The sequence below is a fragment of the Pseudomonas sp. VMV1 genome, assembly GCF_056790235.1.
Genome location: NZ_JBXGSE010000005.1, coordinates 282,029 through 336,814, shown reverse-complemented (window position 1 = coordinate 336,814; position 54,786 = coordinate 282,029). Strand labels below are relative to the sequence as shown.

51 protein-coding genes, 1 tRNA gene, 1 pseudogene and 2 riboswitches (1 of these 55 running past the window's edge) are annotated in these 54,786 nt (G+C 65.8%); of the genes and pseudogenes, 23 read left to right on the top strand and 30 right to left on the bottom strand.

What is annotated here, in order from left to right:
* The 4 genes in view from ACUCV0_RS17770 to ACUCV0_RS17755 are tightly spaced (at most 21 nt apart) and all read right to left on the bottom strand, a layout consistent with a single transcriptional unit that may run on beyond the window.
* Positions 1–346, bottom strand: the 5' portion of a protein-coding gene (locus ACUCV0_RS17770; RefSeq protein WP_482213276.1) for an aldolase/citrate lyase family protein. 455 nt of this gene lie to the left of the window's left edge; the window shows 346 of its 801 coding nt (coding positions 1–346); it begins with the start codon at positions 344–346; the stop codon falls past the left edge of the window.
* Positions 347–364: 18 nt separating this feature from the next.
* A complete protein-coding gene (locus tag ACUCV0_RS17765; RefSeq protein WP_482213275.1) occupies positions 365–1,699 on the bottom strand; it encodes an MFS transporter in 1,335 nt (444 codons plus the stop codon).
* 21 nt (positions 1,700–1,720) lie between these two features.
* Positions 1,721–2,905 (bottom strand): L-rhamnonate dehydratase, encoded by a 1,185-nt coding sequence (gene rhmD / locus ACUCV0_RS17760; protein WP_313649699.1) that lies wholly within the window; start codon positions 2,903–2,905, stop codon positions 1,721–1,723.
* A 13-nt stretch (positions 2,906–2,918) separates the two neighbouring features.
* Positions 2,919–4,217 carry an MFS transporter gene (locus ACUCV0_RS17755; RefSeq protein WP_482213274.1) on the bottom strand — a complete coding sequence of 433 codons (1,299 nt, stop codon included), beginning with the start codon at positions 4,215–4,217 and terminating at the stop codon, positions 2,919–2,921.
* A 180-nt stretch (positions 4,218–4,397) separates the two neighbouring features.
* On the opposite strand from ACUCV0_RS17755, the gene ACUCV0_RS17750 reads away from it, so the two are divergent.
* The 4 genes from ACUCV0_RS17750 to ACUCV0_RS17735 all read left to right on the top strand — a co-directional run bounded on the left by ACUCV0_RS17750 (position 4,398) and on the right by ACUCV0_RS17735 (position 7,046).
* Positions 4,398–5,345 (top strand): LysR family transcriptional regulator, encoded by a 948-nt coding sequence (locus tag ACUCV0_RS17750; RefSeq protein WP_313649697.1) that lies wholly within the window; start codon positions 4,398–4,400, stop codon positions 5,343–5,345.
* A gap of 163 nt (positions 5,346–5,508) precedes the next feature.
* A tRNA-Asp gene (locus tag ACUCV0_RS17745) sits at positions 5,509–5,585 on the top strand.
* Positions 5,586–5,741: 156 nt separating this feature from the next.
* The gene (locus ACUCV0_RS17740) at positions 5,742–6,317 is read left to right on the top strand and encodes a hypothetical protein (RefSeq protein WP_482213273.1); all 576 of its coding nucleotides are present in this window, start codon (positions 5,742–5,744) and stop codon (positions 6,315–6,317) included.
* Positions 6,318–6,671: 354 nt separating this feature from the next.
* Positions 6,672–7,046 carry a histone-like nucleoid-structuring protein, MvaT/MvaU family gene (locus ACUCV0_RS17735; RefSeq protein ID WP_059315025.1) on the top strand — a complete coding sequence of 125 codons (375 nt, stop codon included), beginning with the start codon at positions 6,672–6,674 and terminating at the stop codon, positions 7,044–7,046.
* Between the two features lie 295 nt (positions 7,047–7,341).
* Here ACUCV0_RS17735 and ACUCV0_RS17730 read toward each other — a convergent pair whose 3' ends face one another.
* The 11 genes from ACUCV0_RS17730 to ACUCV0_RS17680 form a co-directional block, all read right to left on the bottom strand.
* Positions 7,342–8,034 (bottom strand): response regulator, encoded by a 693-nt coding sequence (locus ACUCV0_RS17730; RefSeq protein WP_482213272.1) that lies wholly within the window; start codon positions 8,032–8,034, stop codon positions 7,342–7,344.
* 61 nt (positions 8,035–8,095) lie between these two features.
* A complete protein-coding gene (locus ACUCV0_RS17725) occupies positions 8,096–10,723 on the bottom strand; it encodes an ATP-binding protein (protein ID WP_482213271.1) in 2,628 nt (875 codons plus the stop codon).
* A complete protein-coding gene (gene kdpC, locus ACUCV0_RS17720; RefSeq protein WP_482213270.1) occupies positions 10,720–11,271 on the bottom strand; it encodes a potassium-transporting ATPase subunit KdpC in 552 nt (183 codons plus the stop codon). The genes ACUCV0_RS17725 and kdpC overlap by 4 nt, the downstream gene beginning before the upstream one ends.
* Positions 11,272–11,281: 10 nt before the next feature.
* Positions 11,282–13,312 carry a potassium-transporting ATPase subunit KdpB gene (gene kdpB, locus ACUCV0_RS17715; RefSeq protein ID WP_482213269.1) on the bottom strand — a complete coding sequence of 677 codons (2,031 nt, stop codon included), beginning with the start codon at positions 13,310–13,312 and terminating at the stop codon, positions 11,282–11,284.
* A 1-nt stretch (position 13,313) separates the two neighbouring features.
* Positions 13,314–15,011 (bottom strand): potassium-transporting ATPase subunit KdpA, encoded by a 1,698-nt coding sequence (kdpA, locus tag ACUCV0_RS17710; protein WP_454253039.1) that lies wholly within the window; start codon positions 15,009–15,011, stop codon positions 13,314–13,316.
* 9 nt (positions 15,012–15,020) lie between these two features.
* Complete coding sequence (locus tag ACUCV0_RS17705) at positions 15,021–15,110, bottom strand: potassium-transporting ATPase subunit F (protein ID WP_017640468.1); 90 nt, start codon at positions 15,108–15,110, stop codon at positions 15,021–15,023.
* A gap of 142 nt (positions 15,111–15,252) precedes the next feature.
* Complete coding sequence (locus tag ACUCV0_RS17700; protein WP_308706618.1) at positions 15,253–15,471, bottom strand: hypothetical protein; 219 nt, start codon at positions 15,469–15,471, stop codon at positions 15,253–15,255.
* 339 nt (positions 15,472–15,810) lie between these two features.
* A complete protein-coding gene (locus ACUCV0_RS17695) occupies positions 15,811–16,023 on the bottom strand; it encodes a hypothetical protein (protein WP_082696338.1) in 213 nt (70 codons plus the stop codon).
* Between the two features lie 156 nt (positions 16,024–16,179).
* Entirely contained in the window at positions 16,180–18,780 is a 2,601-nt protein-coding gene (acnB, locus tag ACUCV0_RS17690; RefSeq protein WP_059315017.1) for a bifunctional aconitate hydratase 2/2-methylisocitrate dehydratase, read from the bottom strand.
* Between the two features lie 357 nt (positions 18,781–19,137).
* Positions 19,138–19,869, bottom strand: coding sequence for an aspartate/glutamate racemase family protein (locus ACUCV0_RS17685; protein ID WP_059315016.1), 732 nt, complete (start codon positions 19,867–19,869; stop codon positions 19,138–19,140).
* 8 nt (positions 19,870–19,877) lie between these two features.
* Positions 19,878–20,582 (bottom strand): GntR family transcriptional regulator, encoded by a 705-nt coding sequence (locus tag ACUCV0_RS17680; RefSeq protein ID WP_059315015.1) that lies wholly within the window; start codon positions 20,580–20,582, stop codon positions 19,878–19,880.
* 297 nt (positions 20,583–20,879) lie between these two features.
* Here ACUCV0_RS17680 and ACUCV0_RS17675 point away from each other — a divergent pair, with 297 nt between their 5' ends.
* The 3 genes from ACUCV0_RS17675 to ACUCV0_RS17665 all read left to right on the top strand — a co-directional run bounded on the left by ACUCV0_RS17675 (position 20,880) and on the right by ACUCV0_RS17665 (position 23,582).
* A complete protein-coding gene (locus ACUCV0_RS17675; RefSeq protein WP_482213268.1) occupies positions 20,880–22,325 on the top strand; it encodes an NCS1 family nucleobase:cation symporter-1 in 1,446 nt (481 codons plus the stop codon).
* Positions 22,326–22,420: 95 nt separating this feature from the next.
* Positions 22,421–22,897, top strand: coding sequence for a DUF1289 domain-containing protein (locus ACUCV0_RS17670; protein WP_059315013.1), 477 nt, complete (start codon positions 22,421–22,423; stop codon positions 22,895–22,897).
* A gap of 73 nt (positions 22,898–22,970) precedes the next feature.
* Positions 22,971–23,582, top strand: a complete 612-nt coding sequence (locus tag ACUCV0_RS17665) for a tRNA isopentenyl-2-thiomethyl-A-37 hydroxylase MiaE (RefSeq protein WP_313649154.1) — start codon at positions 22,971–22,973, stop codon at positions 23,580–23,582.
* A gap of 6 nt (positions 23,583–23,588) precedes the next feature.
* Here the strand turns inward: ACUCV0_RS17665 and ACUCV0_RS17660 are convergent, their stop codons facing one another.
* Entirely contained in the window at positions 23,589–24,281 is a 693-nt protein-coding gene (locus tag ACUCV0_RS17660) for an endonuclease (protein WP_482213267.1), read from the bottom strand.
* 138 nt (positions 24,282–24,419) lie between these two features.
* Between ACUCV0_RS17660 and earP the strand changes: the two are divergent.
* From earP to ACUCV0_RS17645, 3 genes and pseudogenes are all read left to right on the top strand, one after another.
* Positions 24,420–25,547, top strand: a pseudogene (gene earP, locus ACUCV0_RS17655) (elongation factor P maturation arginine rhamnosyltransferase EarP); the annotation flags it as partial.
* 48 nt (positions 25,548–25,595) lie between these two features.
* Positions 25,596–26,162 carry an elongation factor P gene (efp, locus tag ACUCV0_RS17650; RefSeq protein WP_167348583.1) on the top strand — a complete coding sequence of 189 codons (567 nt, stop codon included), beginning with the start codon at positions 25,596–25,598 and terminating at the stop codon, positions 26,160–26,162.
* Positions 26,163–26,284: 122 nt separating this feature from the next.
* Positions 26,285–27,025: a sulfite exporter TauE/SafE family protein gene (locus ACUCV0_RS17645; protein ID WP_482213283.1), complete on the top strand. Its 741-nt coding sequence runs from the start codon at positions 26,285–26,287 to the stop codon at positions 27,023–27,025.
* Here the strand turns inward: ACUCV0_RS17645 and ACUCV0_RS17640 are convergent, their stop codons facing one another.
* Positions 27,026–27,877 (bottom strand): LysR substrate-binding domain-containing protein, encoded by an 852-nt coding sequence (locus ACUCV0_RS17640; protein ID WP_313649153.1) that lies wholly within the window; start codon positions 27,875–27,877, stop codon positions 27,026–27,028.
* Between the two features lie 100 nt (positions 27,878–27,977).
* On the opposite strand from ACUCV0_RS17640, the gene ACUCV0_RS17635 reads away from it, so the two are divergent.
* Both ACUCV0_RS17635 and ACUCV0_RS17630 read left to right on the top strand, forming a co-directional pair.
* Positions 27,978–28,229 (top strand): DUF1127 domain-containing protein, encoded by a 252-nt coding sequence (locus ACUCV0_RS17635; protein WP_434774259.1) that lies wholly within the window; start codon positions 27,978–27,980, stop codon positions 28,227–28,229.
* Between the two features lie 33 nt (positions 28,230–28,262).
* Positions 28,263–29,462, top strand: a complete 1,200-nt coding sequence (locus ACUCV0_RS17630) for a winged helix-turn-helix domain-containing protein (protein ID WP_482213266.1) — start codon at positions 28,263–28,265, stop codon at positions 29,460–29,462.
* A 34-nt stretch (positions 29,463–29,496) separates the two neighbouring features.
* On the opposite strand, the gene ACUCV0_RS17625 is transcribed toward ACUCV0_RS17630, so the two are convergent.
* Positions 29,497–30,843, bottom strand: a complete 1,347-nt coding sequence (locus ACUCV0_RS17625; protein ID WP_271654966.1) for a class II 3-deoxy-7-phosphoheptulonate synthase — start codon at positions 30,841–30,843, stop codon at positions 29,497–29,499.
* Positions 30,844–30,956: 113 nt separating this feature from the next.
* Here ACUCV0_RS17625 and ACUCV0_RS17620 point away from each other — a divergent pair, with 113 nt between their 5' ends.
* Positions 30,957–31,706: a spermidine synthase gene (locus ACUCV0_RS17620; protein WP_313649146.1), complete on the top strand. Its 750-nt coding sequence runs from the start codon at positions 30,957–30,959 to the stop codon at positions 31,704–31,706.
* A gap of 281 nt (positions 31,707–31,987) precedes the next feature.
* The gene (locus ACUCV0_RS17615) at positions 31,988–33,685 is read left to right on the top strand and encodes a DEAD/DEAH box helicase (protein ID WP_313649145.1); all 1,698 of its coding nucleotides are present in this window, start codon (positions 31,988–31,990) and stop codon (positions 33,683–33,685) included.
* A 67-nt stretch (positions 33,686–33,752) separates the two neighbouring features.
* On the opposite strand, the gene ACUCV0_RS17610 is transcribed toward ACUCV0_RS17615, so the two are convergent.
* Entirely contained in the window at positions 33,753–35,135 is a 1,383-nt protein-coding gene (locus ACUCV0_RS17610) for an adenylate/guanylate cyclase domain-containing protein (protein ID WP_059315006.1), read from the bottom strand.
* Positions 35,136–35,335: 200 nt separating this feature from the next.
* Here ACUCV0_RS17610 and ACUCV0_RS17605 point away from each other — a divergent pair, with 200 nt between their 5' ends.
* Positions 35,336–35,902 carry a nitroreductase family protein gene (locus ACUCV0_RS17605; protein WP_482213265.1) on the top strand — a complete coding sequence of 189 codons (567 nt, stop codon included), beginning with the start codon at positions 35,336–35,338 and terminating at the stop codon, positions 35,900–35,902.
* Here the strand turns inward: ACUCV0_RS17605 and ACUCV0_RS17600 are convergent.
* The 4 genes from ACUCV0_RS17600 to ACUCV0_RS17585 all read right to left on the bottom strand — a co-directional run bounded on the left by ACUCV0_RS17600 (position 35,877) and on the right by ACUCV0_RS17585 (position 39,308).
* The gene (locus tag ACUCV0_RS17600) at positions 35,877–37,250 is read right to left on the bottom strand and encodes a sensor histidine kinase (RefSeq protein WP_323149689.1); all 1,374 of its coding nucleotides are present in this window, start codon (positions 37,248–37,250) and stop codon (positions 35,877–35,879) included. The genes ACUCV0_RS17605 and ACUCV0_RS17600 overlap by 26 nt on opposite strands.
* 242 nt (positions 37,251–37,492) lie before the next feature.
* Positions 37,493–37,927: a Spy/CpxP family protein refolding chaperone gene (locus ACUCV0_RS17595; protein WP_271654962.1), complete on the bottom strand. Its 435-nt coding sequence runs from the start codon at positions 37,925–37,927 to the stop codon at positions 37,493–37,495.
* Positions 37,928–38,041: 114 nt separating this feature from the next.
* Entirely contained in the window at positions 38,042–38,719 is a 678-nt protein-coding gene (locus tag ACUCV0_RS17590) for a response regulator transcription factor (protein WP_059315002.1), read from the bottom strand.
* A gap of 4 nt (positions 38,720–38,723) precedes the next feature.
* Positions 38,724–39,308, bottom strand: coding sequence for a septation protein A (locus ACUCV0_RS17585; protein WP_059315001.1), 585 nt, complete (start codon positions 39,306–39,308; stop codon positions 38,724–38,726).
* A gap of 61 nt (positions 39,309–39,369) precedes the next feature.
* On the opposite strand from ACUCV0_RS17585, the gene ACUCV0_RS17580 reads away from it, so the two are divergent.
* From ACUCV0_RS17580 to ACUCV0_RS17570, 3 genes are read left to right on the top strand one after another with little or no spacing between them, the layout of a single operon-like run.
* The gene (locus ACUCV0_RS17580) at positions 39,370–40,242 is read left to right on the top strand and encodes a PHP domain-containing protein (RefSeq protein ID WP_059315000.1); all 873 of its coding nucleotides are present in this window, start codon (positions 39,370–39,372) and stop codon (positions 40,240–40,242) included.
* Positions 40,239–40,868: an L-threonylcarbamoyladenylate synthase gene (locus tag ACUCV0_RS17575; protein ID WP_059314999.1), complete on the top strand. Its 630-nt coding sequence runs from the start codon at positions 40,239–40,241 to the stop codon at positions 40,866–40,868. The genes ACUCV0_RS17580 and ACUCV0_RS17575 overlap by 4 nt, the downstream gene beginning before the upstream one ends.
* A complete protein-coding gene (locus tag ACUCV0_RS17570) occupies positions 40,865–41,707 on the top strand; it encodes a segregation and condensation protein A (protein ID WP_488199723.1) in 843 nt (280 codons plus the stop codon). The genes ACUCV0_RS17575 and ACUCV0_RS17570 overlap by 4 nt, the downstream gene beginning before the upstream one ends.
* Here the strand turns inward: ACUCV0_RS17570 and ACUCV0_RS17565 are convergent.
* From ACUCV0_RS17565 to ACUCV0_RS17555, 3 genes are read right to left on the bottom strand one after another with little or no spacing between them, the layout of a single operon-like run.
* Entirely contained in the window at positions 41,698–42,072 is a 375-nt protein-coding gene (locus ACUCV0_RS17565; protein ID WP_482213264.1) for a cobalamin biosynthesis protein, read from the bottom strand. The genes ACUCV0_RS17570 and ACUCV0_RS17565 overlap by 10 nt on opposite strands.
* Entirely contained in the window at positions 42,069–42,746 is a 678-nt protein-coding gene (locus ACUCV0_RS17560; RefSeq protein ID WP_482213263.1) for a CbtA family protein, read from the bottom strand. The genes ACUCV0_RS17565 and ACUCV0_RS17560 overlap by 4 nt, the downstream gene beginning before the upstream one ends.
* A gap of 12 nt (positions 42,747–42,758) precedes the next feature.
* Complete coding sequence (locus ACUCV0_RS17555; RefSeq protein ID WP_059314995.1) at positions 42,759–42,944, bottom strand: CbtB domain-containing protein; 186 nt, start codon at positions 42,942–42,944, stop codon at positions 42,759–42,761.
* 87 nt (positions 42,945–43,031) lie between these two features.
* Positions 43,032–43,368, bottom strand: a riboswitch (cobalamin riboswitch).
* A 58-nt stretch (positions 43,369–43,426) separates the two neighbouring features.
* Positions 43,427–43,767, top strand: a riboswitch (cobalamin riboswitch).
* Positions 43,768–43,869: 102 nt separating this feature from the next.
* Here ACUCV0_RS17555 and cobW point away from each other — a divergent pair.
* The 4 genes from cobW (at position 43,870) to ACUCV0_RS17535 (ending at position 50,391) form a co-directional block, all read left to right on the top strand.
* Entirely contained in the window at positions 43,870–44,922 is a 1,053-nt protein-coding gene (cobW, locus tag ACUCV0_RS17550) for a cobalamin biosynthesis protein CobW (RefSeq protein ID WP_059314994.1), read from the top strand.
* Positions 44,923–44,928: 6 nt separating this feature from the next.
* A complete protein-coding gene (gene cobN, locus ACUCV0_RS17545) occupies positions 44,929–48,678 on the top strand; it encodes a cobaltochelatase subunit CobN (RefSeq protein ID WP_482213262.1) in 3,750 nt (1,249 codons plus the stop codon).
* 1 nt (position 48,679) lies between these two features.
* Positions 48,680–49,726 carry a magnesium chelatase ATPase subunit I gene (locus ACUCV0_RS17540; protein ID WP_482213261.1) on the top strand — a complete coding sequence of 349 codons (1,047 nt, stop codon included), beginning with the start codon at positions 48,680–48,682 and terminating at the stop codon, positions 49,724–49,726.
* Between the two features lie 110 nt (positions 49,727–49,836).
* Positions 49,837–50,391: a vWA domain-containing protein gene (locus ACUCV0_RS17535; protein WP_482213260.1), complete on the top strand. Its 555-nt coding sequence runs from the start codon at positions 49,837–49,839 to the stop codon at positions 50,389–50,391.
* Positions 50,392–50,520: 129 nt separating this feature from the next.
* Here the strand turns inward: ACUCV0_RS17535 and ACUCV0_RS17530 are convergent, their stop codons facing one another.
* The 4 genes from ACUCV0_RS17530 to ACUCV0_RS17515 all read right to left on the bottom strand — a co-directional run bounded on the left by ACUCV0_RS17530 (position 50,521) and on the right by ACUCV0_RS17515 (position 54,425).
* Entirely contained in the window at positions 50,521–51,441 is a 921-nt protein-coding gene (locus tag ACUCV0_RS17530; RefSeq protein WP_482213259.1) for a metal ABC transporter substrate-binding protein, read from the bottom strand.
* 11 nt (positions 51,442–51,452) lie between these two features.
* The gene (locus ACUCV0_RS17525; RefSeq protein WP_059314989.1) at positions 51,453–52,322 is read right to left on the bottom strand and encodes a metal ABC transporter permease; all 870 of its coding nucleotides are present in this window, start codon (positions 52,320–52,322) and stop codon (positions 51,453–51,455) included.
* Complete coding sequence (gene aztA, locus ACUCV0_RS17520; protein ID WP_059314988.1) at positions 52,319–53,053, bottom strand: zinc ABC transporter ATP-binding protein AztA; 735 nt, start codon at positions 53,051–53,053, stop codon at positions 52,319–52,321. The genes ACUCV0_RS17525 and aztA overlap by 4 nt, the downstream gene beginning before the upstream one ends.
* A 274-nt stretch (positions 53,054–53,327) precedes the next feature.
* The gene (locus ACUCV0_RS17515; RefSeq protein ID WP_482213258.1) at positions 53,328–54,425 is read right to left on the bottom strand and encodes a DNA topoisomerase IB; all 1,098 of its coding nucleotides are present in this window, start codon (positions 54,423–54,425) and stop codon (positions 53,328–53,330) included.
* An 81-nt stretch (positions 54,426–54,506) separates the two neighbouring features.
* On the opposite strand from ACUCV0_RS17515, the gene ACUCV0_RS17510 reads away from it, so the two are divergent.
* Positions 54,507–54,764, top strand: a complete 258-nt coding sequence (locus ACUCV0_RS17510; RefSeq protein ID WP_271654955.1) for a DUF3253 domain-containing protein — start codon at positions 54,507–54,509, stop codon at positions 54,762–54,764.
* Positions 54,765–54,786 lie beyond the last annotated feature (22 nt).

Genomic DNA, 54,786 nt, shown 5'->3' with positions numbered 1-54,786 from the left:
GGGGCGGATAGCGCATGGCTCGTACCAGGGCGCGGGCCTGCTCGGCGGTCTCCACCATGGGCACCATCAGCGTCTGCACGCCGATGTCCAGCAACTGCTTGATCAGCACCGCATCGCCGGTCATGCAGCGCACCACCGGTGCCGTGGAATAGGGCGCCACCGCCTGCAATTGCGCGAGGATGCTTGGCACCGTGTTGGGGGCGTGCTCGCCGTCGATCAGCAGCCAGTCGTAGCCGGTACTGGCGGCGATCTCGGCGGCGTAGCCGGTGGCGAAGCCGGCCCAAAGGCCGTAGAGGGTGTCGCTGCCCGCCAGGCGGGCCTTGAAGGGATTGCGGGGCAGATCCATGACGGTCTCCAGGAGGATTCAGGAAGGGGTATCGGGGAGGCGCACCAGCAGCCCATAGCTCAGGGCGCCGGCCACCGCGACGGCGGCGGCGATGCCCAGCGCGAGACCGAAGGAGCCGGTCTGCTGGACGATCATGCCGGTGATGACCGGGGCGAAGGCGCCGCCAAAGTAGCCGCCAAAATTCTGGATGCTGGCCAGGGACGCCACCTGATGCGAAGGCACCGCGACGCTGACCAGTGACCAGGTGCCGGCTACCGCTACGTTGAGGCTGAACAACGCCAGGCTGAAGCAGAGGATGACGCTGCCGATGCCGGTTACCCCGGCGCTGCACAGGGCGAACAGCCCGGCCGCGGCAAGACCGCCACAGATCGGCAACTTGCGGCTGAAGGCCAGGCTGCGACCGCTGCGGGTCAGGCGATCCACCAGCAGGCCGCCTCTGATGACGCCACAGGCCCCGGCCAGGAACGGCAGGCTGGCGACCCAGCCGGCCTGGGACAGGGACAGGTGATGGACCCGTTCCAGGTAGGCCGGCAGCCAGGTCAGGAACAGCGACAGCATGTAGATGATGCCCACATAGCCAATCACCACGCCCCAGGTCAGGCGGCGGCGGAATAGCCCCAGCCAGTCGGCGAAGGTCAGCCGCAGACCGGCATCCTGAGGCGGCAGGCCAGCGTCCAGATGCGCCCGCTCGGCGGCATCCAGCGCCACCTGGACCCGGTCGCGATAGCTCAGGTACCAGAGCGCCGCCACGGCGACGCCGAGCACGCCCATGGCGATGAACATCTGCCGCCAGCCGAGCCAGAGCAGCAGGGCGGTGAGGATCGGCTGGGAGATCGCCGGCCCCAGGGACGACGACAGGTTGAAGATGCCGGAGGGCAGGCCGCGCTCGCGGACGTTGAACCACTCGCTGACCACCTTGGCACCGGCCGGGAATTGCGGCGCCTCGCCGATACCCAGGCCGATGCGGGCGAGGATCATCAGGTGCAGGCTGCTGAGCAGCCCCAGCACGCCTTGGGCGATTGACCAGAGGCAGATGCCCAGGCCCAGGGTCAGGCGCGCGCCGAAGCGGTCCAGCAAGCCGCCGATGGGCAACTGGGCAAAGGCATAGGCCCAGGCGAAGGCCGACAGCAGTAGGCCCATCTCGGTCGGCGTGAAGCCCAGCTCGCCGCTGATGGTCTGGTTGGCGATGGCCAAGGTGCTACGGTCGAGGTAGTTGACGAAGCCGGCCAGCACCAGCAGCGCCAGGGCGACTACCTGCACCCGCTTGAGGCGGGCACTCTTGGGGGGTAGTGGCGTCGCGGCGGGGCGCGCATCCGGTACCGGTGTCACCAGGGTATCTTGGGTCGCTTTCATCCAGCCCTCCCGGGCAACGCCTCAGTGGCTATAGGGTCGTTCCAGGGCGCACTCCGGATTGAGGCGCACGCCGAAGCCAGGCCGATCCAGCGCCGAGGCGCGCATGCGGCCCCGCACCGGTACGGGTTCGTCGAGCAGTTGCGGATGGAACATGGGCACCACCTCGTCGGCCTTGGGCGCCATCATCAGGAATTCGGCGAAGGGGCTGTTGGTGCGGGTAATGACGAAGTGGTAGCTGTAGACCGAGGAGCCGTGGGGCACCACCAGGGCGTTGTGGGCATCGGCCAGTGCCGAGATGCGCACCAGCTCGGTGAGGCCACCGCACCAGCCGACGTCGGGCTGGAGGATGTCGCAGCAGCCCATCTCCAGCAGTAGCCGGAAGCCCCAGCGGGTGGCCTCGTGCTCCCCGGTGGTGACCAGCATCCCGCGCGGCACGTTGCGCCTGAGTTCGGCATAGCCCCAGTAGTCGTCCGGCGGCAATGCCTCCTCGATCCACTTGAGGCCGAATTCATGGGCGCCCTGGGCCAGGCGGGTGGCGTAGTTCAGGTCCAGGCTCATCCAGCAGTCGAGCATCAGCCAGAAGTCGTCGCCGACCCGTTCGCGCATGGTCGCCAGGGCCTCGAGATTCTTGCGCAGGCCCTCTTCACCCTCGGCCGGGCCGTGCTGCAGCGGCAGCTTGCCACCGATGAAACCCATCTCCTTGGCCAGGTCCGGCCGGGCGCCGGTGGCATAGAACTGCAATTCGTCACGGACGGCGCCGCCGAGCAACTGGTGTACCGGTTCCTGGCGCAGCTTGCCGAGCAGGTCCCAGAGCGCAAGATCCACTCCGGAGATGGTGTTGAGCACTATGCCCTTGCGGCCGTAGTAGAGGGTGGAGAGATACATCTGGTCCCAGATCTTCTCCACGTCGGTGACCTTGGCGCCCTCCAGGAAGCGTGCCAGATGCCGCTCGACGATGAAGGCGCCCAGCTCGCCGCCGGTGGTGACGGCGAAGCCCACGGTACCGTCACTGGCCTCGACTTCCACCACCAGGGTGCCCAGCACGTTGATGCCGAAGCTGCGGCGGCTCTTGCGGTATTCCGGGTACTTGGCCATGGGCGTGGCGATATGGTCGTCGATCCAGTGGCCGTCGCCCTGGTCGTGATAATCGGCGCCGCCACCACGAAGGGTGTAGGCACGAACCTGCTTGATGGTGGGTAGGGTCATGGAAAGGGCTCCCTTAGTGACTGGGCGTGAGCTGGGCTTGGGGATCGACCTGGCGACGCTGGCGCAAGCCGAGAATCAGGGCGGCCGCCACCAGGGTGGTCCCGGCGAGCAGGTAGAGGCCGGCGCCAGGGTGGGCGAAGGTCACCTCGGCCCAGCGCTTGGCCAGGGGCGCGATGAAGCCGCCGATGGCGCCGCAGGTGTTGATCAGGGCGATGCCGCCGGCCGCGGCGCTGCCGCGCAACTGGTCGGACGGAAAGGTCCAGAACAGCGGCTGCACGGCGATGAAGCCGGCGGCGGCGAAGCACAGGGCGATCAGCGCATAGAGCGGCGAGAAGGTCACCGAGGCGGCGATGCCCAGTCCGGAAATGGCCAGGGTGGCGGCCGCGGTGCGGCGGCGTTCGCCGGTACGATCCGACCAGCTGGGGATCAGCCAGGCGGCGAGCAGGGCGCAGACCCAGGGAATCGCCGAGACCAGGCCGACCAGCAAACCGACCTTCTGCCCCAGCAGGCCAGCCACCTGGGTCGGCAGGTAGAAGACCACGCCATAGACGCTGGCCTGGATCAGCAGGTAGATACTGCACAGCAGGAGGATGCGCGGCTGACCGAGCAGACGCAGCAGCCCGCCGTGATGGGGCTTGGCGGCGTCCTCGGCATCCAGCGCCTGTTGCAGCGCCTGCTTTTCCGCATCGCTCAGCCAACGCGCATCGCGCGGCTGGTTGTCCAGGTAGAACCAGGCCCAGACCCCCACCAGGCTGGCCAGCGCCCCTTCCACCAGGAACATCCATTGCCAGCCGTGCAGGCCGCCGAAGCCGTCGAATTCCAGCAGCAGCCCCGACAGCGGGCTGCCGAAGATGAAGGCCAGGGGCGCGCCGAAATAGAAGAAACCCAGCGCCCGGGCGCGGTAGCGCGAGGGAAACCAGTAAGTGAGGTAGAGGATGACCCCGGGAAAGAAGCCGGCTTCGGCTACCCCGAGCAGGAAGCGCAGCACATAGAAGGAGGTCGCCGTATGGGCGAACATCATGGCGGCGGAGATCAACCCCCAGGTCACCATGATGCGGCACATCCACAGGCGGGCGCCGACGCGGTGCATGATCAGGTTGCTGGGAATCTCGAGAAAGGCGTAGCCGACGAAGAAGATCCCGGCGCCAAGGGCGAAGGCCGCGTCGGAGATGCCGGTATCGGCCTGGAAGGCGACCTTGGCGAAACCTACGTTGGCCCGGTCGAGAAAGGCCATGACGTACATCAGCAGCAGGAAGGGCAGCAGGCGCCGGGTGACCTTGGCGACCAGCCCCGGTGACAGGGAGGTGTGCATGGCGATCTCTCTTGTTGTTGTGATTCGGCCACGGCCCAAGGTAGTCGCAGTTGCAATGCCTGGATAATCGCTTTTGGTTAAGTATCGATACCCTTAAGGTATCGGCAGGCGACGTGGCCTTGGCCAGACCCGCCGACTCGCTCAGGACGCATCACTGATCTCTCCACAAGGATGCTGCAGATGAACGCCTCCCCTCATGCCCGCGCGCTGTTCAATCGATTGCGCTACAAGCATCTGCTGATGCTGGCGACCCTGGCCGGGACCCTCAACCTGCACCGCGCCGCGGAAGCCCTGCACATGTCCCAGCCCGCCACCACCCGCATGTTGCAGGAGGTCGAGGAGGCCTTTGGCTGCGTGCTGTTCGAGCGCCAGGCGCGGGGCTTGAAGGTCACGGCCCTGGGAATGGAGATCGTGGAATTCGCGCGGCGCGCCTTGAATGGCCTGGATCGCTGCGCCGAGGATCTCGACGCCCGGCGCTCCGGCGGCTATGGGCATCTGGCGATCGGCGCCATCATGGGCGCCTTGCCCGATCTGGTGGTCAGGGCCATCGCCGCGAGCAAGGCGCGCCAACCCGGCCTGCAGTTGCGCATCCTTGGCGACACCAGCGACCAGCTCACCGAGCTGCTCGAACAGGAGCGGATCGACGTGGCCATCGCCCGCTTCACCCAGCAGGCGGACCTGGGACGCTTCGTCTTCGAGCCGCTGGGCAACGAGCACCTCGCGGTGGTGGTGCGCACCGGGCATCCGCTGACCGGTCGCGCCGCGCCCGATCTGGCGGAGCTGGTGGCGGAGTGGCCCTGGATCCTGCAGCCGGAAGCCAGCCCGGCACGGGTGGCCCTGGAGGCTGCCTTCGCCCGACGGCAGCTGCCGCCACCCGCGGACGTCATCGAATGCGGCTCGGTGTTCGCCATGTTGCAGCTGGTACAGATCACCGACGCCATCCTGGTACTGACCGAGGCGGTGGTACGGGATCATCTGCGCACCGGGCTGATGGTGTCCCTCGATCTGGAGATCACCGAACCCCTGACACCCTTCGGCATTCTGCTGCGCGCGGGACAGGTGCCCAGCGCGGCGCTGGAGGGGTTTCTCACCCTGCTCAGGCGGCAGGCGAGCGGTGGCGGAGCTTGAACAGAACGGGGCTTCTGGCTGGCTTCGCGGCGCGATCAGAAATATTTTCCTGTGCCTGTTGTTTCTTCCCTGATAAATCAGTATCTTAGCGGCCGCTGGTGCAGAGAACCCCGCTGAACAGGTTCTCGGCAAAGGCCAGCAGGATGCCGCAAGGCTTCCATGCGCAGCGGTAGTTCAGTCGGTTAGAATACCGGCCTGTCACGCCGGGGGTCGCGGGTTCGAGTCCCGTCCGCTGCGCCACATACCACCCACGAGCTCTGGCTCGCGGGTATCGAAAGAAGCGGCCCTCGTGGCCGCTTTTTTTCGTCCTGAATTTTTGTCGCCACGTCTTGCTGGTGCGAAACCCAAACGCTTCGGTGGCCTCCAATGCCCATCGTCGATACGCGGGGAGTGGCCATGAAGATCGCCTGTCTGGGCTGGGGGTCGTTGATCTGGAAGGCCGCGGAATTACCGGTGGCCTCGGATTGGTTCGTCGATGGACCCCGGTTACCCATCGAGTTCGCTCGGGAGGGCGACAGCGGAGAGCTGGCCACGGTGCTCTGTGAGGATGCCGCGGACGTTCAGGTGTTCTGGGCCTACCTGGCTGTCGATAGCCTGGAAGAAGCCCGCGACGCCCTGCGCGAGCGTGAGGGCGTGCCGCGAGAACAACCTGAGTGCATCGGCAGCTGGCCGAGCGGCCCGCAATCAGGGTTCCAGCAACGTATTGGCGAGTGGGCGCGTGCGAAGGAGCTGGAGGCGGTGGTCTGGACGGCCTTGCCACCCCGTAGCGCAGGGCTCAATCAGCGGATGCCCACGGTGGAAGAGGCGCTCGACTACCTGCGCAAACTCGATCCCGATCGTCAGACTCATGCGCGCGACTATATCCGTCGGACACCGGTGTCCATCGACACGGCGTACCGGCGGGTAATTGCGGAAACCTTCAATTGGTCACCATTGCCCGAAGCTCGTTCGGACGTAGAGGCATCGGCCTAACGCGCCTACCAGAGCCTTCTGGCCGAATTGCCTGGACATGCAAAAGTTGTGTCCAGGTGACTTTCACGGGATTGTTTTACTCTTTTTCCAGCATGAATCCTGCCGTGAACTACAGGGTACTGTTGGCGCCTACCAATGTTGGCGCGCGCTCCATTAGGCACAACTGGCGCCAAGGGATTGGCTTTAGTTAAGGATTGCTTAATTAAATCAACTTTTGTTTGCAAGACAGGGTCTTTGCCGCGTCCCTTTTTATTTGTCACTGGCAACTCTGGCATTAATCCTTTATCTTCGCCTTCAACTTTCGCCCGTCAGCGAAGTCTCACGTCTCGCCGTTACTTTTCATCAGGAGTGCCTATGTCCCGTCTCGCCGAATTCCGCGCCGCCGAAGAACAACTTCGCGCCCAACTGCAATTGCTCGAAGATCTGAAGCAGGACAGTTCCCTGCAGAAGGAAATCGAATTCGAAAGCAAGCTGCAGGAGTTGATGGACGAATACCAGATGAACCTGGGCGATATCATTGGCATTCTGGATCCCAACGCTGCCCCCAAGCACAAGGCGCAGACGCCGCATCCGGAAAAGCCGGCTGGCAAGCGTCGTCCGCGCAGCACCAAGCGTTATCAGCACCCCAAGACTGGCGAAGTCATCGAAACCAAGGGTGGCAACCACAAGGTGCTCAAGGCCTGGAAAGCCGAACACGGCGCCGATACCGTCGAAGGCTGGCTGCAGTAAGTTGCTGCCGGGACGTTGGTCGGTAACAGCGCAAGGCTCCGCTACCGACCGGCATCCTTTTTCTGCTGTCCCTGATAGTTCTTGGTTGAGACCGGCAGCTGAAGTTGCAGTCGCCAGACTAGCGCGCGGGTTTTCGGCTTTTATCCGCTGAAAAGAGGCGGATGTCTGCCACTGCCATATCAGCTTCCGATGCGTATCCGTAGCGGCCAGTGCCAACAAGAGGGTTCGTCTTAGTGGCAAACACTGGGCGGGCTGCCTTCGTCTATAGCGAAACCAATGGTGTCGTCCGATTCGCTCAGCCGTTATCAACGCGCAAGCGATAACCCACGCCAGGTTCGGTCACGATATAGCGTGGCGCCAGCGGATCGTCCGCCAACTTCTGCCGCAAATGACCGATCACGATGCGTAGGTAATGGCTGTCTTGGGCGTGGCTCGGCCCCCAGATATCGATCAGCAATTGCCGTTGAGTCACTACACGCCCGGGATGTTGGGCGAGGGCGGCCAGGACCGCGTATTCCTTGCGTGTCAGGGCGATCTCGATACCGGCAAGTGTTACCTGTCGATAGGCGAAATCCACCCGCAGCGCGCCTACTTCCAGCGCCGCGGCCTGGTGGGCGGCTGTGGCGGGGGTTTGGCGCAACAGCGCGCGGCTGCGGGCGAGAAACTCTTGGATGCCGAAGGGCTTGGTGACATAGTCGTTGGCGCCGGCGTCCAGGGCGCGGACCTTTTCGCGCTCGTCCGCCCGTACCGACAGCACCAGTACCGGTACCGTGGACCATTCGCGCAATTCGACCAGTACCTCCTGGCCATCGCGATCCGGCAGGCCCAGGTCGAGGATCACTAGATCCGGCTGGCTCAAGGCCGCCTGGGCGAGGCCATCCGTTCCGGTGGCCGCTTCACTGATCTGGTAGCCCTGGGCGGCGAGGCTGATGCGCAAGAACTTGCGGATCTGGGGTTCGTCGTCGATGACGAGGACGTGAGCAGGCATCTAGGGCTTTCCAGGCAGGAGGGCATCATCATAGCGTCTGGTGCTGCAGGGATACTTAGGCTTATTCCGCAGGTGGCGCCGCCGGCAGCGGCAGATGCATCCGCATCGTCGTGCCCCGGCCGCCCAGGCCCTCGTCCACGCTGACCCGCCCGCCGTGCGCGCCCACCATGCCCTGACAGATCGCCAGGCCCAGGCCGGTGCCCTGGCCGCCCCGATCACCGCGCGCGGCGGTATAGAACATGTCGAAGATCCGCGAGCGGTCTTCCGGCGGAATGCCCGGGCCTTCATCGGCCACGGCGATCTGCAACTCGCCGTCTTGGCGCTCCAGGCAGATCTCCAGGCGCCCACCGGGTGCGGAGAAGCGGATGGCGTTCTCCAGCACATTGACCAGGGCCTGTTCGATCAGCGCCGGATGCACCCAGAGGAGGGGCAGGCCCGGCTCGATCCGAGTGTCCACCTGCAGCCCGGTTAGCAGCGGCTGCAGACGCTGCAAGGCGCTGGCGAGAATGTCGCCGGGATCGACCCAGTCGCGGGCCAATTGCAGGCTGCCGTGGCCCAGGCGGGTCATGTCCAGCAGATTCTGGATATAGCGGTCGAGGCGCTCGGCCTCCTGGCGGGTAGCCTCCAGCAACTCCTGGCGATCGCTGGCGGGAATGGCCTCACCCAGGGTGGCGAGGGCATCGATGGAGCCACGCATCACCGTCAGCGGGGTGCGCAGGTCGTGGGATACCGAGGCCAGCAGGGCGCTGCGCAGCTGTTCGGTCTCGCCGTGCAGGCGGGCCGCCTCCAGGTCTTCGCTGAGACGAACCCGGGCCAGGGCCTGGGCCAGCGGCTGCGCCAGGCTGGCAAGTTGACGACGTTCATCGTGATCCAGCGGCTGGGCGTCGTCGCAGCGCACGCCCAGGACGGCGAGGCTGCCGCTCTCGGCCAGCAGCGGCCACCACCACCAGCGACCGGACGGCAGGGTGTCGGTACCGCAACCGGCTGGCTTTTCCTGCTTCCAGGCCCACTCGGCGGCAATGCGCTCGTTATCGGCCAGGGCCAGATCTGCGGGCTGGGTCGCCAGCCGTCCGCCGTCTTCGGGCAACAGCAGGCAGACGTGTCGAGTGGTGGTGCCCAGCTGCTTGAAGGTCACGCTGACCACCGCCTGGCGGTCGCTGGCGGCGCTCAGCTGGCGAGTGAAATCCAGCAGCGCCAGGGTCTCGCGCTGGGTCAGGCGCAGCGCCTGCAGCTGTCGCCGCTGGCGTGCGGCCAGGTTGCCGGTGAGCAGGGCCATCAGCAGGAAAAAGGCCAGGGTGAGTACATCCTGCTCTCGATTGATGGTCAGCGAGAAGGCAGGAGGTATGAACAGGACGTCATAGGCGACAAAGCCCAGCAGCGCGCAGAACAGTGCCGGACCGCGACTGCTGCGTACCGCCACCAGCAGGACGGCCGCCAGAAAGATCAGCGAGATGTTGGGTAGCTCCAGCAACCCGGAAAGGCCCTCGGCGATGGCCGCGGCCACGCCGGTCGCCAGGATGGCAACGCCATAGGGGCCAGGTTTCAGGGTTCGCCGGGGACGCGTGGTGAGTGGAGCGTCGCGGTCCAGGTCGAGAATGGCGATCTCCAGCCCCTGCGCCAGGCGCAACAGGCGGCTGGCCAGGCGACGCCTCAGGCTGAAGCCGCGCGGGCGGCCGCGGCCGATCAGCAGCACGCTGGCGCGCTGGTCGCGGGCATGACGGACCAGCGCCCGGGCGGGATCGCTGTCGCGCAGGGTCAGCACCTCGCCGCCGAGCCGTTCGGCCAGGCGCTGGCTAGCTTGCAGGTTGGCGCGGGCGACATCGTCCAGCGGCTGGCCGGTGTCGACGTGGACGAGGGTCCAGGGCAGGTGGCGCTGGTCGGCCAGGCGGCTGGCGTGGCGCACCAGGCGTTCCGCCGAAGGGGCGGTGCCAGCGCCGACGATCAGCCGGCCCAGCAGCGGCGGCGCGGCCTGGCCCTGCTGGCGGTATCTCAGGGCGAGCGCCGAATCCACCTGGGCCGCAGCCGTGCGCATGGCCAGTTCACGCAGGGCCGTGAGGTTGGTCTGGCTGAAGAAGGCGTCGATGGCGGCACGGGCCTGCTCGGGTACATAGACCTTGCCCTCGCGCAGGCGCTCCAGCAGTTCTCGCGGTGGCAGGTCGATGAGCACCAGATCATCGGCATCGAGCAGCACCTGGTCCGGTACCGTCTCGCGAACCTGCACGCCGGTGATGTCGCGCACCTCGTCGTTGAGACTTTCCAGGTGCTGGACGTTGACCGTGGTGTAGACGTGGATCCCGGCGGCCAGCAGATCCTCCACGTCCTGCCAACGCTTGGCATGGCGACTGCCGGAGGCGTTGCTGTGGGCCAGTTCGTCGACCAGCACCAGCTCCGGCGGATCGGCCAGCAGGCCTTCCAGATCCAGTTCGGTGAGCTTGAGGCCACGGTGCTCCACCCGTCGCAGAGGCTGCTGCGGCAGGCCGGCGAGGAGGGCGGCGGTCTCCCGGCGCCCATGGGTCTCGACGATGCCGGCCCGTACCCGGCGGCCCTGGCGCAGGGCGGTCTGGGCCGCCTGCAGCATGGCGTAGGTCTTGCCGACACCCGGCGCCGCCCCGAGGAAGACCTTGAGGCGACCACGCCCTTCGCGGTGTTCGGCGAGCAGCGCCTCGGCGCGCCCGGTGTTGTCGGTCATGGGGCCAGTTCCGCCAGGGCCAGATTGAGAAGCAGGACATTAACCGTTGCCGGTCCGATGCGCGAGGTGCGTGTCTGCTCGCGTACCAGGGCTTCCAGCCGCTCCGGTGGGAGGCCGCGCGCGGCGGCGATACGGGCGATCTGGTAGCGGGCGCCGGCCGGGCTGAGGTCAGGATCCAGGCCGCTGGCGGAGGTGGTCACCAGTTCCTGGGGCACCGGTCCCTGGCCGGCCGCCAGCACGTCCGGCAGGGCCTTTTTGATCCGCTCGCGCAACGCTGGCGCCGACTGCGCCAGGTTGCTGGCGCTGCTGAAGACGGTGGCGTAGTCGCCGGCCGAAGGACGCGGCTGGAACCACTCGGAACCGGTGAATTGCTGGGCGATCAGGCGGGAGCCGATGACGCTGCCGTCGTTGCGGCGGATTAGGCTGCCGCCGGCCTGGTCGGCGAACAGCGCCTGGCCGAGCACCGTCACCAACAAGGGATAGACGCCGCCGGTCAGGGCGCTGAGCAGCAGGAGCATCAACACGGCGGAACGCAATTGCATGAGCATGGCGGTCTCCTCAGACCAGACCAAGGGCGCCGAGCGCCAGGTCGATAGCTTTGATGCCGATGAAGGGCACGGCGATGCCGCCCAGCCCATAGATCAACAGGTTGCGGCGCAAGAGGGCGGCAGCGCTGGCGGCCTTGACCCGCACCCCGCGCAATGCCAGGGGAATCAGCGCGACGATGATCAGGGCGTTGAACACGATGGCCGAAAGGATGGCGCTCTGCGGACTGGCCAGGTGCATCACGTTGAGCGCGTTCAGCTGCGGATAGATGCCGGCGAACAGCGCCGGCAGGATGGCGAAGTACTTGGCTACGTCATTGGCCACCGAAAAGGTGGTCAGGGCGCCGCGGGTCACCAGCAGCTCCTTGCCCACCTGCACCACGTCGAGCAGCTTGGTAGGGTCCGAATCCAGGTCCACCAGGTTGGCGGCCTCGCGGGCGGCCTGGGTGCCGTCGTTCATCGCCATGCCGACATCGGCCTGGGCCAGAGCAGGGGCGTCATTGGCGCCGTCGCCGCACATGGCCACCAGCTTGCCTTCGGCCTGTTCGCTGCGGATGCGCTCCAGCTTCTTCTCCGGGGTGGCTTCGGCGATGACATCGTCCACGCCCGCCTCGGCGGCGATGGCGGTGGCGGTCAGGGGGTTGTCGCCGGTCACCATCACGGTGCGGATGCCGAGGGTCCGCAGCTCGGCGAAGCGCTCGCGAATCCCCGGCTTGACCACGTCCTTGAGGTGGATGGCGCCCAGCAGCCGGCCTTCGCCGCAGACCAGCAGCGGGGTACCGCCACTCTTGGCGATGGTCTCGATCTCCCGGGCCAGCACCTCCGGCAGGTCGGCGCGGGTCTGGCCGAGAAACATCAGCACGGCGTCCACTGCCCCCTTGCGGTACTCACGGCCCTGCCAGTCGATGCCCGACAGGCGCGTCTCGGCGCTGAAGGGGATGGGCGCGACCTGGGCGCGTGGCGGCTCTTCCAGCGGGTGCAGGTTGCGCAGGTACTCAACTACCGAGCGGCCTTCCGGGGTCTCGTCGGCCAGCGATGCATAGAGGGCACCCTCGGCCAGGGCCTTGGGGGTGATGCCCTGGGCGGCGTACAGGGCGCTGCAGCGGCGGTTGCCGAAGGTAATGGTGCCGGTCTTGTCCAGCAGCAGGGTATGGACGTCCCCGGCGGCCTCCACGGCGCGACCCGAGGTGGCGATCACGTTCAGCCGCACCAGGCGATCCATGCCGGCGATGCCGATGGCCGAGAGCAAACCGCCGATGGTGGTGGGGATCAGCGTCACCAGCAGGGCCACCAGGAACAGCAGCGGCAGCTCGCCACCGGCCAGGGCGGCGAAGGGCTGCAGGGTCACCACCACCAGCAGGAAGATCAGCGTCAGGCCGATCAGCAGGATGTCCAGCGCGACCTCGTTGGGGGTCTTCTGGCGCTTGGCGCCTTCCACCAGGGCGATCATGCGGTCCAGGGTCGATTCGCCGGGGTTGGCGGTGATGCGCACCCGGATCCAGTCCGACACCACGCGGGTATTGCCGGTGACGGCCGAGCGATCGCCACCGGATTCGCGGATCACCGGCGCCGATTCACCGGTGATGGCCGCCTCGTTGACCGCGGCCACGCCCTCGATGATCTCGCCGTCGCCGGGGATCAGCTCGCCGGCTTCCACTCGCACGATCTGGCCCTTGCGCAGCGAGCTGGCCGGCACCATCCGGTGCTCGCCGTTTTCCTCAAGGCGTGCGGCGAGATGCTGGCCAATGCCCTTTAGGCTGTCGGCGCGGGCCTTGCCGCGGCCTTCGGCGAGGGCTTCGGCGAAGTTGGCGAACAGGAGGGTGAACCACAGCCAGAGGGTGATCTGCACCGCCACCCCGGTGCTGACGCCATTGTTCGGCGCCAGGCACAGCAGGGTGGAGAACAGCGCGGTGATCTCCACCACGAACATTACTGGCGAGCGGATCTGCTGCCGTGGGTCGAGCTTGACGAAGGCCTGCCGCAGCGCCTGGCGCCAGAGGTTGCCAGGAGCGGGCGTGGGCAGGGTGTGGGTCTGGGCATCCATTTCAGCGGACTCCGAACAGTTGCAGATGGTCGGCGATCGGCCCCAGGGCGAGCGTCGGCAGGAAGGTCAGGCCTCCCACCAGCAGCAGGGTGATCACCAGCAGGGTGACGAACAGCGGGCCGTGGGTGGGGAAGCTGTTGGGGCCGAGCGGGACGGCACGCTTGGCCGCCAGGCTGCCGGCAATGGCCAGGACCGGCAGGATGTAGCCGAAGCGACCGATCAGCAGCGCCAGGCTCAGCATCAGGTTGTGGAAGGGCGTATTGGCGCCGAAGCCACCAAAGGCCGAGCCGTTGTTGGCCGTGGCCGAGGTGTAGGCATAGAGCAGCTGGCTGAAGCCATGGGGGCCCGTGGCCGCGATGCCAGCTACACCAGCCGGGACGCTGGCGGCGATGGCGCCCAGCACCAGCACGCCCAGCGGCATCACCAGCAGGGTCGCCACCAACAGCCGCACCTCGGGTGCCTCCAGCTTCTTGCCCAGGTACTCCGGCGTGCGGCCGACCATGAGGCCGGCGATGAAGACGGCGATCAGCACGTTGAGCAGCATGCCGTAGAGACCGGCCCCGACGCCGCCGAATATCACCTCGCCGAGCATCATGTTGAACAGCGCGATCAGTCCGGTCAGGGGTGCCAGGCTGTCGTGCATGGCATTCACCGAGCCGTTGGACGCGGCGGTGGTCACCGTCGCCCAGAGTGCGGAGGCAGTCCCGCCCAGGCGCGTTTCCAGGCCTTCCATCGAGGCTCCCTGGGTGATCGCCAGATTGGCCAGGGCCGGGTTGGCCTGGCTCTGTGCGGCGATGGCGACCGTGGCGCCGATGGCCAGCAGGCCGAACATGGCAGCGAAAATCGCCCAGCTCTGCCGCCGATCCTTGACGTAGTGACCGAAGCTGAATACCAGCGCCGCCGGGATCATGAGGATGGCGGACAGCTCCAGCAGATCACTGAGCGCTGTGGGATTCTCGAAGGGATGCGCGGAGTTGACACCAAAGAATCCGCCGCCATTGGTACCCAGCTGCTTGATGGCGATCTGGCTGGCGGCTGGCCCCAGCGGCAGTGTCTGAGTCGCGCCCTGCAGGGTGGTGGCGTCGACATAGGGCATGAAGGTCTGGGGCACGCCCTGCCAGATCAGCAGCAGCGCCAACGGCAGGCACAACGGCAGCAGGATATAGAAGACCACCCGGAACAGGTCGACCCAGAAATTACCGATCTCCTGGGTGCTACGCCGGGCGATGCCGCGCGCCAGGGCGGCGAGCACCGCCACGCCTACCGAGGCGCTGACGAAGTTCTGCACGCCCAGGCCGACCATCTGGCTGAAGTAGCTTAGCGAGGCCTCGCCGCTGTAGGCCTGCCAGTTGGTGTTGGTCACGAAACTGATGGCGGTGTTCAGCGCAAGCGTCCACTCCAGGCCAGGCCGCTGCTGCGGATTGAGTGGCAGACCGCCCTGCAGCAGCAGGATGGCGAACAGCAGCGCGATTCCCAGCCCGTTGAACAGCACCAGGGCGATGGCATAGGTGCGCCAGTCCTGGCCACGGCCGTCGGTGCCCGCCACCTTTAGCGTCAGGCGCTCCAGGGGCGTGCCGACAAAGCTCAGCCAGGTCCGCTCGCCTTCCAGCGCACGGTAGAAGTAGCGCCCCAGGAAGGGCGCGGGAAGAAAGGTCAGGGCCAGGAAGGCCAGGATCAGGAACGCGGCGTGGCTGTCCATGCCGCCTCCCTAGGAGCGGCCGGCGCGCAACAGCGCCGCCAGCAGATAGACGAACAGACCCAGTGCCAGAAGCAGGGCCAGAAGATTCCAGGGGGTCATCACGAGTTCTCCAGAGACGGCAGCTGCCGCGTGGAGAAATTGTCGGGAGGAGGGGCGTAAAGAAGCGAGGCGGGGAAGGTTGGCGGGGCGTAAAGAAAGCGTTAAATCGGCCCCGCACGCTACCGTGGGCGGGGCCTCGGGATTATTGCTTGGGCGCGTTCTGCTGTTCTTCCTTGGCCTTCTTGTTGGCCTCGTGGTGACCGATGGCACAGCCCGCGGCGGCACCGGCGACGCCGTGACCCCCGGCGACATGACCCGCGGCGCCACCGACCACAGCGCCCTTGACGCAGCCGGCGGCAAAGGTGACTTGGCTGGCGCCGAGTAGCAGAGCGGAAAGGGCAAGGGTGGGCAGGAGCTTCATGGTGGCGACCTCTCGTGGGTGCGAAGTAATGTTCTGTAACAATTGACCTTGACGAGCCTCGCCAGTTCTCCCGCGGCACAGCTTGGCGACCAAGTCGCCCTGGACTCCGCCAGTCACCTGGGTCGTCAGCAGGCTATCGATATCGCGGCCACGGCTCGCTCCTACAGCCATACCTGAACCTGTAGGAGCGGCCCATGGCCGCGATACGGACTGGGTTTGGGGATGACGTGAAGAGTCTGCGTTAAAGCCGTCTCAGGCGCTGTGCGAATGGCTGCTTCGGTGAATAGTCGTGATGCTGATAGCGACTCATGTCCTGTTCTGGAAAGCGCCTTATCGCATTCAGGAATGACCGTGCTGCTGTTCTTCCTTCGCCTTCGCCGCCAGGTGATGGCCGATGAAACAGCCGGCGACTGCGCCGGCGATGGCGTGGTGTCCGGCCACATGTCCCGCCACGCCGGCAACCACGGCGCCCTTGATACAACCCGCTGCCATCGTCGTCTGGCCGAGACCGAGCAACAGCGTGGATAGGCTCACGATGACAAGACGTTTCATGGGGTGATCTCGGCAGAAGGAAAGCCTTAGCGTAGGGCGTCTGAGTTAACCGCCGCTTAAGGCCGGCTCAGGGGAAGGAGCCGTCCTGGCGAGCCAGGATCGCGGCGCATAAAAAAACCGCCCCGAAGGGCGGCTTTTCAGTACCGCAGGCTGGCGTCAGACTTCGACGGCGGCGATACGGGCTTTCTCGGCGCTTTCACGGAATTCGGCGATCTGGTCGAAGCTCAGGTAGCGGTAGACGTCCGCTGCCATGCTGTCGATGCTCTTCGCGTATTCCATGTACTCCTCAACGCTAGGCAGCTTGCCCAAGATCGAAGCCACTGCGGCCAGTTCCGCCGAGGCCAGGTAGACGTTGGCGCCGTCGCCCAGGCGATTGGGGAAGTTACGGGTGGAGGTGGAGACCACGGTGGCGTTGGCGGCCACACGGGCCTGGTTGCCCATGCACAGCGAGCAGCCCGGCATTTCCATGCGCGCGCCAGCCTTGCCGTAGATGCCGTAGTAGCCTTCCTCGGTCAGCTGGTGCTGGTCCATCTTGGTCGGCGGCGACAGCCACAGGCGGGTCGGAATCGAGCCCTTGACCTTGTCCAGCAGCTTGCCGGCAGCGCGGAAGTGACCAATGTTGGTCATGCAGGAACCGATGAACACCTCGTCGATCTTGTCGCCGGCCACCTGGGACAGCAGGCGGGCGTCATCCGGATCGTTGGGCGCGCACAGAACCGGCTCGTTGACCTCGGCCAGGTCGATCTCGATGACTTCGCTGTATTCGGCATCGGCATCGGCAGCCAGCAGTTCCGGGTTGGCGATCCAGGCTTCCATGGCGCGCGCGCGGCGCTCCAGGGTACGGGGATCACCGTAGCCTTCCTCGATCATCCAGCGCAGCAGGGTGATGTTGGACTGCAGGTACTCGGTGATGGACTCGGGCGACAGCTTGATGGTGCAGCCGGCAGCGGAACGCTCGGCGGAGGCATCGGACAGCTCGAACGCCTGCTCCACGGTCAGGTCTTCCAGGCCTTCGATCTCGAGGATGCGGCCGGAGAAGATGTTCTTCTTGCCCTTCTTCTCGACGGTCAGCAGGCCCTTCTGGATGGCGTAGTAGGGGATGGCATGCACCAGGTCACGCAGGGTGATCCCGGGCTGCATCTTGCCCTTGAAGCGCACCAGTACCGACTCGGGCATGTCCAGCGGCATCACGCCGGTGGCAGCGGCGAAGGCCACCAGGCCCGAACCGGCCGGGAAGGAGATGCCGATCGGGAAGCGGGTGTGGGAATCGCCACCGGTGCCGACGGTGTCGGGCAGCAGCATGCGGTTCAGCCAGCTGTGGATGATGCCGTCGCCAGGACGCAGGGAGACACCGCCACGGGTACGGATGAAATCCGGCAGGGTGTGGTGGGTCTTGACGTCGATGGGCTTGGGATAGGCCGCGGTGTGGCAGAAGGACTGCATCACCAGGTCGGCGGAGAAGCCCAGGCAGGCCAGGTCCTTCAGCTCGTCACGGGTCATCGGGCCAGTGGTGTCCTGGGAACCGACGGTGGTCATCTTCGGCTCGCAGTAGGTGCCGGGGCGCACGCCCTCGACGCCGCAGGCCTTGCCGACCATCTTCTGCGCCAGGGTGTAGCCCTTGGTGCTCTCGGCCGGCTGGTCCGGCTTGTTGAACAGGTCGGACGGGCCCATGCCCAATTCGGCGCGCGCCTTCTCGGTCAGGCCGCGGCCGACGATCAGCGGGATACGGCCGCCGGCGCGGACTTCGTCCAGCAGCACGGGGGTCTTGAGTTCGAAGGTGGCGACGATTTCATCGCTGCCATGGCGGGTGACCTTGCCAGCCTTGGGATAGACGTCGATGACGTCGCCCATTTCCAGGGCGGACACATCGAACTCGATCGGCAGGGCGCCGGCGTCTTCCATGGTGTTGTAGAAGATCGGGGCGATCTTGGAACCGAAGCAGAAGCCGCCCGCGCGCTTGTTGGGCACGTAGGGGATGTCGTCGCCGAAGAACCACAGCACCGAGTTGGTGGCGGACTTGCGGGAAGAGCCGGTACCGACCACGTCACCGACGTAGGCGACCGGGAAGCCCTTGGCACGTACTTCCTCGATCTGCTTCAGCGGACCGATGCTGCCTTGCTGCTCGGGCACGATGCCGTCGCGAGCCATCTTCAGCATGGCCAGGGCGTGCAGCGGGATGTCCGGACGCGACCAGGCGTCGGGCGCGGGGGAGAGGTCGTCGGTGTTGGTTTCGCCAGGCACCTTGAACACGGTCAGGGTGTACTTCTCGGCGATTTCCGGACGCTTTTTGTACCACTCGCCTTCGGCCCAGGATTGCAGGACAGCCTTGGCGTGGGTGTTGCCGGCCTTGGCCTTCTCGGCCACGTCGTGGAAGGCGTCGAACATCAGCAGGGTGTGCTTGAGTTGTTCGGCGGCCACGGCGGCCAGTTCGGCATCGTCCAGCAGCTCGACCAGGGTGGCGATGTTGTAGCCGCCCTGCATGGTGCCCAGCAGTTCGGTGGCACGCTGCCTGGAGATCAGTGGGGACTGGGCCTCGCCCTTGGCGACGGCGGAGAGGAAGCCAGCCTTGACGTAGGCAGCTTCGTCGACGCCCGGCGGGACGCGGTTGGTAATGAGGTCGACGAGGAAGGCTTCCTCACCGGCAGGGGGATTCTTCAGCAGTTCGACCAGACCGGCCGTTTGCTCGGCGTTCAGCGGCTGGGGCACGATGCCCTGGGCGGCACGCTCTTCTACGTGGTTACGATAGGCTTCAAGCACGGGTTGACCCTCATCAGTGGTCCAATATTGCGTCCGGGGGCTGGCGCCCCGAAATGTATCCGGCAGGGTTTGACGGGGGAGGCTGCGGGCAGGACCACCGTCACGCCGGACGCACTCCGCTAGAAGCTGTTTTCAAAGTTTTACGCCGGCTGCTGCAAGGCAGGTCGGGCAGTTGGCGGTTGATGAGGCCGCCGCTGCCCGGAAGGTCGCCGGAAACTTTGCTCGTGACGCTTTGAAAACAGCTTCGTATCGGACATTGCGCCTATAAGGCTGCCTAATTCTACGCCAAGCCTCTGGCGAAGTTAAGCGCTGCGTTGTCGCATCGTGTGCGTCACGCTGTTAGACCTTGGCCGTAGTCTAGCGGCCCAGATGCGCGAAGCGCCCGGTGAAGGGCTTGGCGATGGGATAGGCCAGGTCGCCGTGCTTGCTGGTCCCCAGGCCCAGGTCGACCAGGGACTCGGCCAGCTTGACCGCGGCGCTCACGCCTTCGATCACCGGGACGCCGATGGCCTCGCTCAGGGCTTCGCGCAGATCGGCCATGCCGCCGCAGCCCAGCACGATGGCGCCGGCACCTTCCTCGTCACGCGCCCGGCGCCCTTCGGCGGCGATCAGCTCGATCAGGCTGTCGTCCGCGTCCTCCAGTGCCAGCACTGGCAGATCGATGCAGCGCACCGAGGTGCACAGCTCGGCGAAGCCATATCGCTGCAGCAGATGCTCGGCAATGATGCGCGTACGGGTGAGGGTGGTCACCACGGCGAAGCGGGTGGCCAGCAGGCTGGCCAGATGGAAGCCAGCCTCGGCGATGCCGAGCACTGGCCCCTTGGCCATTTCCCGTGCCGCGAGCAGGCCTGGATCGCCAAAGCAGGCGATGACATGGGCGGCGCAGCCGGCTTCGACGCCCTTGCGCATCTCCTCGATCACTCCGACCGCGGCTACCGCCTCGTCATAGTGACTTTCGATGGAGACCGGGCCGGCCTCGGGATTGCTGGCGAGAATGGTGGTACCTGGGCGGGCGATGGCCTGGGCTGCGCGGCCGATCTTGGCGGTCATGCCGGCACTGGTATTGGGGTTGATGACCTGAATCTGCATGGGACGCCTCAACTGCGTTTGAAGATGCTGCGGAAATCAGGCTCGGCGGCCACGGGCCGGTCGATCCTGAGGGATTCACGGATCAGGCGCAGGTGCTGCGCCATCCAGTCGCTGGCGGCCGCGCCCTGGCCCTCGGCGAGCAGGTCCAGCAGCTCGCCGTGCTGGCCGCAATCGCAGCCCAGGCTGTGGTGCGAACCATAGATGGCGATCAGCAGCGATGAGCGACTGGCTAGCTGGGCGACCTGCTCGGTCAGTACCTGATTGTCGGCCAGGGCCGCGAGTTCGACGTGGAAGCGCGCGGACAGCTGGATCGCCAGGCTGTGGCGCCCGCCATGCTGGGCCTCGTGCTCCTCGCTACAGAGCTGCCGCAAGGGAGCCAGTTGGGCGCTGTCGATCCGGGCGGCCACCAGGGGCATCAAGGCGGGTTCGATCAGTTGGCGCGCAGCCAGGATGTCCTGGGCTTCCTTGGCGGTGGGTTGGGCGACCTGGGCGCCGCGATTGGCGCGCAAGGTCACCAGCCGCTCCAGGGCCAGCCGCTGCAGCACCTTGCGAATGCCGGTTCGGCTGATGCCGAAGGTTTCCGCCAGGGTGTCTTCCGGCAGCCGAGTGCCTGGGGTCAGTCGATGCTCGACGATGGCGTCGAGAATGTCCTGGTAGATCCGCTCGTCCCGGGGAGAGGCGGCAACGGCGAGTGGTGAGGGGGCTGCACCCATGGGCTAACTCCGGCGATTTGGATGAATTGTATACAGAAATGCCGCGCGCGACGATGGGCGAGAAACACCACCCCTGTGCGCCAAGGTAGCGCCTGGCCGCCACCAAACGCCCCAAGGAAGTGCGTTTCAGGTAGCACTCTAAGACCGGTGGCAAAGCGCTTCATTCAGAAAATCTGTTGCAGAGCCAGGAAGTTAACGCCTTTCCCAAGTAACTGGCACGGTCTCTGCCTGGCGAATTGTATACAAGATCAGATAGGCCCCGTATGCAGGTGCCTGTCACCACGGAGGAGGCGATCCATGACCCAGCAGCGTCCCGCGGGCTATAGCCCACGTCTGTATAACGAAGATCTCGGGCCGGTCGAGCAGAAGTGGAGCTGGTACAACATCTTCGCCTTCTGGATGAGTGACGTACACAGCGTCGGTGGCTACGTCTTCGCCGCCAGCCTGTTCGCCTTGGGCCTGGCCAGTTGGCAGGTGTTGATCGCCTTGCTGGTGGGCATCTGCATCATTCAGGTGATCGCCAATCTCGTCGCCCGGCCCAGTCAGCAAGCCGCCGTACCCTATCCGGTGATCTGCCGCCTGGCCTTCGGCGTCTTTGGCGCGAACATCCCGGCAGTGATCCGGGGCCTGATCGCAGTGGCCTGGTACGGCATCCAGACCTATCTCGCCTCCAGCGCGCTGATCATCGTGGTGCTCAGATTCTTTCCGGCCCTGGCCGCCTTTGGCGACACCAGCTTTCTGGGGCTGTCCTATCTCGGCTGGATGGGCTTCCTCACCCTTTGGGTGCTGCAGGCCTGCGTCTTCTGGGCGGGCATGGACTCCATCCGTCGTTTCATCGACTGGGCCGGTCCCGCGGTCTATGCGGTGATGTTCCTGCTCGCCGCCTGGATCGTCTGGCGCGCCGGCTGGAGCAACATCAGCTTCACCCTGGCGGAAAAGCAACTCACCGGCTGGGCCGCGTTCTGGCAGGTGATCATGGCTATCGCCCTGGTGGTGTCCTACTTCTCCGGTCCCACCCTCAACTTCGGGGACTTCAGTCGTTATTGCCGTTCCATGCAGGACGTGCGTCGCGGTAACTTTTGGGGCCTGCCGATCAACTTCCTGGCCTTTTCGCTGGTCACCGTGGTGATCGTCTCCGGCACCTTGCCGGTGTTCGGCGAGATGATCCACGATCCCATCGCCACCGTGGCCCGTATCGACAACACCACCGCCGTGCTGCTGGGTGCCTTCACCTTCATCACCGCTACCATCGGCATCAACATCGTCGCCAACTTCGTCTCACCCGCCTTCGACTTCGCCAATATGGCGCCCAGCAAGATCAGCTGGCGCGCCGGTGGCATGATCGCCGCGGTGGCCTCGATCTTCATCACGCCCTGGAATCTGTTCAACAATCCCGAGGTGATCCATTACACCCTGGACGTGCTGGCCTCCTGCATCGGCCCGCTGTTCGGCATCCTGCTGGTGGACTACTACCTGCTGCGCAAAGGACGGATCGAGGTCGCTGCCCTGTTCGACGACACCCCCGAGGGTGCCTACTGGTACAGCGGTGGCGTCAATTGGGTCGCAGTGCAGGCACTGGTGGCTGCCGCGCTGATCGGGCTGTGCTTCACCTTCGTGCCCTGGTTCAAGCCGATCGCCAATTTCGCCTGGTTTACCGGCTGCTTCCTCGGCGGGCTGTTCTTCTATGCCTTGAGTCGGCGCAGCGCCAATCCGCTGTCGGTCCGGGGCGCGGCGGCAGTGTGATCGACCCGCTGATCCTGCACGACCGGCACGGGTACCCGCGCCGGTCATCGGCGTTTCCGGCTAGACTAGGCGTTTTGCTCCAAGGCTTGCCGTCCATGCCCGCTCCTGTCATCAAGACGCCCTGCGTCGGCCTGTGCTCGACGATGTTCGGCGACCACGTCTGCCGTGGTTGCAAGAGATTCCACCACGAGGTGGTGAACTGGAATCTCTACAACGAGGACGAGCGCCGCGCCGTCTGGGCGCGTCTCGAACTGCTGCTGGTGCAGGTGGTGTCGGCCAAGGTCGATGTCTTCGATCCGGCCTTGCTGCGTCAGCAGCTGCAGCAGCGCAGCATCCGCTTCCGGCCGGACCAGTCGGAATATTGCTGGGCCTATCAGCTGCTGGCTCGCGGTGCGCGGCATATCCAGCAGCTGGATGCCTATGGTGTGCGCCTGCTGCCGGAATTTCGCGAGCGGCCACTGGCCGATCTGCGTGACGCCATCGACCGGGAATTTTTCCTGCTCTCCGAAGCCCACTACGACCGTTACATCGCCCCGCGCTTCCTGCTCGAAGGCGTGGACAGTCGCGTCTGAGCGCTGGCAGGCGAGCGGCGCTGCCCAGGCGCGCGCCTTTCTCTATAATGCGCGGCTTTTGCACGGGATTACGCTGATGTCCTTGCCCGAGATGAACGAATTCCTCGGTTGCCGTACGCCGGATGCCTGGGTCGACGCCGCGCTGCAGGATCTGCCGACGCTGCTGCAGGACCATGCCAACAACGAGAAGAAGGCCGCCGGCGCCGCCTTCCACTATCTGTTCACCTATTCCAATCGCGCCGAACTGTCCTGGAAGATGTCGCGCATCGCCCGCGAGGAGCTGCGCCACTTCGAGCAGGTGCTGCAGATCATGAAGCGCCGTGGCATCGAGCACCGCAATGTCAGCTCGGCGCGTTACGCCGGCGCCCTACGCAAGCTCTGTCGCAATCACGAGCCCCTGAAGCTGACCGACAGCCTGGTGATCGGGGCCTTCATCGAGTGTCGCTCCTGTGAGCGCTTCGGCGCCGTGGCGCCCCACCTGGACGAGGAGCTGGGCAAGTTCTACAGCGGCCTGCTGGCCTCCGAGGCGCGGCATTTTCAGGACTATCTCAAGCTCGCCTACCTCTATGGCGAGCGGGACGACGTCGATGCCAAGATCGCCGAGGTCCGCGCGCTGGAAGTGGAGCTGATCAGCTCCAGCGACCGCGAGATGAGATTCCACAGCGGTATTCCAAGCGCTGCCTGAGTCGCGCTACTTGCAGGCCTTGGTCTGACCGACGTAGGGATTGCCGTGGCCCATGATGCAGGCCAGGCGCTGATTGCGCTGGCGCTCCCAGGCCTCGGGCGGGTACTGCTTGGTCCAGGCGCTGTAGAGCTGGCGGTCCTGCTTGGACAGGCGCAGGCCGTAGCGGTCGCTCATGTAGAAGTAGGTACGGGCGACCATGCCGCGGATCTCCGGGCGCGGCATGGCGGTCTTGGCCTTGAAGTCCACCACCATCTGGCAGGCGCCGTACTGGGTCGCCTTTTGCGGCAGCCAGCCAAAGGCGAAATTGCTGCGGTCGCCATTGACCTCGCCCACCACCGGCACCAGGTTGAAGAGGTCGGCCTCGGCCTTCTGGTACACCGGGTCCTTGGCCGTGCAGTTCTTGCGACCGCCTTTCTGCCAGCACTGGCGCTGGTGGCCAATCACCCAGGCGGGGACGATGTGTTCCCATTCGATGCGGCTGGCGCGCTGGGCGCTCTTGCGCGGGACGTAGCCACAGCTCTTGAGATCCACGGTCTTGCCGCTGTAGTGGCAACCGCAGTAGAAGTCCACGCCCTGCTTGGCATAGACCTTGGCTGCGACCACCTTGGCTTCGCTGAAGGTACGGGGCGGTTGAGGCGTCGCCAGGGCGCTCAGGGAAGCCAGGGTCAAACAGAACAGCAGGGCAGAGCGCAACGACATGGAGAATCCGTCCGAAAAAGCGCGGATACTACCGACCCGCACAGGGTCGCGATGTGACTGGGTTCACTGGAAGCCGTCCCGCATCGCACCGCTGGTGAAGCGGAACCCGATTCGATATCAATGACTTAGAGGTAAGGCATGGCAGCCTGGGACATCTTCTGCACGGTGGTGGACAACTATGGCGACGCAGGCATCACCTGGCGCCTGGCCCATCAGTTGGTGGCCGAACACGACCAGCAGGTCCGCCTCTGGATCGACGACCTCTATCCCCTGGCGCGCATCCAGCCCGGCGTGGACAGAGCCGCCGAACAGCAATGGCACCGGGGGGTGGAAGTCCGGTTATGGCGTCCCGACTGGGCCGACGCCGAATCCGGTGACGTGGTGGTGGAAGCCTTCGCCTGTCAGTTGCCAGAGGAGTTCGTCACGGCCATGGCGCGCCGCGCCGAGCGCCCGCTATGGCTCAATCTGGAGTACCTGAGCGCCGAGGAGTGGATCGAAGGCTGCCACGGCCTGCCTTCGCTGCAGCCCACCGGACTCAACAAGTATTTCTTCTTTCCCGGCTTCACCGCCAAGGTGGGCGGGCTGTTGCGTGAGCGCGGACTGCTCGGCGAGCGCGACGGCTTTGTCGCCGATCCTGCGGCCGCGGCGGCCTATCTCGCCGGCCTGGGCGTCCAGCGTCAAGCGGGCGAGCGGCTGTTCTCGCTGTTCGCCTACGAGAATCCCGCACTGATCGACTGGCTCGATGCCCTCAGCGCGGGAACCCAGCCCACCTGTCTGCTGGTGCCCGAGGGCCGGGTACTGGCCAACATCGCCGCCTGGCTGGGGGTCGACTGGCTCAAATCCGGTGATAGCCATCACCGGGGCGCGTTACGGGTGCAGGTACTGCCCTTCGTTTCCCAGCAGGACTACGACCGACTGCTCTGGTGTTGCGATTTCAACGCCATTCGCGGTGAGGACTCCTTCGTTCGTGCGCAGTGGGCCGCGCACCCCTTCGTCTGGCACATCTATCCGCAGGAGGAGGACGCGCACTTCGTCAAACTGGAGGCCTTTCTCGGGCGCTATACCGAGGCCGCCTCGCCTGAACTGGCGGCGGCGGTCACCGCCTTCTGGCTGGCCTGGAACGGCCGCGGTGACCTGGCCGCAGCCTGGTCAGCCCTGGACGCGCAAGGGGCGGCGTGGCGTCTGCTGGCGCGTGATTGGAGCGATCGGATGGCTTCTCACAGCGATCTTGCTGCCAGCCTGGTGCATTTCCACTCAGATTGGCTATCATATGGCGCCTCGAAATCCCGTTCTTCCATCCATACGGATAACCGCATGAAAACCGCACAAGAGTTCCGTGCCGGCCAAGTGGCCATGATCGACAACGCTCCCTGGGTCATCCAGAAAGCTGACTACAACAAGTCCGGCCGTAACGCTGCAGTGGTCAAGATGAAGCTGAAGAGCCTGCTCTCCGGCAGCGCGACCGAGACCGTCTTTCGTGCCGACGACAAGCTCGAGCCGGTCATCCTGGATCGCAAGGAAGTGACCTATTCCTACTTCGCCGATCCCCTGTACGTCTTCGTCGACGCCGACTACAACCAGTACGAAGTCGAGAAGGACGACCTGGGCGAAGCTCTGGCCTTCATCGAAGACGGCATGACCGACGTCTGTGAAGCCGTGTTCTACAACGATCGCGTCATCTCCATCGAGCTGCCGACCACCATCGTGCGCCAGATCGCCTACACCGAGCCGGCCGTTCGCGGCGATACCTCGGGCAAGGTCATGAAGACCGCTCGCCTGAACAACGGCTACGAGCTGAAGGTATCCGAGTTCTGCGATATCGGTGATCACATCGAGATCGACACCCGTACCAACGAGTACAAGTCGCGCGCCAAGGTCTAAACCAGGCGTGTCGATAAAAAGCCCGGCTCGCCGGGCTTTTTGCTGTCTGGGCGCCTGTGTCGTAGCGCCCCGGCTGACCTCTCCGTATCCATTCATCCCTGGATAGTGCTGCTGTGGAATTGCTGCCTGAGCTTTTGATCGATGTCGTCCTCGGCGCGGTGCTGGGCATGGTGGGTGGCCTGTTCGGCATCGGCGGTGGGTTGATCGCCATTCCGGTGCTGGCCCTGCTGTTCGGCCTCGACCAGCAACTGGCCCAGGGCACCGCCCTGGTGATGGTGGTGCCCAACGTGCTGCTGTCGGTCTACAAGTACAACCAGCGCAATCGTATCGACTGGCGCCGCGCTGCCTTGCTGGCGGGCGCAGGCATGGTCTCGGCACTGGTAGGCACCGTGCTGGCGGTATCCCTGGACGCCCGCTCGATGCGTCACGGCTTCGTGGGCTTCCTGCTGCTGCTGGTCCTCTACAACCTCTGGCAGCTCTATCGCCGCGGCCAGCCGCCACTGACCGCGCCCAGCCGGCTGGGCCTCGGCGTGCTGGGGTTGGTGGCTGGTCTGGTCGGTGGCCTGTTCGGCGTGGGCGGCGCGGTCATCGCCACCCCGATCCTGGCCGGCGTCATGGGCATGACCCAGGTCGCGGCCCAGGGCATGTCCCTGGCCATGGCGCTGCCCACCACAGGTGTCACCCTGGCCAGCTACGCCTGGCACGGCGAGGTGGATTGGCACGTGGGCATCCCGCTGGCGGTGGGTGGGCTGCTCAGTGTGAGCTGGGGCGTGCGCCTGGCCCACCAGCTTCCCGAGCGGCTGCTACGCTTGCTGTTCTGCGGTTTCCTGCTGCTGTGTGCGGTGCTGCTGGCGCTGCGCTGACTATTGCCGAAAGCCTTCGGCGATGTGTTCGGCGAGGGTGTCGATGATCGGCGAAGCGCTGCGGGGATTGCGCAGCAGTTCGATGGAGCAGGCGGGCAGGTCCGGCATGCCATCGGCTTCGCTCAGCCGCCGCAGCTCATTGGGCAGCAGGCTTTCCAGTTGCGCGGTGACCGCCAGGCCCGCCTTGACGATGCCCAGCAGCGCCGCCAGGCTCGGGCTGCTGTAGGCCAGGCGATAGCCGCGTTCACGAGTGTCCAGCGCACGCCGGGCCCATTCGCTGAGAAAGCACGAGGTATTGAACATGGCCAGGGGCAGCGGGTCACGCTGATGGACATCGAAGCCGGGCGCCTCGGCCCAGATGAAGCGCTCCCGGCGCAGCGGCAGCCCGATCTCGTTGCCAGGCTCGCGGGTAACGATGGTCAGATCCAGGTCCTGGCGCTGCAGTAGGCCGGCGCTGGGCTCGCAGTGCACGTCCACCTGCACCAGCGGGTAGGCCTTGGCGAAGCCTGCGAGAATCCCTGGGATGAACCTCATGACATAGTCGTCCGGCGTGCCGATGCGCACCGTACCCACCATGTGCGGCGCACGCAGGGTCGTCATGACTTCGCCGTGCAACTTGAGGATTCGCCGGGCATAGCCCAGCAGAATCTGGCCTTCCGCCGTCAGCCGTACCTGGCGCCCATCTCGCTCGAATAGCCGGCGCTGCAGCAGGTCGTCTTCCAGCTTGCGCATCTGCATGCTCACCGCGGACTGCGTACGGTTGACCACTTCGGCCGCACGGGTGAAGCCGCCCTGATCGGCAATAGCGACAAAGGTACGCAGCAGATCGGTCTCTATGCTCGGATAATTCATGGCATCAATCAGATGAATGGGTTGCATCAGAAGGATTCGTTGGATTGATGTTATACGGGCTTTCAGACTTGAGCCATACCCTTGGAAAAGGAGATTCACCATGGCTCAGCTCGCTCATCACACAGTTTCGTCCGCTCGCGTCCGTGAGTTTCTGGACGTCAGGTTTCGTTTGCGTCGGATCCTGGTCTGGCTGCAGCGGGCAGTGCAGGTCTCCCGTCAGCGCCGGGCCCTCTATCGGCTGGATGAAGGCGCACTGCACGACCTGGGTCTGAGCCGCGCTGATGCCTGGCAGGAGGCTGACAAGCCGTTCTGGCAGCAGCCTGCAGAGGAGGGCGACCGCCAATCCTGCTAGGGTGGAGGATCACCTCTTTAAGCAGGAGCTCGGATGGATAGCCTTTCCCTGCGCGAGGCCCGGCGCCTGGCCTTGCGTGCCCAGGGTTTCGGTAGCCAGCCCAAGGGTGGCGCCGGCCTGGCCGCCCTGTACCGTCAGGCTGCACGCCTGAATGTGCTGCAGATCGACTCGGTCAATGCCCTGGTCCGCTCGCACTATCTGCCGCTGTTCAGTCGCCTGGGACGCTATGACCTTGCCGACTTCGACGCCCTGGCCTGGGGCTCGGGCAGGGCGCGACAGCTCTATGAATGCTGGGCCCATGAAGCCTCCCTGGTGCCTGCGGAGGTCTGGGCCGAATTGCGCTGGCGCCGTGAGCTGGCCCGTCAGGGCATCGGCATCTATCGGCAGCTGGCGCGTTTCGCGGCCGAGCAGCCGCAGCTGGTGGCTCAGGCCCTGGAGGCGGTGGTGCAGCGCGGCGCCCTGGGCGCCGGCAGCCTGGCGAAGCGGGTCGATCAGGCCGGTCCCTGGTGGGACTGGAGCCCGGGCAAGCTGGCGCTGGAGTGGCTGTTCGCCGCCGGCGAGGTCACGGTGGCTGGGCGGCGGGGCTTCGAGCGGCTCTATGACCTGCCGGAGCGGGTCCTGCCGGCGGCGACCCTTGCCGCGCCTGCGCCGACACCGGAGGCGGCGCGCCGGGCACTGCTGCTGCGCAGCGCCAGAGCCCTGGGCGTAGCGACCGAGGTCCAGCTGCGTGACTATTTTCGCCTGAGTCCGGCCGAGGCCCGTCAGGGCATCGCCGAATTGCAGGAGGAGGGCGGCCTGCGGCCTATTCAGGTACAGGGCTGGGCGAAGCTCGCCTATGTCGCGGACACCCCAAGCCCCGGGCGGCCGGTACGCGCCGCGGCGCTGCTGTCGCCCTTCGACTCCCTGGTCTGGGAGCGTGAACGTACCGAGCAGTTATTTGGTTTCCGCTATCGACTGGAGATCTATACACCTGCGCCCAAGCGGGTCTATGGCTACTACGTGTTGCCCTTTCTCTATCACGAACGCCTGGCGGCGCGAGTGAATCTACGGGCTGAGCGAGCGGCCTCACGGCTGGCGGTGCATGCCGTGCACCTGGAGCCGGCGGGGCTGGATGACGAGGGCTGCGATGCCTTGGCAGGACAGTTGCGTGCGCTGGCGGACTGGCTGGGCCTGGCGGAGGTAGCGCTGCTTGGTCCGGCCAGCCTGCTGCAGGAGGCACTGGCGCGGCACTAGGAGGTCGCCGCGCAGGCGACCTCCCGACCTCGACTCAGCGGCGAATGCCCTTGAGGGTCTCGGCGATCATGAAGGCCAGTTCCAGGGACTGGTCGGCGTTCAGGCGCGGGTCGCAGTGGGTATGGTAGCGATCGGAAAGGGCGTCCTCGGTAACCGGACGGGCGCCACCGATGCACTCGGTGACGTTCTGGCCGGTCATCTCGATATGGATGCCGCCGGCATAGGTGCCCTCGGCCTTGTGTACCCCGAAGAATTCCTTGACCTCGCCCAGCACGCTGGCGAAATCCCGGGTCTTGTAACCGCTGGACGCCTTGATGGTGTTGCCGTGCATGGGGTCGGAACTCCACAGCACCTGGCGGCCCTCGCGCTCCACGGTCTGGATCAGGCGCGGCAGGTGGTCGCCGACCTTGCCCACGCCCATGCGCACGATCAGGTTGAGACGACCCGGATCGTTCTCAGGATTGAGGGTGTCGATCAGCCGGATCAGGTCTTCGCTAGTGGTGGAGGGACCGACCTTGACGCCAATGGGGTTGTTCACGCCGCGCAGGAATTCGACATGGGCACCGTCAGGCTGGCGGGTGCGGTCGCCGATCCAGAGCATGTGCGCGGAGCAGTCATACCAGTCGCCAGTCAGGCTGTCGCGGCGGACGAAGGCTTCCTCGTAGTTGAGCAGCAGCGCCTCATGGGCAGTGAAGAAATTGGTTTCCTTGACCTGGGGCGCGGTGTCCAGGCCACAGGCGCGCATGAACGCGAGGGTCTCGTCGATGCGATCCGCCAACTGGTGGTAGCGGTCGGCCAGGGCCGAATTGGCGATGAAGTCCAGGTTCCAGCGGTGCACCTGGTGCAGGTCGGCGAAACCGCCCTGGGCGAAGGCGCGCAACAGGTTGAGGGTCGCGGTGGACTGGTTGTAGGCCTGGATCAGGCGCTGCGGATCCGGGATACGGCTGCCTTCGGTGAAGTCGATGCCATTGACGATATCGCCACGGTAGGCGGGCAGGGAGATGCCATCCTGGACCTCATCGTTCGAAGAGCGCGGCTTGGCGAACTGCCCGGCCATGCGGCCAACCTTGACCACCGGGCAACCGGCAGCGAAGGTCATGACCACGGCCATCTGCAGCAGCACCTTGAAGGTGTCGCGAATCTTGCCGGCGGAGAATTCGAAGAAGCTTTCCGCGCAATCACCACCCTGCAACAGGAAGGCCCGGCCCTGGGTGACCTCGGCGAATTGCCGGCGTAGTTCGCGGGCTTCGCCGGCAAACACCAGCGGCGGATAGCCGGCGAGGGTGCGCTCGACGTCGGCGAGGCGGGCGTGATCGGGGTATTCGGGCTGCTGCTGGATGGGCAGGCCTCTCCAGCTGGTGGGGCTCCAAGGCGCGGACATGGCTCTCTCTGCGGTGGTTCGATGAAGCCTTTCATACTAACCGATGAAGGGTGTAACGCTCGATAGACAGTGCCCATCGCAGATACCATGGGCGCCTATAGAGGAGGGCAGTGATGGCCGAGACGGAAGTGTTGCTGGAAGAGGTCATCGATGACCATGGACGGATCCGGGTGGTCGAGGTGGGGCCCTATCGCTTCCTGGAGTTCGGTGAGGAGGTGGAACAGAGCTGCGTCTTCACGCAGGACCCGGCTTGGCTGGAATACGATTACAACCGGGCCATGCTGTTGGGCGCGCTCTGCCATCCGCAGCCGCGACGGGCGCTCTTTCTTGGGCTAGGCGCCGGCACCCTGACCCAGGCCTGTCTCAAGTGGCTGCCGCTGGAAGCGGTGGAGGCGCTGGAATTGCGTCCCGCGGTTCCGCGCCTGGCGCAGCAGCACCTGGGGCTCGGCGAGGATCCACGGCTGCAGATCCGGATCGGCGATGCCCTGGAGCTGCTCGACAGTGCAGAGCCTGCCGACCTGATCTTTGTCGATCTCTATACCGATGTCGGCCCGTCCAGTGCTCACCTGGCCTGGCGCTTCCTGGAAAACTGCCAGGCCAAGCTCAATCCGGGCGGTTGGCTGATGATCAACCAGTGGAGCGCTACCGACGGCAAGCCCCTGGGCGCCGCGTTGCTGCGCGGGCTGTTCCGCCATCATTACTGGGAGTGCCCGGTGGTGGAAGGCAATGTCATCCTGCTGGTGCCGGCCAGTCTGGAACAGGAGCTGGACCAGCCCGAGACGCGACGGCGCGCAAGGGAGTTGACCCCGCAGATAGGCTTCGATGTGGAGTCCTACCTGGACAACTTGCGTGCGGCAACCTGACCATCAAGATAGACCAAGGTTCTCTGGAGAAATGTCCAGGGTTCGGGTATTATTCGCCCCGGTCTTTTTGACCTTCCGTTCAGGAACTGCATTCTCCCGGTCCGCCACCATGGCCACGCCGGTCGTGCGTTCGCCCGACGGCGAACAATCCTAGACGCTTCACCCCCTTTCATCCGCTATTTCGCAAAAAGCTCACACCTTGGCTGCCTGGGCGACTTCGGTCATTCGGATAAGCGCAGCTCTTGGCTTTGGGGTCTTTGCGAAGCACACGAGGCAAGACAATGACCCAGGACATCAGCAATTTCGCTGCGCTCAATCTCAATCCCGCCATCCTCGCCGCCATCAAGGCCGTCGGCTACGAAGAGCCGTCGCCCATCCAGTCGCAGTCCATTCCGGTGATCCTCGCCGGCCACGACATGATCGGCCAGGCGCAGACCGGTACGGGCAAGACCGCAGCCTTTGCTCTGCCGCTGCTCTCGCAGCTCGACCCGTCCCGTCGTGAACCCCAGATTCTGGTGCTGGTTCCTACCCGTGAACTGGCCCTGCAGGTCGCTACCGCCTGCGAAACCTATTCCACCGAGATGCCCGGCGTGAAGGTCGTGGCCCTCTACGGCGGCGCGCCCATGGGGCCGCAGCTGAAGTCCCTGCGCATGGGTGCCCAGGTACTCGTCGCTACCCCCGGCCGCCTGTGCGACCACCTGCGCCGTGACGACAACCTGCTGGCCACCGTTCAGCGTCTGGTGCTCGACGAGGCCGACGAGATGCTCAAGCTGGGCTTCATGGACGACCTCGAATTCATCTTCGAGGCCATGCCGGAAACCCGCCAGACCGTACTGTTCTCGGCGACCCTGCCGCCGTCGATCCGTGCCATCGCCGAGCGTCACCTCAAGGAGCCGCAACACGTCCGCATCGCGGCCAAGACCCAGACCGTCGCCCGCATCGAGCAGGCGCACCTGATGGTCCATGCCGACCAGAAGCCGGCCTCGGTGCTGCGCCTGCTGGAAGTGGAAAACTTCGACGCCCTGATCGCCTTCGTGCGGACCAAGCAGGCGACCCTGGATCTGGCTGAACTGCTGGAGCGCCAGGGCTATCGCGTCAGCGCCCTGAACGGCGACATGCCCCAGGCCCAGCGCGAGAAGACCATCGAATCCCTCAAGGACGGTTCGCTGGACATCGTGGTCGCCACCGACGTCGCGGCCCGTGGCCTGGACGTGGCGCGCATCACCCACGTGCTGAACGTGGACATGCCCTACGATCCCGAATCCTACGTGCACCGTATCGGCCGTACCGGTCGTGCCGGGCGTGAAGGCCGCGCGCTGCTGCTGGTCACCCCGCGCGAGCGTCGCATGCTGCAGGTCATCGAGCGCGTGACCGGTCAGCGGGTCGGCGAGATCCGTCTGCCCGACGCCGAAGCCGTGCTGGAAGCTCGTATCTCCCGTCTGGCCGATGGCGTGGGTTCGCTGCTGGCCGATGCCGACGCCACCCACGGCGCGCTGCGTCAGGAGCTGTGCGAGCGTCTGCAGTGCGATCCTTCCACCCTGGCAGCGGCGCTGCTGGCCAAGCTGACCAGCGGCCGTGCCCTGGACCTGGAGTCGGTGCGCCGTGAGCAGCCGCTGACCCCCGGCGCCGGCCGTGGCGAGCGTCCCCGTGGTGAGCGCAGCGAGCGTGGCGAACGCCCTGACCGTGGCGGCGAGCGTCCCGATCGTGGTGAGCGTCGTCCGATGCAGCCTCTGCCGGAAGGCCGGGTCCGCTGCCGCACCGCCCTGGGCGCGCGCGATGGCGTTGCTGCCAAGAACCTGCTGGGTGCCATCATCAATGAAGGCGGCATGGATCGCGAGGCCATCGGCCGCATCCAGATCCGTGACTCCTTCAGCCTGGTGGAGCTGCCCGAGGAAAACCTGGAGCGTCTGCTGACCAAACTCAAGGACACCCGCGTGGCGGGCAAGGCCCTGCGCCTGCGTCGTTATCGCGAGGACTGATCCCTGCGGTCACATGAAAAAGCCCCGGATATCCGGGGCTTTTTTCTGCCTGCAGGAAAGCGGTCGTCTAGAAGATCACCTTGTCCTTGAGCTTCTCCGCCGCCAGCTGCAGCGCCTGGATGACCCGCTCCTTGTCGTAGTTCTGGATGTTGTTGGTATCCAGGTACATGGAGAAGCCCGGCAGCTCGTGCTCGACATAGCTGGGCGAGGCGCCCAGGTCGCGACGGAAGTCGACCACCTGGTAGATCTGTACCGGCTTGCTGAAGCCCTTGACGGTGATCCAGCTCTTGTCACGGCACATGATGGTGTCCTTGATCAGCGAGTAGGTCTCGTGGCTGATCAGGATCTCGCCGGCGTCCGCGGCGTTTTCCAGGCGGCTGGCCAGGTTCACTTCGCGACCGATGATGGTGTAGTCCATGCGCGTGCTGGAGCCGAAGTTGCCGACCGTGCAATAACCGGTGTTCAGGCCCATGCGGATTTCCAGGGGCTTGTTGATGCCCTGGCTGCGCCACTGCTGGCGCAGCACCTTCATGTGCTTGCGCATGGCGATGGCCATGGAGACCGCGGCCACGGCGTCCTTCTTGGCGCCCTGGCTGTTGGCGTCGCCAAAGAACACCATGACACAGTCGCCAACGAACTTGTCGATGGTCCCGCCGTATTTCACGGCGATCTTCGACATTTCGTTGAGGTAGTTGTTGAGCATGTCGGTGAGGGCTTCGGCCTCGAGTTCTTCGGACAGCTCGGTGAAGCCTTTGATGTCGGAGAAGAACACCGTGATCTTCTTGCGCTGGGTGCCCAGGGCGATGTGCTGCTTGCCGGTGAAAATGGACTCCCACACCTGAGGGGAGAGGTATTTCGCCAGGTTGTGCGCGAGGATCGCGGACTTCTCCTGCTCGCGCTTGAGGTCGTCGTTGATCTGTATGAGGCGCTTGCGCTGCCGATGCAGGAAGTAACCGGTCCCCCAGAGGTGCAGCATGGTGCCCACCACGCTGGTGACGGCCACCAGCAGCGGACTGGTGAGGTCGACGCCCTGGAAGAAGGTGGCACTGCCCAGCGCCGCGGCGCTGGTGGCGAACAGCAGGCAGAGACCGAGCAGGCGCGGACCGCCTCGCAACATGCTGGTGTAGCCCAGCATGAACAGCAGCATCAGAGTGGGCATCAGCGGGAAGCGCAACACCACTGCGGCCATGCCGACATGGATGGCATCGATGGCGGCCAGCAGGATATCGGTCTGGGCGCCACGATCGCGCCTGAGCTTCAGGCTCAGGGTCTGGGCCACATGGGGATAGAGCAGGGCATAGGGGATCAGCCACAGGCCCACGGCATCGGCTTGGGTGTAATAACCCGCGGTGACGCTGGCGGCGGCGATCAGATAGGCGAATACCCGAGCGTAGTAGACGCCCAGGCTATCACCGGATGCAGCGAGGAACCGGTTGAGCGCAAACTTCATCTGTCGGGTCCGTTTCGAAAAAGGCGAGAGGTCGGGATAACTCCGTTCGCGACGATGAAAGCGGCCGGGTTTTCAAGCTGTCGCGATCTTAGCTGACCGCCTGGGTGGCGGCCAAGAATGTCAGCAATTCCGCTGCTGTGACATCGAAAATCACCAGTCGTCCCTGGGGTACACTGCGGCATCTTTACAGGAGAGACGCTATGGATGCCCTCGCAGCCCTTTGCAATCGCGCCTCGGTCGGTCGCCTGACCGAACCGGGCCCCACCCCCGAGCAACTCAAGACACTGCTGCGCGCCGCGGACCGTGCCCCGGACCACAAGCTGCTGCGCCCCTGGCGGCTGATTCTGGTGTCTGGCGAGGATCGAGCCGCCCTCGGTGAGCTCTATGCCGAAGCCCTGCGTCGCCGCGAGCCCGAGGCGGATGCTGCCGCCCTGGACAAGGCCCGACGCATGCCGCTGCGGGCGCCCCTGGTGATCGCCGTCGTCGCCGCGCCCCAGGAGCACCCCAAGGTGCCCCTGCAGGAGCAGATCATCACCGCTGGCTGCGTCGCCCACGGTCTGGTCAATGCGGCCTTCGCCCTGGGCCTGGGCGCGGTTTGGCGCTCCGGTGAATTCAGCTACGACGCCTGGGTGCTGCAGGGCCTGGGGCTGACCGATAACGAGCAGTTGGTGGGCTACATCTACCTTGGCACGCCGGAGGTGGCGCCGCGAGTTCCGGCGGCGCGCGATCTGAGCGCCCAGGTCAGCCATTGGCCAGGACCGGCCTGAGTGGCAGGGTGACGGTAGCGAGAAAGCCGCCGTCCGGGTGGTTGCTCAGGTGCAGCTCGCCACCATGGCGCTCAACGGCACGCCGGGCGATGGCCAGGCCCAGGCCGTAGCCAGTGGCCTGCTGCTGGTCCGAGCGGAAGAAGGGCTCGCCCAGGCGCGGTAGGTCCTCGGCCCTGACGCCGGGGCCGTGGTCGCGCACCTGGATGCGCACTTCGCCCTCCGCCACTGCCGCGGAGATGATGATGGGCCGTGTCGGCGGATTGAACCGCAGGGCATTGCGCAGCAGATTGTCCAGGGCGCGTTCCAGCACATCCGGCCAACCGTCCAGGCGCAGGGCGAGGGGAACGTCCAGTTCGATCCGCTGCTGGGGCGCGCTGAGCTGGGCGTCCTCGACCAGGCCTTCGAGCAGCGGGTGCAGTTCCAGCTGCTCGGGTGGGCCCGGATCCGCTTCCTGGCGGGCGAGGGCGAGGATCTCGCCGATCAGGGTTTCCAGGCGATCGCATTCCAGGGTGAGGCGCGGCCACATGTTGCCCAGGTCGTGGGGATCGGAGCGCTCGGCCAGTGCCAGGGCGATGCGCAGGCGTGCCAGGGGTGAACGCAATTCGTGGGACACATCGCGCAGCAGCTGGCGCTGGCTGTCGATCAGGCGCTGCAGATGGGCGCCCATGCGATTGAAGTCTCCGGCCAGCACGCCCAGTTCGTCCTTGCGGCGCGCAAGACGCGCCAGGGTGTCCTGCTGATAGGCGGTCTGGCCGAGATCGTGCACCGCGCGCCGCAGGTGATTGAGCGGCCGGGTCAGGCTCAGGGTCAGCAGCAGGCTGAAGAGGGTCAACACCACGGTGGCGATGGCCAGCATGCCGACCGGCCAGAACAGACTCTGACGGCGCCAGGCGCCTAGCTCGGGCGTGGGCAGGTGATAGATGAACAGGTAGTTCTGGCCACTGGAACTGGTGTATTCGTCGGTCAGCCGTCGCCAGGGCAACGGACGGTTTGGATCGCGGGCGCCGGGGCCGGGACGCTGCTGACGCTGCGGCTGGTCAAGATCCTGGTCGAAGATGCGCGGTGGCAGGGTGCCGCGCACCAGGGGCGAGCCGTTCTCGCCCAGCACCAGCACATCGATGCCGTAGCGGCCTTTGCGCTGTTCGAGCAATCCTTGGGCGGCGGCGGGGCCTTCGTTTTCATAGCGTTGCACCCACTGTTCGGGCAGGTCGCGCAAGCCGGGATGCTGCGCGAGGATCCAGGAGTCCTGATCGGCCAGGTGGCCGAGCAGCATGGTCAGGCCCACCGCGGACAGGATGGCCAGCCAGAAGGTGGCGAAGATGCGCCAGAAGAGAGAGCGAAAAACCATGCGGTCGCCTTGAAGCCTGCTTTTATCCTGTTGCGGGTCGGCCAGACTGCGTCGGAAAGGCCTGGGTCGTCAGCCCGGTCGGAGTGTTCACTTGCCAGTGGTAACCGTGAGCGCAGGTCCGATCCGCTTTTTCAGGTGTTTTCGCGGGGCCGCCTAGGCCTTGTCTGACTCTAGCGCGCGAGATTGGGGGCAGGCTCTTGGTTGGGCGCTGCGCCGAGGACCATCGGCGCAGCGGGTGGGGATTACGAGGACTTGTGGTCCTGCTTCCACTGCTGGAACTCGGCCCACTCCTTGGCGCGATCCTCCCGCTTCTTTTCCATTTCGTCGAAGCGCTTCTGCTGATCGGGCTTGAGGAGGGCGCGAATGGACTGACGAGTCTTGTCGCGGTTGCCATCCAGCTGATCATGCAGGGCCTTGCGCTGATCCTCGGGCAGCTTGTCGAGATAGCTTTTGACGATCTCGCGCTGCTGCTGACGCTCTTCGCCCATCAGCTTACCGACCTGCTCGCGTTGCTCGGCGGTGAGCTTGAGGCCGCGCAGGGGGCCGTCGCCACGGGGGCCGCCATCCATCAGCTTGCCGTGGGGCGGCGGGGTGATCTCAGGGCCGTCCTGGGTGGCGGCCAGGGTCAGGGTCGGCAGCAGGGCGGCGAACAGCACGGCGGGCATGAGCTTGCGCATCGGGGAAATCTCCTTGGGATGACCGGTGCAATACCGGATGGGCCCAGTCTAGGAGCGAGGGGAGTCAGTGGCGGTCAGCGGGCGTAAAGAGGGGGTAAAGGCGACGTGGCGGTGCTAGACGCTGTAGTAGTAGCCGCGACCGCGCAGCGCCAGGATGCGTGGACGGCCATCGGCGTGGCTACCGAGCTTGCGCCGCAGATTGCTGACGTGCATGTCCAGGCTGCGATCATAGAGTGTCAGCTTGCGACCGAGTGCCACCTGGGCCAGGGCCTGCTTCTCCAGGGGTTCTCCGGGCTGGCGTAGCAGGGCTTCGAGGATGCGACTCTCGGTGAGGGTGAGGGTGATCTCGGTTTCGCCGATGTTGGCCACGCCCCGTGCCAGGCTCAGCGACAGGTCGCCCAGTTGTAGGCGTGCTGCCGGCTGGGCCGGATGGCTGCGCCTGAGGATGGCCCTCAGGCGTGCGGTGAGTTCGCGCGGATCGCAGGGTTTGGCCAGGTAGTCGTCGGCGCCCAGCTCCAGGCCGAGGATCCGGTCCAGTGGTTCGCCACGCCCCGACAGCATCAGTACCGGCAGCTGCGGATGATCGCTGCGCAGCTGCTTGAGCAATTCCAGGCCGCTGCCGTCGGGCAGCATTACGTCCAGCACCACGACGTCCGGCGTCGCGTCGCGCAACTGGATGCGCGCGTCGCTGCCGGCGTGGCAGGCGGTGACCTCGAAGCCTTCCTGTTTCAGCCAGGCGCCGAGCAGCTCGCACAGCTCCTGATCGTCGTCGATCAGCAGAATCTGACTCATGGGATCAATCTCGCGGTTCATCCATCGGTTGCAGATGGCGCGCCAGATAGAGGCCCTGACCGAGCATGAATACCAGGGTCATCGCCAGGCTGCCGAAGACCTTGAAGTCGACCCAGAAGCTTTCGTAGGTGAAGGCCACATAGAGATTCGCGCAGCCGCAGACGATGAAAAAGATGATCCAGGCGATGTTCAGGCGCGTCCAGATCGGCGCGGGCAAGCGCACCGCGTGGCCCAGCATGCGCTGGATCAGCGGTTTGTCGCCAATGAACTGACTGCCGAGGAAGGCGAGGGCGAACAGCCAGTTCACCACCGGCGCCTTCCACTTGAGAAAGGTCTCGCTGTGGAACGCCAGCGTCATGCCGCCAAATACCAGGCAGGCGATCAGGGTCAGCCACTGGCTCTTCTCCAGCCGGCGCTGGGTCGCGTAGATCACGCCGTAGACCACCAGAGAGGCAATGATCAACACCGCGGTGGCACTGAAGATGCCGCCCAGGGTGAAGGCGTGCCCGGCGAATTCCACCGGACGCGGATCGAGCTTGTAGACCAGGAAGAACAGCAGGAGGGGAATGAAGTCGATGAATTGTTTCATTAACGCAGCCGATAGCAGTGCATCGCGGCATAATACCCGATGAAGCCGAAGGAGAAAGCCCATGCGTATCGACCTGCACTGTCATACCACTGCGTCGGACGGCGCCTTCGCGCCTGCCGAGGTCGTCAGACGGGCTCATGAGCGCGGGGTACAGCTGCTGGCCATCACCGATCATGACACCCTGGACGGTTACGCCGAAGCGCTGGAAGCGGCGGATGGCCTGGGTCTTCGCCTGCTCTCCGGGATCGAGATGTCCTGTACCTGGGGCGGGGCGACCTTGCATGTGCTGGGCTACAACTTCGATCCCGAAGCGCCGGCGCTGAACGCCGCCCTGGAAGCCTTGCACGAAGGACGCTGGGAGCGTGCCCGGGAAATCGACCGGCGGCTGGCGGCCAAGGGCATGCCCGGCACTCTGGAAGGCGCCCGGGCGGTGCAGTTGGCGCTGGGTGATAGTCGCAACGCGCCGGCACGACCCCACTTCGCCGAATACCTGGTACAGGCCGGTCTTGTCCAAGACCGGGGCGACGCCTTTCGCAAGTGGCTGGGCGGCGGCAAGCTCGGCGACGTCAAGCAGCACTGGCCGACCCTGGCCGATACCCTGGCCACCCTGAAGGGCGCCAAGGCCTGGATCAGCCTGGCGCACCCCCTGGCGTATGGCTTCACGCGCACCAAGCTGCGCAAGCTGATCGGCGAATTCGTCACCGGTGGCGGCCATGCCATCGAGGTGGTCAACGGCATACAGCCGGCCGAGCAGGTCGGCACCCTGGCAATTCTGGCGCGGGAATTTGGTCTGATGGTGAGTGCGGGCAGCGATTTCCATGCGCCAGCCGATTGGTCGGACCTGGGCATGTACCGTCCCTTGCCCGAAGATCTGCCGCCCCTCTGGGCGCGCTTCAGTCAACCGCTGTACCCTCAGAATCGGGAACCCCAATGAGCCAGTTCATCGAGATTCATCCGCAGAATCCCCAGCCGCGGCTGATTCGTCAGGCCGTGGAAATCATCCAGTCCGGTGGTGTCATCGCCTATCCCACCGATTCGTCCTATGCGCTGGGCTGCCGAATCGGCGAGAAGAGCGCCGTGGAGCGGATTCGCCGCATCCGCCAGCTCGACGACAAGCACAACTTCACCCTGGTGTGCTGCGATCTCTCGGAGCTCGGCATCTATGCCAAGGTGGATACCAGCGCTTTCCGCCTGCTCAAGGCCTATACGCCCGGGCCCTATACCTTCATCCTCAACGCTACCCGCGAGGTGCCGCGGATGCTGCTGCATCCCAAGCGGCGCACCATTGGTGTTCGGGTGCCCCAGCATCCCATCACCCTGGCGCTGCTGGAAGCGCTGGGCGAGCCGCTGATGAGCGTGAGCCTGATTCTTCCCGGGGATGAGGACGCCCTCGGCGATGCCTGGGAAATCCGCGAGCGCCTCGACCACTTCGTCGACCTGGTGATCGAGGGCGGACCCGGTGGCTTGCAGCCGTCCACCGTCATCAGCCTGGCCGACGACGAGCCCGAGGTGATCCGTGTCGGTGCCGGTGATCCCACGCCCTTCATGATCGAAGCATGAGCGAGGCCCTGGATCCCCAGCTGCTCGAGCCCGAGCAGCTGCGCCTGGCGCTGGTGTATGGCGAGGCCTTCACCGAGCTGCCCCAGGACCTCTATATCCCGCCGGATGCGCTGGAGGTCTTTCTCGAAGCCTTCGAGGGTCCGCTGGACCTGCTGCTGTATCTGATCCGCAAGCAGAACATCGACATCCTTGACATCCCCGTCGCCGAGATCACCCGGCAGTACATGAGCTATGTCGAGTTGATGAAGGCGGTGCAGCTGGAACTGGCCGCCGAGTACCTGCTGATGGCGGCCATGCTGGCGGAGATCAAGTCGCGCATGCTGTTGCCCCGTGCCGAAGGCTTGGAAGCCGAGGAAGAGGATCCGCGCGCCGAACTGATTCGCCGGCTGCAGGAGTACGAACGCTTCAAGAAGGCCGCCGAGGATCTCGATGACCTGCCGCGCGAGGGGCGTAACTTCGTGCTACCCACTTTGCCGGCGCCCGAGGCGCGCGCGCGCAAACTGTTGCCCGAGGTCGAACTGGGCGAGCTGCTGCTGGCCATGGGCGAGGTGCTGCGCCGGGCGGATCTCTTCGAGAGCCACCAGGTGACCCGTGAGGTGCTGTCTACCCGCGAGCGGATGAGCCAGGTGCTGGAGCGACTCAAGGACGGCGCCTTCGTGCCCTTTGTCGCCCTGTTCACCCAGGAAGAAGGCCGTCTCGGTGTGGTGGTGACCTTCATGGCCATCCTCGAACTGGTCAAGGAATCCCTGGTGGAGCTGGTCCAGAACGAAGCCTTCAGCCCCATCCATGTCCGCGCCCGGATCAGTGGCGCCGACGCCGAAGCGGCGCCTCAGGAATAGGCCAGGGCCGCCGTCGCGGCCGCGCTCTTGCGCTTGCTCACGCGCAATCGGGCGCCTTCGCCAGCCGCCCTCAATGCCGCGGCCTCGGCAATGCTCGAGCTACCGGTGTGTTCCAGCGCGACAGCGCTGGGTGAAAGGACGCCGACCTGCTGAGCCAGCTGGGCCGCCGCGAAACCGAGCAGTGGCAGGTGCCAGCGCTCGGCGAGGGCGCATAAGGCCTCCTCTTCCAGTCGGCTTTCCACCGTGGCCAGGGCCGTCAGGGCGGTGATTTCGCACTCGGCTTCCTGCAACACCGACTGCGCCAGTTCGGCGAGTTCGTCCAGCGAGCAGCCCCGCCGGCAGCCCACGCCCAGGACCCGTTTCATGGGTGTGACGCGCCCTGACGGCGAAACAGCCAACTGCAGGCCAGTCCCAGCAACAACCAGAATGGCAGATTGCTCGCCAGCACGGCGATCTGGAAGTGCCGCTGCAGCTCGTGCGGTGCCAGGCTGGAATGCTCGATGGGCTGGGGCGCACCTAGCACATGCGGCAATACCAGCAGACCCAGAGCGATGATCTTGTAGCCGGGATGGCGGGCGAAGACCAGCAGGGCGAGGGCGGACGCGGTGGCCCCAGCGGTGCCGATCCACCAGGTTTGCCTTAGGGTCAGGTCGGCTGCGGCGGTCCCTGGCAGTTCCGGTGGCAGGCCGAGGCTGGGCGCGAGGCAGAAGGTGGCATAGCCAGCCAGTCCCCACAGCAGGCCCTGGTAGGTTCGGTGCGGCGTGCGCAGATTGAACAGGCCCGCCAGGACCAGGCCGAAGCCCACAGCCACCACCAGGTTGCCGCCAAAGGTGGCCAGGGTGCGTGGCCAGCCGTCTTCCGGCGACCAGGCTTCTGCGTCGTGCTCATGCTGCTCCGTCATGACCGGTGCCTCGACCTGTACCTCATAGGTTTCCGCCTGAAGGATGAGCGGGGTCAGCCAGAGGCTCTGCAGGACGCTCAGCAGAAGGGCGGCGAGCAGGCCGGCCACGCCGGCACTGAAGGCGATACGCTGAAACATGCCGATCTCCTCTTAGTGGCAGGGGAAGCCTTCGCTGTGGCGGGTGTCGTGGGCGCCGTTGTGCAGGGCCTCGACATGGGAAAAGCCGGCCAGGAACACCAGGCCCAGGCCAAACAGGCAGGCGAGCAGGGTGGCCGTCAGGCGTTGGGTGCGAGTACTGGTCTGGGGCAGGGCGGTGGTGGAGCGGGCAGCGGTCATGACGAGGCCTCGGAGTCGAAGCGGCAGGGACGCGCCTAGGCAGCGGGCCGCTAGGCAGCCGCCGTCCAGCACGACCGCCCACCGCGGGTTGCTTGAAGGCGACAGGCCGGTCTCCGGACTCACGAGGGTCTTGTGGGGGCGGGCTGGCTGCGCTCGGCCCGGCGTTGTCGAATCCTTCTCCGCAAGGCTCATCTACACCTGGTAAATGACGCTTGCTACGAAGGTTTCGTCTTGCCGTGCGCGGGCTCGCTCAAGATCGCATTCCCGTACGACTACCAGGATCGCCTTCCCCAAGCTTGCCGGCCGGGTGGCATCGTGATCCTGCGCTCGTCTACCGTTGCGGGGGCAGTGCCGGACTTGGACCGGCTTCCCGTTTCACCGCGACCCATGGCGGAGTCGCGACACCTGAAGCAGGGGCGAGCAGACCACGCGGGTCGTCCGACGGTCAAGCCTGTTCGATTGACACCCCGGCGGGGCACTCGTAGCCTGTCGGGCTTCGAGGTGCTCTTGTCCGCAAGAGCTTGAAAGGGAACGCGGTGCGACACCGCGGCTGCCCCCGCAACTGTAAGCGGCATCTTCAGCCTCTCCACAGAGCCTGTGCATAATGTGCTGCGCGTCGGCCAAACTGCGTTGAAGATGCTTTTGGAATGCTCATTTACCAATCGTAAACTCGAGCGCGAGTCCGATCCGCTTCCTTAAGCATCTTCGCCTTGTTTGACTCTAGCTCGCGAAATCATGAACAAGCTCTAAGGCCACTGCTCACGCGGGAAGGCCGGAGTCGGGCGCCGTGAGCCAGGAGACCTGCCTCGCTAGTTTTCCATACGCAACCGGGCGGGGTGATCCGGGCTGCCACCAGGACCTCGTCAGCGTGCGAGCGTCCGGCATGCCTGCCCGCCTTTTCTCGCATTTCACCTAAGGGCAGCCCATGAAAACCCTGGCCAAGACTCCCGTCACCATCGTCACCGGCTTCCTCGGCTCCGGCAAGACCACCCTGTTGCGCCACATGCTCGACCATGCCGAAGGCCGCCGCATCGCGGTGATCGTCAATGAATTCGGCGAACTGGGCATCGACGGGGAGATCCTCCGTCAGTGCAGCATCGGCTGCACCGAAGAAGAAGCCCAGGGTCGGGTCTTCGAACTGGCCAACGGCTGCCTCTGCTGCACCGTGCAGGAAGAATTCTTCCCGGTCATGAAGGAGCTGGTGGCGCGTCGTGGCGACATCGACCACATCCTCATCGAGACCAGCGGCCTGGCCTTGCCCAAGCCGCTGGTGCAGGCCTTCCAGTGGCCGGAGATCCGCAACGCCTGCACTGTGGACGCGGTGATCACCGTGGTCGACAGTCCGGCCGTGGCTGCCGGCACCTTCGCCGCCCACCCTGAGCAGGTGGACGTTCAGCGCCGCCAGGATCCCAACCTGGACCACGAGTCGCCGCTGCATGAGCTGTTCGAAGACCAGCTGGCCAGCGCCGACCTGGTGATCCTCAACAAGGCCGACGGCCTGGATGCCGAGGCGCTGGCCCGGGTCCGCGCCGAGGTGACCGAGGAATTGCCGCCGGCGGTCAAGGTGGTGGAAGCCAGTCGCGGCGTGCTGCCGTTGTCGGTGCTGCTGGGGCTGCAGGCCGAGTCCGAGGCCCATATCGACAGCCGTCCGACCCACCACGACCTCGAGGGGCATGAAGACCATGATCATGACGAATTCGACTCCTTTGGTGTCGAATTGCCCGAAGTCGCCGAAGCGACCCTGCTGGCGGCCCTGACCGAGGTGGTCAAGCGCCATGGCGTGCTGCGGGTGAAGGGCTTCGCCGCCATTGCCGGCAAGCCGCTGCGCCTGCTGGTACAGGGAGTCGGCACCCGTTTCGACAAGCATTTCGACCGTGCCTGGCAGGCGGCGGAACCCCGTCGCACCCAACTGGTGCTGATCGGCCAGGAGCTGGACCAGGCGGCGATCACCGCTCAGCTGCGCGCTGCGGTGGCCTGAACCTAGATGCATCTGCTGCGTACCCAGCCGGGCGGTTTTGTCCCGGATGACGGCATTGCCCACCTGGCGCAGACGCCGGGTGAAATCGTTGTCCTCTGCAGTGGCGACTCGCACCTGGCGCTCCTGGCCGAGGCCACCCGCACCCTGGATGACGGCTATCCCAGCCTGCGCCTGGCCAACCCCATGCAGCTGCAGAACCACGCCTCGGTGGATCTTTATGTCGAGGAGGTGCTGAGCCAGGCGCGGGTGGTGTTCATCTCCCTGCACGGCGGCCAGGGGTATTGGCGCTATGGCATGGAACGCCTCACCGAGCTGGCCGCACGGGGTCTGACCCTGATCGCGGTACCGGGTTGTGATCGCCCTGATCCGGAGCTGATGGCCCTGGGTACGGTCGCGCCCGAGCTGGCCGAGCGACTGTGGCGCTATCTGCGCCAGGGCGGTCTGACGAATGCCCGGGATTTTCTCCATTGCCTGGCCGCCGAATGCCTGGGTGCCAGCTACACCCACGAGGCGCCACGAGAATTGCCGCGCGTGGCGGTGTACCAGCCCGAAGGCCTTGGCCTCGACGGCTGGCGCCAACGCTGGCAGCCGGATTGGCCGACGGCGGCGCTATTGTTCTATCGCACTCATCTGCAGTCGGCCAACACGGCCTTCATCGATGTCTTCTGCCAGCAACTGCAAGCCAAGGGACTGAATCCGCTGCCCATCGCAGTGGCCAGTCTCAAGGAATCCGCTTGCCTGACGGAAGTGGAGCGGCTGCTGGATGAGACCGAGACCGCGCTAATCCTCAATACCACCGGCTTCGCTCAATCCAGTCCGGAGCGGCCGAACCTGGCTCCTTTCCGCCGACCGGTGCCGGTGCTCCAGGCCATCTGTGCCCAGGACAACCGCGAGCGCTGGCTGGAGAATCCCCAGGGCCTGGGCGCCCGCGACCTGGCCATGCACATCGCCCTGCCAGAGCTGGATGGGCGCATCATCACCCGGCCGATCAGCTTCAAGGGTCTGGCCTGGCGCTGCGAGCGCAGCCAGAGCGACGTGGTCAACTACCAGGCCGACGAGGAGCGCATGGCCTTCGTTGCCCGCCTGGCGCGCAACTGGGTCGAGTTGGCGCGGCGCCCGCCGGCGGACAAGCGCATCGCCCTGATCCTGGCCAATTATCCGACCCGCGATGGTCGCATCGGCAACGGCGTAGGCCTGGATACCCCGGCGGCGGCCCTCAAGGTGCTGGAGGCCTTGCAGGCGGCCGGCTACCCGGTGGCCAATCTGCCGGAGAGCGGTACCGCGCTGATCGAGCGCCTGCTCGGTGGCGTCACCAACGACAGTGCCCTGCGCGATCTGCGCCCAGCCTTGCAGAGCCTGGCGTTGGACGACTACCAGGCGTTATTTGGCCAGTTGCCGCCGAGCCTGCAGCAGGCGGTGACCGAGCGCTGGGGGCCGCCCGAGGCCGATCCCATGCAGCGGCGTGGCCGGCTGATGGTGGCCGGGGTGCGCTTCGGCCTGACCTTCGTCGGCATCCAGCCGGCCCGCGGCTATGACGTCGATCCCGCTGCGGTCTATCACGACCCGTCGCTGGTCCCGCCCCACGGCTACCTGGCCTTCTACTTCTGGCTGCGCGAGGCCTATGGGGCGCAGGCGGTGGTCCACCTGGGCAAGCACGGCAACCTGGAATGGCTGCCGGGCAAGGGCGTGGGCATGTCGCAGGAGTGTTGGCCGGACGCCATCCTCGGGCCGCTGCCCAACGTCTATCCCTTCATCGTCAACGATCCGGGCGAGGGTGCTCAGGCCAAGCGTCGTACCCAGGCGGTGATCATCGATCACCTGATGCCGCCGCTGACCCGGGCCGAGAGCTATGGCCCGCTGCGCGACCTGGAACGCCTGGCCGACGAATACTATGACGCCAGCCTGCTGGATCTGCGCCGGGCCACCGAGCTGCGCGCCGAGATCCTGCAGCTGGTGCGCGAGACTGCCCTGGACCGCGAGCTGGGCTTGGTCATTACCGATGACCCCGACAGCTGGCTGCCCCAGCTGGACGCCTATCTCTGCGACCTCAAGGAATCCCAGATCCGCGATGGCCTGCACGTGTTCGGCGAATCCCCGACCGGCCAGCTGCGCCGCGACACCCTGGTGGCCCTGCTGCGCATTCCTCGCGGCGACGCCCAGGGCGGCAACGCCAGTCTGCTGCGCGCCCTGGCCAAGGATCTGCAGCTGACGTTCGATCCTCTGGCCGCCGATCTTGGCGAGCCCTGGCAGGGCGACCGTCCGGCGTGCCTTGCCGCGCTTTCCGCGGAACCCTGGCGCACCCGGGGCGACACCCGCGAGCGTCTTGAGCTGCTCGCGCTCGCCCTGGTCGCCGCGATGGTGGATGGCGAACCACTGGCCCTGGCATTGGCCGACCTGCCGGCGACCCGCCCGGTGCTGGAGCAGCTGGTCGCCCAGGTGGCACCGGCCCTGGATGGCTGTGGCCCTGCGGAGATCGGCGGCCTGCTGGCCGCTCTAGGCGGTCGCTTCGTCCCGGCCGGGCCCAGTGGGGCGCCGAGTCGCGGCCGACTGGACGTGCTGCCCACCGGGCGCAATTTCTTCTCCGTGGACGTGCGCAACCTGCCAAGCATGACGGCCTGGCGACTTGGCTGGCAGTCGGCCAACCTGCTGCTGGAGCGCCATCTACAGGAGGAGGGCGATCACCTGCGCCAGCTGGGCCTTTCCGTCTGGGGGACGGCGACCATGAGAACCGGCGGCGATGACATCGCCCAGGCCATGGCGCTGCTCGGCGTGCGCCCGGTGTGGCAGACCGGCAGCGCCCGGGTCGAAGACTTCGAAATCCTGCCACTGTCACTGCTGGATCGACCGCGGGTGGATGTCACCCTGCGTATCTCCGGCTTCTTCCGCGATGCCTTCGGTGGCCTGGTGCGGTTGTTCGATGCCGCGATCCAGGCGGTCGCCGCGCTGGACGAACCGGACGACCTCAATCCCCTGGCCGCCCAGGTGCGGCGGGAGCGGGCCGCGCTGGAAGCGGCCGGCATCGAGGCCGACCAGGCCCGGCGTCAGGCGGGCTGGCGCATCTTCGGCGCCCAGCCTGGGGCCTATGGCGCCGGTGTCCAGGGTGCAGTCGAGGAGCGCCAATGGCAGGACCGCAGCGAGTTGGCTACTGCTTATCTCAACTGGGGCGGCTATGCCTATGGCGCCGAGGACGAGGGCACTGCTGCGCGCGACGACTTCTCCCGGCGTCTGGGCCGCCTGCAGGCGGTGCTGCAGAACCAGGACAATCGCGAGCACGACCTGCTCGATTCCAACGACTACTACCAGTTCCAGGGTGGCATGCTGGCGGCTGCCGAGACCCTGAGCGGCCAGCGCCGCGCCAGCTACTTCGGCGACCATGCCCAGGCCGACCTGCCACGCATCCGCACCCTCAAGGAAGAACTGGGCCGGGTCGTGCGTTCGCGAGCGGCCAATCCCAAATGGATCGCCGGCATGAAGCGCCATGGCTACAAGGGCGCTTTCGAGATGGCTGCCACCGTGGACTATCTGTTCGGTTTTGGCGCCACCACCGAACTGGTGGAGGACCACCACTATCGGCAACTGGCCGATGCCTATCTGCTGGACGCCGATACCCGCGACTTCGTCGAGCGCCACAACCCCGAAGCCCTGCGCGACATGACCGAACGCCTGCTGGAAGCCCAGCAGCGCGGCCTCTGGCAGGAGCCAGGCGACTACCGTGAAGCCCTCGAACAGCTACTGATGGATATGGATGAAGCCTGAAATGACCGTTCCCGTCTTCCCCCTGGCCGCCGTGGTCGGCGCGGACGACCTGAAACTGGCGCTGTGCCTGAATGCCATCGACCCCCGCATTGGCGGGGTGCTGATCGAAGGCCCCCGCGGCATGGCCAAGTCGACCCTGGCGCGTGGTTTGGCGGATCTGCTCGGGGACGGCCCCTTCGTCACCCTGCCGCTGGGGGCCAGCGAAGAGCGCATCGTTGGCACCCTGGATCTGAACGCCGCCCTCGGCGCGGGGCAGGCGCGCTTCGCGCCCGGGGTGCTGGCCGCTGCGGACGGGGGTGTGCTCTATGTCGACGAGGTCAATCTGCTGCCGGACCACCTAGTGGACCTGCTGCTGGACGTAGCCGCCAGCGGTCTCAACCGGATAGAGCGCGACGGCATCTCCCATGAACATGCTGCCCGTTTCCTGCTGGTAGGCACCATGAATCCAGAGGAGGGCGAGCTGCGTCCGCAGTTGCTCGACCGCTTCGGTTTCGCCCTGGCACTGGACAGCCGGCCGGCGCCGCGTGAACGCGCTGAGATCTTGCGTCGGCGACTGGCCTTCGACAGCGATTCCACGGCCTTCGTCGCCCAGTGGGAGCCTGATCAGGCGCGGTTGCGCGCGCGTTGTGCCCAGGCCCGTGAACGCCTGGCCAGCATTCCCCTGGATGATGCGGCCCTTGAGGCCATCACCTCGGGCTGCCACCAGGCTGGCGTCGATGGCCTGCGCGCCGACCTGGTCTGGCTGCGCGCCGCTCGAGCGCATGCCGCCTGGCGCGGCGCCGTGGCGATAGAACACGCGGACATCACCACCGTAGCCGACTTCGCCCTGCGCCATCGGCGGAGGGACCCAGCGGATTCCGCTCACATAATACCACCCCTACAGGATGAATCACCTTCTTCCGCTACTCCTGAGCAGGGGATGGGTGATCAACAGGGACAGGGTGAAGGCGAGCCTGCGGGAGGTGAGGGAGACGCCTGGGGTGCCCTGGCGCCAGAGCCTGTGGCAGGCGGCCCCAGACGTCGACTGGGCGGGCTAAAAAAGCCCTAGGCATCCGATCTCCCCACACCCAGGATCGCGATGCCCGGGTCGGGGTGGGCAAGGCGTCAGGCGGTCGTCAGGGCGCACGGTCACCGGGCGCAGCAGGCGCTATTGCCTGGATGCCCACATTGCTCCGTGGCCGCCCGCAGCGCATGAGCGATTTCGTGCGGCAGCCTCGCAGTCGACGGCCAGCACAGCTCTGGCTGGTGATCCTCGATCACTCTGCGTCCACTCGTCGTCATGGCGCCTTGGCCCAGGCCAAGGGGCTGCTGGCCGACTGGTTCGAACAGGCCTATCGACAGCGGGTCCGGGTGGCGGTGCTGCAAGCGGCAGGCGAGCGACCCGAGTGGTCCTTCCAGGGACAGCGTAGTGGCCAGGTGTTGCAGGCCTGGTTGGATCAGCTGGGAGCAGGCGGCGGCACGCCGTTATTGGCCGGGCTGGCGGAAGCTGAGGGCTGGCTGGCGCGCCGCCGTCGGCAGCATCCCGGTGAGGAGTGCCAGCTACTGCTGGTTACCGATGGGCGTCTGCGCGAGCTGGAAGGCCTGGCGGTCCCGGATTGCCCCATTCGGGTCCTGGACATCGAGCTGGGTCCCCTGCGCCTGGGGCGGGCAGCGGAACTGGCTCGGCGCCTTGGGGCGGAGTACCGGCATCTCGAAGAGGTGCCGGTCGTCTAGCCCTGTTGGGCTTCACTGCGCTCAGCCCAACCTACGGATGCTACGGACGTAGGTTGGGCTGAGACGGCTCTGCCGTCGAAGCCCAACGCAGCGAGGCTTCCGTCTTGCGCTGTCGGGAGGGTTCCGCTGTCAGTGTGCGCCCTTCATCGCCTTGACCAGGGTATCCACGTTGTAGCGGAACATGGCCGCGTAGGTAGGCGCCGGGCCATCGGCGGGTGACAGGGCCTCCACATAGAGCTCGCCACCCGGTTGCGCGCCGCTGGCCTTGGCGATCTGTTGTACCAGGCGTGGATCATTGGAGTTCTCGAAGAAGTAGGCGGCAACGTGCTCCTGCTTGATCTGGCGGATCAGCTTGGCGACGTCCTGGGCCGAGGCCTCGGCTTCGGTCGACAGCCCCAGGGGCGAGATGAAGGTCACGCCATAGGCATCGGCGAAATAGCCGAAGGCATCATGGGAGGTCAGCACCTTGCGCTGGGCCTTGGGTACCTGGCCAATCTGTTCGCGGGCATAGCGATCCAGGGCCTCCAGTTCGGCGATGTAGCGATCGCCGTTGGCCTTGAACAGGGCGGCATCGGACGGATCCACCTCGGACAACGCCTTCACCACGTTGCGGGTGTAGACGATCACGTTGAGCGGGCTGTTCCAGACGTGGGGATCGATGCCGCCATGGTCATGACCGTGGTCGTCGTGACCGTGTTCATCCTCGTCTTCTGCCATTTCCCGGGTCTTGACGCCTTGGCTGAGCACCACTGGCGGACGCGCCTGGCCGGAGGCCTTGATCAGCCGATCCATCCAGCCTTCCAGGTGCAAGCCGCTCATGAAAACTACGTCGGCCTGCTTCAGCGCCTGGGCATCGGCCGGCGTGGGCTCGTAGGCATGAGGATCGCTGTTGGGACCGACCAGCGAGGTGACCTGCGCCTGGTCGCCGCCTACCTGTTTGACCACGTCGGCGATTACGGTAAAGGTGGCGACGGCCTTGACCGGCGCGGCCTGTGCCTGGCCGGCAACGGCGAGCAGCAGGGCGGCGCCCAGCGAGAACAGGGATTTCATGATGACTCCTTTCAGTGGGTGAGATGAGGGCGAGGACGTAGCCGCCGGTACAGGCCCAGACGGCCGAACAGCAGGGAAAAGAGGTAGCAGCCGCCAGCGGTAAGCACGATGGCGGGCCCCGACGCATAGCCAAGGTGGTACGACAGCACCAGGCCGACCAGGCCGCTGAGACTGGCGATGAGGCTGGCCACCGCCATCAGGCCGGGCAGGCTGGTGGCCCAGAAGCGCGCAGCCGTGGCCGGAAGCATCATTAGGCCCACCGCCATCAGGGTGCCTAGGGCCTGAAAGCCGGCCACCAGGTTGAGCACCACCAGCAACAGGAACAGCAGGTGATAGAGGGAGCCACGACCGCCAACGGCGCGCAAAAAGCCCGGATCGAAGCATTCCAGGGCCAGCGGTCGATAGATCACGGCCAGGACCAACAGCGACAGGGTGGCGATGCTGGCGACCAGGTAGAGCGCAGTGGAGTCGATGGCCAGGATGGTGCCGAACAGCACATGCAGCAGATCCACACTGGAACCATGCAGCGACACGATCAGCACCCCGGCGGCCAGGGAGATCAGGTAGAAACTGGCGAAGCTGGCGTCTTCGCGCTGATTGGTAAAGCGGCTGACCAGCCCGGCGAGTCCGGCCACCAGGAGCCCGGCGAGCATGCCGCCGATACCCATGGCCGGTAGTGACAGACCCGCGACCATGAAGCCCAGGGCTGCGCCGGGTAGCACGGCATGGCTCATGGCATCGCCTACCAAGCTCATGCGCCTGAGCATCAGCAGGACGCCGACCGGACCGGCGCCCAGCGCCAGGGCCAGGCAGGCAACCAGGGCGCGGCGCATGAAGCCGAACTCGACGAAGGGTTCGAAAAGCAGCTGATAGAGGGTCATGCGCGCTCACAGACCGCCGCGTTGGCGTCCCAGCGCTCGGCGAGATTACGCGCCCGAGCCAGGTTGTCGGCTACCAGCACCTGCTCGGTGCTGCCCCAGGCGATGGCTTCCCGGGCCAACAGCAGGGTCTCGGGGAAATGCTGGCGGACCTGCTCAAGGTCGTGCAGCACGGCGATCACGGTGCGGCCCTGACCATGCCAGCGGCGGACTATGGTCAGCAGATCCGCAGTGGTTCGGGCATCGATGGCGGTGAAGGGCTCGTCGAGCAGCAAGACGGGCGCGTCCTGCAGCAGCAGGCGGGCGAACAGCACCCGCTGGAATTGCCCGGAGGACAGGGCGCCTACCAGACGATCTTCAAGGCCTTCGAGACCTACCGCCCGCAGTGCCTGGCACGCCTCCTGCCGGTGGGCAGCGGTGACGCCACGCCAGATGCCCAGTCCGCGCCAGGCGCCTAACACCACGGTTTCGAGCACGCTGAGGGGAAAGCTGCGGTCGATCTCCGCGGCTTGTGGCAGATAGCCCAGGCGTCTTTGGGATACGGCCCGGTTGACCCGCCCGCTGACGGGACGCAAGGTGCCGGCGATGGCTTTGAGCAGGGTCGACTTGCCCGCCCCGTTAGGGCCGACGATGGCGGTGAGACTCCCGGTCCGAAAACGGCCGCTGAGGTGGTGGATGGCAGGGTGACGCTGATAGGCCAGGGTCAGGTCCTGCAATTCGATGGCGGCGCTCATGGCAAGGCGACCGCCCAGGAGACGGCCAGCCACAGGGCGACCAGTGGAATGCAGGCGAGCAGCAGGCGAGTAGGGACGGAAAGCAGCAGGAGGGAAGAGCGGTGGGGTGCCATGATCGAACCTTGATTAACGTCCTTTAAGTTATAACATAACGTTTTTGGTGAGTCATCAAGGCGGTTGGCGGCTGTGCGAAGGCGACATGAGTGGGCAAGGCGCGCTACGAGCGGCCAATAGGTCAGGGTGGAAGAGAGGGCGGCCTAAGCCGCCCTGATCATCAGGCGGCCTGCGTTTCCGCCATCCGCTGCTCCAGGCGTTGCAGGAAGTTGAGCAGCAGCACCTCTTCCTCCTTGAGGCCCTTGAGCTTGCGCGGTTTGGGTAGGGTGCAGAGGTCGCCGGCGAGGAAGGCATCCAGCACGCCCGGATGGATATAGCACTTGCGGCACACCGCTGGGGTATTGCCCAGGGTGCGGGACACCGCTTTGACCATGTCCACCAGCTCCTTCTTGGCGTCGGTCTGGGTCTCGCAGCGCAGTTCACGCAGGGCTTCCAGCGCCAGGGCGCTGCCGGCCCAAGTGCGATAGTCCTTGGCCGTGAAGTCGGCGCCAGTCAACTCGTGCAGGTAGGCGTTGACGTCGGAAGAGGTCACGGTGTGACGTTCGCCATCGGCATCCACGTACTGGAACAGGTGCTGGCCGGGCAACTCCCGGCATTTCTTCACGGTGCGTGCCAGGCGCGGATCGCTGACCTTGATGTTGTGCTCCACGCCGCTCTTGCCACGGAAGTGGAAGGCGATGGTGTTGCCATGGACTTCGGCGTGCCGGTTGCGCAGGGTGGTAAGGCCGTAGGACTTGTTGCTCTTGGCGTACTGGGCATTGCCAACGCGGATGAGGGTGGCATCCAGCAGGCTGATGACCGTAGCCATGACCTTTTCCCGGCACAGGCCTCGCCGGGCGAGATCCTCTTCCACGCGCTGGCGCAGCTTGGGCAGGGCCTGACCGAAGGCCAGCATCCGCTCGTACTTGTCGGTGTCGCGGATCTCCCGCCAGCGGGGGTGATAGCGATACTGCTTGCGGCCGCGAGCATCGCGACCGGTGGCCTGCAGATGGCCGTTGGCATCCGGACAGATCCATACCTCGGTATAGGCCGGCGGGATGGCCAGCTTGTTGATGCGCTCGACCTCGGCCTGGTCGCGGATGCGCTCGCCGTCCGGGGTGAAATAGGCCCATTTGCCGCGCAGCTTGCGCCGACTCAGGCCCGGCTGACTGTCGTCGACGTAGCTGAGGTCGGGCGGCAAGGGGGTGCAGAGGGCGGTACCGGTGTCATCACGCTCGTCATCGGGGACGGGCAGGTCGGTCTGGGCGAGACGTTGCATTACTTTCGAGCGAGAGGTCATGACTACACCGACGTTTTCCTGGTCGAAACGGTGGACTCCAGGAAAAGGGACCGGGTTCTCATGACCGCACTCAAGCCGACCGACGCACAGTTGCGTGACGCCTTGCTGGCCAAGGCGGCGGCACGGCGCCCAGGCACGACCTTCTGCCCTTCGGAAGTGGCTCGCGACCTGGCCGCGGACTGGCGGCCGCTTATGGAGCCGCTGCGCCATGCGGCTCGCGAGCTGGCCCGCGACGGTCGGCTGCGGGTGACGCAGAAGGGCGAACCCCTGGATGCCGAAGTGCCCTGGCAGGGCCCGATCCGATTAAGCTTGGCTTAAGTGCCGTTTAAGTTTCGATTAA

Excerpts from the sequence above, each read along its gene's own strand:
- ACUCV0_RS17765 (WP_482213275.1), bottom strand. The coding sequence starts at position 1,699 with ATGAAAGCGACCCAAGATACCCTGGTGACACCGGTACCGGATGCGCGC.
- rhmD (WP_313649699.1), bottom strand. The coding sequence starts at position 2,905 with ATGACCCTACCCACCATCAAGCAGGTTCGTGCCTACACCCTTCGTGGT.
- ACUCV0_RS17755 (WP_482213274.1), bottom strand. The coding sequence starts at position 4,217 with ATGCACACCTCCCTGTCACCGGGGCTGGTCGCCAAGGTCACCCGGCGC.
- ACUCV0_RS17750 (WP_313649697.1), top strand. The coding sequence starts at position 4,398 with ATGAACGCCTCCCCTCATGCCCGCGCGCTGTTCAATCGATTGCGCTAC.
- ACUCV0_RS17740 (WP_482213273.1), top strand. The coding sequence starts at position 5,742 with ATGAAGATCGCCTGTCTGGGCTGGGGGTCGTTGATCTGGAAGGCCGCG.
- ACUCV0_RS17735 (WP_059315025.1), top strand. The coding sequence starts at position 6,672 with ATGTCCCGTCTCGCCGAATTCCGCGCCGCCGAAGAACAACTTCGCGCC.
- ACUCV0_RS17730 (WP_482213272.1), bottom strand. The coding sequence starts at position 8,034 with ATGCCTGCTCACGTCCTCGTCATCGACGACGAACCCCAGATCCGCAAG.
- ACUCV0_RS17725 (WP_482213271.1), bottom strand. The coding sequence starts at position 10,723 with ATGACCGACAACACCGGGCGCGCCGAGGCGCTGCTCGCCGAACACCGC.
- kdpC (WP_482213270.1), bottom strand. The coding sequence starts at position 11,271 with ATGCTCATGCAATTGCGTTCCGCCGTGTTGATGCTCCTGCTGCTCAGC.
- kdpB (WP_482213269.1), bottom strand. The coding sequence starts at position 13,312 with ATGGATGCCCAGACCCACACCCTGCCCACGCCCGCTCCTGGCAACCTC.
- kdpA (WP_454253039.1), bottom strand. The coding sequence starts at position 15,011 with ATGGACAGCCACGCCGCGTTCCTGATCCTGGCCTTCCTGGCCCTGACC.
- ACUCV0_RS17705 (WP_017640468.1), bottom strand. The coding sequence starts at position 15,110 with ATGACCCCCTGGAATCTTCTGGCCCTGCTTCTGGCACTGGGTCTGTTC.
- ACUCV0_RS17700 (WP_308706618.1), bottom strand. The coding sequence starts at position 15,471 with ATGAAGCTCCTGCCCACCCTTGCCCTTTCCGCTCTGCTACTCGGCGCC.
- ACUCV0_RS17695 (WP_082696338.1), bottom strand. The coding sequence starts at position 16,023 with ATGAAACGTCTTGTCATCGTGAGCCTATCCACGCTGTTGCTCGGTCTC.
- ACUCV0_RS17685 (WP_059315016.1), bottom strand. The coding sequence starts at position 19,869 with ATGCAGATTCAGGTCATCAACCCCAATACCAGTGCCGGCATGACCGCC.
- ACUCV0_RS17680 (WP_059315015.1), bottom strand. The coding sequence starts at position 20,582 with ATGGGTGCAGCCCCCTCACCACTCGCCGTTGCCGCCTCTCCCCGGGAC.
- ACUCV0_RS17675 (WP_482213268.1), top strand. The coding sequence starts at position 20,880 with ATGACCCAGCAGCGTCCCGCGGGCTATAGCCCACGTCTGTATAACGAA.
- ACUCV0_RS17670 (WP_059315013.1), top strand. The coding sequence starts at position 22,421 with ATGCCCGCTCCTGTCATCAAGACGCCCTGCGTCGGCCTGTGCTCGACG.
- ACUCV0_RS17660 (WP_482213267.1), bottom strand. The coding sequence starts at position 24,281 with ATGTCGTTGCGCTCTGCCCTGCTGTTCTGTTTGACCCTGGCTTCCCTG.
- efp (WP_167348583.1), top strand. The coding sequence starts at position 25,596 with ATGAAAACCGCACAAGAGTTCCGTGCCGGCCAAGTGGCCATGATCGAC.
- ACUCV0_RS17640 (WP_313649153.1), bottom strand. The coding sequence starts at position 27,877 with ATGAATTATCCGAGCATAGAGACCGATCTGCTGCGTACCTTTGTCGCT.
- ACUCV0_RS17635 (WP_434774259.1), top strand. The coding sequence starts at position 27,978 with ATGGCTCAGCTCGCTCATCACACAGTTTCGTCCGCTCGCGTCCGTGAG.
- ACUCV0_RS17630 (WP_482213266.1), top strand. The coding sequence starts at position 28,263 with ATGGATAGCCTTTCCCTGCGCGAGGCCCGGCGCCTGGCCTTGCGTGCC.
- ACUCV0_RS17625 (WP_271654966.1), bottom strand. The coding sequence starts at position 30,843 with ATGTCCGCGCCTTGGAGCCCCACCAGCTGGAGAGGCCTGCCCATCCAG.
- ACUCV0_RS17620 (WP_313649146.1), top strand. The coding sequence starts at position 30,957 with ATGGCCGAGACGGAAGTGTTGCTGGAAGAGGTCATCGATGACCATGGA.
- ACUCV0_RS17615 (WP_313649145.1), top strand. The coding sequence starts at position 31,988 with ATGACCCAGGACATCAGCAATTTCGCTGCGCTCAATCTCAATCCCGCC.
- ACUCV0_RS17610 (WP_059315006.1), bottom strand. The coding sequence starts at position 35,135 with ATGAAGTTTGCGCTCAACCGGTTCCTCGCTGCATCCGGTGATAGCCTG.
- ACUCV0_RS17605 (WP_482213265.1), top strand. The coding sequence starts at position 35,336 with ATGGATGCCCTCGCAGCCCTTTGCAATCGCGCCTCGGTCGGTCGCCTG.
- ACUCV0_RS17600 (WP_323149689.1), bottom strand. The coding sequence starts at position 37,250 with ATGGTTTTTCGCTCTCTCTTCTGGCGCATCTTCGCCACCTTCTGGCTG.
- ACUCV0_RS17595 (WP_271654962.1), bottom strand. The coding sequence starts at position 37,927 with ATGCGCAAGCTCATGCCCGCCGTGCTGTTCGCCGCCCTGCTGCCGACC.
- ACUCV0_RS17590 (WP_059315002.1), bottom strand. The coding sequence starts at position 38,719 with ATGAGTCAGATTCTGCTGATCGACGACGATCAGGAGCTGTGCGAGCTG.
- ACUCV0_RS17585 (WP_059315001.1), bottom strand. The coding sequence starts at position 39,308 with ATGAAACAATTCATCGACTTCATTCCCCTCCTGCTGTTCTTCCTGGTC.
- ACUCV0_RS17580 (WP_059315000.1), top strand. The coding sequence starts at position 39,370 with ATGCGTATCGACCTGCACTGTCATACCACTGCGTCGGACGGCGCCTTC.
- ACUCV0_RS17575 (WP_059314999.1), top strand. The coding sequence starts at position 40,239 with ATGAGCCAGTTCATCGAGATTCATCCGCAGAATCCCCAGCCGCGGCTG.
- ACUCV0_RS17570 (WP_488199723.1), top strand. The coding sequence starts at position 40,865 with ATGAGCGAGGCCCTGGATCCCCAGCTGCTCGAGCCCGAGCAGCTGCGC.
- ACUCV0_RS17565 (WP_482213264.1), bottom strand. The coding sequence starts at position 42,072 with ATGAAACGGGTCCTGGGCGTGGGCTGCCGGCGGGGCTGCTCGCTGGAC.
- ACUCV0_RS17560 (WP_482213263.1), bottom strand. The coding sequence starts at position 42,746 with ATGTTTCAGCGTATCGCCTTCAGTGCCGGCGTGGCCGGCCTGCTCGCC.
- ACUCV0_RS17555 (WP_059314995.1), bottom strand. The coding sequence starts at position 42,944 with ATGACCGCTGCCCGCTCCACCACCGCCCTGCCCCAGACCAGTACTCGC.
- cobW (WP_059314994.1), top strand. The coding sequence starts at position 43,870 with ATGAAAACCCTGGCCAAGACTCCCGTCACCATCGTCACCGGCTTCCTC.
- cobN (WP_482213262.1), top strand. The coding sequence starts at position 44,929 with ATGCATCTGCTGCGTACCCAGCCGGGCGGTTTTGTCCCGGATGACGGC.
- ACUCV0_RS17540 (WP_482213261.1), top strand. The coding sequence starts at position 48,680 with ATGACCGTTCCCGTCTTCCCCCTGGCCGCCGTGGTCGGCGCGGACGAC.
- ACUCV0_RS17535 (WP_482213260.1), top strand. The coding sequence starts at position 49,837 with ATGCCCACATTGCTCCGTGGCCGCCCGCAGCGCATGAGCGATTTCGTG.
- ACUCV0_RS17530 (WP_482213259.1), bottom strand. The coding sequence starts at position 51,441 with ATGAAATCCCTGTTCTCGCTGGGCGCCGCCCTGCTGCTCGCCGTTGCC.
- ACUCV0_RS17525 (WP_059314989.1), bottom strand. The coding sequence starts at position 52,322 with ATGACCCTCTATCAGCTGCTTTTCGAACCCTTCGTCGAGTTCGGCTTC.
- aztA (WP_059314988.1), bottom strand. The coding sequence starts at position 53,053 with ATGAGCGCCGCCATCGAATTGCAGGACCTGACCCTGGCCTATCAGCGT.
- ACUCV0_RS17515 (WP_482213258.1), bottom strand. The coding sequence starts at position 54,425 with ATGCAACGTCTCGCCCAGACCGACCTGCCCGTCCCCGATGACGAGCGT.
- ACUCV0_RS17510 (WP_271654955.1), top strand. The coding sequence starts at position 54,507 with ATGACCGCACTCAAGCCGACCGACGCACAGTTGCGTGACGCCTTGCTG.